Origin of the sequence: Paenarthrobacter sp. MSM-2-10-13, assembly GCF_011605365.1 — a bacterium.
Lineage (GTDB): Bacteria > Actinomycetota > Actinomycetes > Actinomycetales > Micrococcaceae > Arthrobacter.
The window spans coordinates 460,286-508,761 of the sequence record NZ_JAAOXO010000003.1; the positions used below are offsets into that span (position 1 = coordinate 460,286).

Here is a 48,476-nt window from a genome sequence, read left to right on the forward strand (position 1 = left end):
TGGAAGTCAGACGTGAACTCTATGTTCCAGGCCTCGGCACATGGAAAACCTTCAGAGTATTCCTTTTCCCGTCCAACGAAGGGCGCATAGAGGCATTCGACTACGAGATTCTGACTCGCGGCATGTTCGGTGATCCGAAAGATTCCACCGGCCCAGCATCAGGGCAGGCCGTCAAGATGGATCTCCTGACATTTCCCCGCACATTAGACAATATTCAGGAATGGATGTGGACTGCTCTGCGTACAGATGCTCAGACGCCCCCGGTGTACAACCCCCAACTAAATACTGTCGATTGGGACAACAAACGCCTCCCCGTCACCGACAGTGGCACGGATTTCTCTGTCGAACCGGAGATTATTGACCCATCCAGGGAACCAGGCGTCTTCGCGAAGATCGGCAAAAAACTCTTCGGCGGATAGCCAGCACCAACGCCGGACGGAGCGCCCGTCAGCACTAACAGTCACAAAGAGCAGCCACAATCCAAGCTTTGCGGTGAAGCCGAGCTGCGTACGCCGTCGTCGAGGCTCACATCACCGGACTGCTCAAAGGCGACATCAACCGCAGCGCATGGCAGCAGATACTGGCCGGTATCCGTGTCGGCGGTCGCGGCTACGAGGGTGGCCACCTCATCGCATCCCTCTTCGCAGGACCAGGAGAAGGCGCCAACCTCCTGGCCCAACTCATGTTCCAAAACCGCGGCCACGGAACCCCCAACTTACCCGCCAACACCCTGGCCTTCTACCAACTCGAACGAGAGCTAATGACCAACGCCCTCCACCGCGTCGACACCGGACAACCCCTAAACTTACAGCTAAAAGTAGAAGCCGTCCCCGGACCAAAACCCGGACTGCCTGAATCGTCAAAGGTCACTCACTGGTTCGGCTCCGGAGAAAAAAGGTCAGAACATTTTCCCGACCTTCCACTTTCCGAGGAGGCATTCGAATGATGATTGGAACACGAATTTCTGGGGTAGAAGTGGTCACTGGTCTTCAAAGACTGCGCGCAGAGGCTTTTGCCGAAGGCGGCCTAGGATTCGGTGCTGAAGAAATCATCAGCACGACCGTGATGCATCGGGCCTGGAGCCGGCGCAGCGAGGACATCCGTCGTGACGGCGTATGGGGCTTCGCCCATAGTTTTCAAGACTTCTCCATCGAGTCCATGGAACATTGGCTCGAAGACATCCGTCGCGAGTCGTACGTCCAAGGTAAAGGCACATGGACCAGCTGCAAGGTCTACCTCTATCCTGACTCGGACGGCAGACTCGAAACCTTCGATTTTGAACTCTTTAGGCCGGACAACGACGATGGAATTCCTGATCGTCCGGCGGACGCACTGACATTGTTCCAGGACCTCAAAGCGTTCCCGAGAACGCTGGACAACATACCGCAGTGGATGTGGACGGTGTTCCGCGCCGAAGGCATCACACCACCCGTCTACAACCCACAACTCAAAATGGTCGAGTGGGCCAACAAACGCCTCCCCGTCACCGAAACCGGCACCGACTTCTCCGCCCAACCCCAAATCATCGACCCATCCAAAGAACCAGGCGTCTTCGCGAAAATCGGCAAGAAACTCTTCGGCTAGACAACACCAACACCTCAAGCAGCCACAATCCAAACTCCCCAAAGAAGCGGAGCTGCGTACACCGTCGTCGAGGTTCATCTGCTCAAGGCGACATCAACCGCACCCCATGGCAGCAGATACTGGCCGGTATCCGTGTCGGCGGTCGCGGCCCCGGGTGGCCACCTCATCGCGTCCCTCTTCGCAGGACCATGCGAAGGCGCCAACCTCCTGGCCCAACTCATGTTCCAAAACAGAGGCCACGGAACCCCCAACGTACCTCCGAACACCCTGGCGTTCTACCAACTCGAAAGAGACCTCATGACCAAGGCCCTCCACCGCGTCGACACCGGACAAACCCTAGACTTGCGTGTAAAGGTAGAAGCCGTCCCCGGACCAAAACCCGGGCTGCCCGACAGCATTGAAGTCACGCACAAGTACGATTCAGAGACACCCATGTTTCACGAGTTTCCGAATTTGCCCTTGGACCTAGAGGAGACATTTTGAGTAGCGGCCAACTTGCGTGGAGCCCGTCCGTAACGTCTGGCCTCCGTCGCCTGCAAGTTGAAACATTCAAAGAAGGCGGCCTTGGCTCCTGCGCCCAGGAAGTCGTAAGCACCTCCGTGATCCATCAGGCATGGTCTCGACGGACAGAGGAAATCTTGCGGGATGGTGTTTGGGGGGCGCGCAGTTTTTCCTTGGATTTCTCACGAGAGGCAATGAGTCAGTGGCTCAAGCAAATCCGCCGCGAGTCGTATGTGCTGGGGGCCGGAACGTGGACCAGCTGCAAGGTCTATCTCTATCCAGATTCGGACGGCAGACTTGAGGTCTTCGACGTGGAACTCCTCAGACTCGCCCATGAAACAACCATCCCCGATCGTCCGGCGGACGCACTGACATTGTTCCAGGATCTGAAAGCGTTCCCGAGAACGCTGGACAACATACCGCAGTGGATGTGGACGGTGTTCCGCGCCGAAGGCATCACACCACCCGTCTACAACCCCCAACTGCAAATGGTCGAGTGGGCCAACAAACGCCTTCCTGTCACCGAAAATGGCACCGACTTCTCCGTCCAACCTGAAATCATAGACCCATCCAAGGAACCGGGTATCTTCGCGAAGATCGGCAAGAAACTCTTCGGCAGCTAACCCCAACCCGGCGAACGGCACAGGCCTCGCCAAGCAAAACCAGCCGTGATCCAGACCTGCGAAAAGGGACGACCGATCATGTGGAGCCGCTACCCACCCAACGATGGCGCCGTCGTCGAAATGTCAATTCGTAAATTACGCGGTGAGGCTGCATAGGGGTCTCGGAGTCCGTCATCGTGGGTCGCTGCCAGCCGGGTCACCCAAAAACAGTGTTTCGCAGGGTCCTTAGCCTAGCGACTGGCGGATTATTTGACGGAGACCATCCGCTGATGTGCCCATCCAGGGAGTGTGCCAAGCTTTCGGATCCGACGCGTTTCACTGAGGCACGCGGCCTTCGTCGGCTCGGTGAGCCATTCCGGTTCTTTGTCGTAATTGAACTCGGTTTGGTAACTCCCGGGATCCGCTGGATTGAGTGTAATGGTGGCCGCGAACCACGTATTGCCTCCGGGGCCGCGCATGATGTTCCTGGCCTCAGACATCTGGTCAGCCAAGTGTGCTGGGACTTCCGTGGTGAACCGCGCCCCTGCCGTTTCGACGTTGAAGACGCATTCGCGATGAGAGCCGATTTCCCTGAATTCCAGCCACGCCGAAGACCACGTCGGCGGCAGGGTGGGGAACAGTTCAACTAGAACCGCGGTGATGTTCTGCATGGCGTCGATGGAGCTATGCAGCCCACCCGGCGCCCCGGCGGAGGATGGTCCGGACCGCGCAACGGCTGCGGGCGTCAGAGGAGCGCGCTGGCGGAAACACCAGGCGGCCGCGACGGCCAGTAAGGGTCCAAGTATGTGCGCAAGGAAGGAGTACATAGGGTCGACGGTGCCTCTTCCTTGGGAGGAAATTGCGCTGACGATGAGCAATAAAACGATTCCAAGGCCGATATACCCCTTGGTGCGCCTCGCCCATCTCCTCAAGAAGACGTGAATAAGAAAAGCAAGGAGAAGTGGCGATCCGATAACCCCCAGAAGGATCCCTCCCTGAATGATCGAGCCAATGACCATTGAGGCGAAGGCAGCGAGGGCAAGGACCGGCCCCAGCCATTCCGGTGGAACAGGGCCCGTCACCTTGCGGTCGGGCTGATCATCTGCCTCTTGCGCAGCAGAATTGGCCTGATTCTCCATGGTTCCCCCATCAACTGGATTTGGCCCTTCGAGTCTAGGCCAGCAGCGTGAGCCGCCCAAGCCACCACCCTTTCGGCCCAGAATCCCGCTACCATCCACACCATGGGCATCCACATTGGCACTTCAGGCTGGAGCTACGACCATTGGGAGAACGTGCTGTATCCCCCGAGTCTTCCCGTGGCCAAGCGTCTGGCCCACTACACTGCGCGATTTAGCACGGTTGAGCTAAACGCAAGTTTTTACCGGTGGCCGCGCGATACGTCCTTCGCGAGTTGGAGGGAGCGTCTCCCTGCCGGCTTTGCCATGTCGGTGAAAGCGCCACGCGGTCTGACGCACGGCAAAAAGCTTTACAGTCCTGAAGTTTGGGTGGAACGGATCATCCGCTGCTGGCACGAACTCGGCGACAAAAGGGCTGTACTCCTGGTCCAGCTTCCACCTGATTTTCAACGCGACGACGCCCGGCTCGACTACTTCCTGGCCACGCTTCCGCAGTGGGTTCGCATCGCCGTCGAGTTTCGTCATGACAGTTGGGACCACCCGGACGTCTACGCCCTGCTGGAGCGTCGAGGCGCCGCCTACTGCATCATGAGCGGCGCCCATCTGCCCTGCATCCTCCGGGCCACCGCACCATTCGTGTACGTTCGACTGCACGGCCCGGACCATGAGCACCTCTATGGCGGCTCATACTCCGATGATGATCTGCGATGGTGGGCGGACCGGATTCGCGAGTGGGCCGGCTACGGCAAGGACGTGTACGTCTACTTCAACAACGACGGCGGTGGTAACGCCGTGCGCAACGCTGACACTCTGCGGTGGCTGCTTGGGGTCAGTTGACTCTACGCCAGGCGTCCCCGCACGATCTCGCTGACAGTCTTGCCATTAAACCGTCCAGCAACCTTGGCGGTGACGGGCTTCATCACGGCTCCTATGGAACGCATGGACAGCTCTTGGCCATCAGCTTTCAGTGCCTCCACGGCATCGTCAACGATTGCTTCCACTTCTTCCCGCGTAAGAGCTTTTGGCAGGTAGGCCTCGATGATTTCGGCCTCCGCCACCTCGGCTGCGGCCCGATCTGCCTCGCCCGCCTCGGTGTAGATCCGAGCCGTATCCCGCCGCTTTGCGGCTTCCTTCTGAAGCAGCGAGGTGACCTGCGCGTCGTCGAGCTCCACCGGCGTCTTGCCAGACTTCTCACGGGTGGTGATCTCACCCAGCACGTTGCGCACAGTGGTCAACGCAAGCTTGTTGCCCGCCTTCATATGGTCGACGACGTCCGCCTTGAGGCGTTCTTTGAGTGTCATGATGCTCCTTGTTTGGGTTCCTCCTGTTATCTTCCCAGAATGAGTGCATGGGGGATGTTTCGCGGAGCCAAGCCGCGCGTGGTTCGGATGTTCCTGTGGCGCGTGCTCGCCGCACTAGTGCTCGTTGCCGCCGTGGTCGGTTCCTTCATTCTGGTGTCAACCCAGATCCAGGTCGCCGCCAGCAGTGTCCAAGTTCAGGGAATTGTTACGTCTCAAGAAGGATTCAGACATCGTGGTGAACACTGTGTGTTGGGATTGGGCTTCGAATTCCAAGGACGGCAATACAACGAAACGTTTGATACCAATTCAACGTGCATAGCGGTTCCGGGACCTGGCTCCCCCGTAATCCTCAGCGTCTATCCGGACGACCCACGCCAGCACCTACGGGTTGTGGGGCACGCCGGTAGTAGCTGGACTCCGTGGCCAGCGGCAGTGGCTGCCGTGCTGCTGATCATCGGAGCATGTATTCACCTGCACTGGGCATCTTCGGCATACAAGCAAAGTCGACTGGCGGCTTCTGCCAACCGGGCATCGCAATAAACCATTCATTACGAGTAAAACGTCGTGCGGGGCTCAAGTGCTGGGCGGATCCTGCTCCGTTGTTTCCTTCTCAGTGGGCCCGCTAACTACCACCTGTGCAGGGCTGTGAAGGATGTATCCGTTAAGCCAGGAGAACAAAGCCCGGATTTTCTGCTGGAGCCCGGACAAAAGGGCGAGGTGCACCAACAGCCAGGACAAGAAGGCCAGGATGCCTTGGAGTTGGATTCGCTTGCGGCCCAGCTCTGCCACAGCAGCTCCGCGCCCCACCATCGCCATATAGCCTTTGTCGACGTACCGGAACGGATCGCGGCTCTCGCCCTTGAGGTCCGCGAGAATGTTCTTGGCAGCCCATTTTCCGGCCTGTTGAGCCACCGAACCCAGCTGGGGCAATTTTGCCCCCGTTGAATCGGTGATGTTGGCGCAATCCCCGATGACATACACGCCCTCAACGCCAGGGGCAGTCAGGTCCGTCTTGACGTCAACGCGACCTCCCCTCCCCTGGGTCAAGCCCGAACCGCCAATGAGGTCCCCTGCTTTTAGTCCACCGGCCCACACGACAATTTGCCCGGGCACGGAGCTTCCGTCAGCCAGGGTCACTCCGTCTTTCCTTACCTCGGTGACACCCTGTCCCATATGGAGTTGAACGCCCACCTTCTTCAAATGATCAGTGGCATAGCTCTGGGACTTGGCTGAGAACATATTCAGGACAGTGGGAACCATGTCTACCAAATGAACCCTGCAGCGTGCCGCGAGTTCCGGCGAGAAGTACTTGCTCACCACGTATTTAACGTTCTCGGCCATTGCCCCGGCCGTTTCAACTCCGGTGGGTCCGCCGCCCACCACCACTACGTCCACAGACCCGTCCGGGTTCCTATCGGCTTGGTCCAACAAGCGGGTGAGGCCGCTCCCCAGCTTCGTCGCATCTGTGACGGAATACAGTGGGAAGGCATACTCTTCTGCTCCAGGTGTATTGAAGAAGTTCGGGACCGCCCCAACTGCAATGACCAGGACATCTGCCCGCAGCGAGCGGCCGTCGGCAGTTGTGATCACCCGCTCCGCGGCGTTAACGGCGTCAACCTTCGAGGTCAGAACTTTGACACTTTTGTAGCGCCGGAAAACGGAACGCAGTGGCCGGGCAATGGCCGAAACCCCAATTTGCGAGGTTGCCACTTGATAGAGGAGCGGCTGGAACTGGTGATAGTTATTTGAGTCGATCAGCAAGACACGAATGCCCTTGCGGCCCAGCTCTTTTGCAGCTGCAACGCCCGCGAATCCGGCACCGACAATGATGACTGGGTATGAGTCCTCCATGCGAGCAACTTACTGCACTCCCAGTTCCCACAACAGAGGCTTGTGATCACCGTCGAGCGTTTATCCTCTGTTCCTGTGGGTACGCAGTGGGTAGTGTTCTGCATTCGGCAACGCACACGGAAGGGTGATCTTTGTGAACGAGGACGGGCTGACGGATGCTGTGCAGGAGGCGGGCGCCGTTGAGTTGCTCCTGATCCGGCACGGCGAGAGCGAAGGCAACGTGGCCGCTACGGAGGCTCGTCTGGCTGGAGCCGAAGTCATTGACGTTCCAGCCAGGGATGCTGATGTGAATCTGTCGAGCACCGGGCAGGACCAGGCGAAGGCCCTGGGGACGGCACTCGCCCGGATCGCTGAAGAACTCCGACCGGATGCCATTGTCTCCTCCCCCTACGCAAGGGCCCTTCAGACGGCGGAAATCGCCGTTGAGACAGCCGGCTGGCCTGTGAAAGTGCTTACTGATGAACGTCTCCGGGACCGGGAGCTGGGCATCCTGGACCGGCTAACACGTTTGGGAGTAGAGACCCGATACCCGGACGAAGCAGAGCGGCGGTTGTGGCTGGGCAAGCTGTACTACCGGCCGCCAGGCGGTGAATCGTGGGCTGACGTCGCACTCCGTCTGCGATCCATCCTGGATGAGCTCAACACCTTGGGAACAGGGCAACGGGTGATGCTGGTCTGCCACGACGCCGTCATCCTGCTGGTCCGTTACGTTTTGGAGGGCATGTCCGAGCAGGAAATCCTTGACCTTGCGGCCACCACATCGGTGCTGAATGCTTCCATCACCCGGTATGTCCGTCCCTCGGGCGCAGGTCCCTGGCAACTGGAGAGCTTCAATGTTGCTGACCACCTCACCGAACAGGGCGTTACGGTCACCGAGCATTCTGGAGATGCCAGTGTCCATCCACGGTAATTCCCAGGCACCCACGCTGGTGACGCCGTCGCTTCTGCGCGACTGGCCGCTGCCGGCCCCCGGAGAGGACAAGTACTCGCGCGGCGCAGTACTGGTGATCGGCGGAGCTCGCGCAACTCCCGGCGCGGCGTTGCTGGCCGGCACCTCAGCCCTTCGTGCCGGCGCCGGAAAGATCACTTTGGCAGTGGCCGAATCCGTAGCGGTCCCCGTAGGAGTTGCGCTCCCGGAATGCGGTTCCGTGGGCATGCCGGAGAACCCGGAAGGGTCCGTCACCGGGGAAGGACTCGACAGGATCTCGTCCTACCTGGATCGGGCTGATGCCGTGCTGATCGGACCAGGCCTGGACGATCCGGAACTCGCCGAATCGCTGCTGCGAGCGCTGCTGGAGCGGGAGGAATCCCACGAGGCGGCCAACGACGGCGGTGCTCCCGCCATCGTTCTTGACGCCTTCGCCTTGGGCGGCTTGGTAAAGATTGAGGAAAAATTGGGGCCGTGGCGCGGCCGGCTGATCCTTACACCGAATCCGACCGAAACCGGATTTCTTCTGGGCAGGGACGTGGAGGACCTGGAAACCGACGTAGCTGAGGTCGCTCGCCGGTTCGATGCGGTGGTGAGTTGTCAGGGTTACATCGCCGGACCTGGCGCCGCAACAGCAGACGACTCGCCGCTGTGGAAGATCACCACTGGTTACGGCGGACTGGGCACGTCAGGCAGCGGTGATGTTTTGGCAGGGGCAATCGCCGGGCTCCGCGCGCGAGGTACCAGCGACGCTCAAGCTGCCTGCTGGGGCACGCACCTCCACGCCGCCGCTGCCGACCGCCTGGCCAGCAAGCTCGGCCCGCTCGGGTTCCTGGCCCGCGAGCTCGCCGACGAACTGCCCGCCCTCATGCTGGAGCTCAACACCTGATACGAATAGGCTGCCTGCATGGGGATCAAGGGAAGCAGCACACAAACATCGCGCGTCATCGTCAGCATCGTTGGGCTCATGGCAATAGCGGCCTACGGGCTCACCGCAGCGTTGCAGATCCTCGTGTGGAATCCGCTCGCCGCTGTTCCGGGCGCCACGTTGGACGAAATCCACGAAGGATTGGCCCGACGCAACGAGTCGATCTCCTTGGTGGCAGTTTTGACGTGGACAAGCCTCGGAACGCTTCTTGCTCTGGTTGTGGTCCTGCTGACGGCAACCCGGGTTATTTCACGGCTGAGAACAGTTGTAATTGTCCAACTCTTGATCCTGGTGCTCGGCGCACCCATGTATTTCTTTGCATCTTTCTCCGCCGGTATGGCCTTGGCAGACGCCTTCTTCATATCCGGTGGTGACTACACTCCATGGGGCGGTCTGCTGGGTCTGCTCAGCGCGGCAGCACTGATCTGCACGCTGATGGTGGTGATCTTTCGTGGAAGGCCCGGGATGCGCACGGCCCGCACCTAAGCCGGCTTCAGCAATTCATGCTCGACGACGGCGGTACGGGACAAGGTCTTGTAGCCTTCCTTTTCGAACAGAACAGTCATGACGTCGTCCTCGTGCCTCATCACCAAACCGGGACCCCACTCTTTGTGGATCACGGTGGACTGCAACGGGAACAAGTTCTCGGCAGTTGAGGTGAAGTGACCAGCGGAACCTGACCCGGCGTCGTCGGGTGCTTCGGCGCAAGCATCGCAGTTGCCGCAGGTATACGGCAGGTCCTCCCCGAAATAGCCCAGGAGGAACTGGCGACGGCAGCCGTCCGTCTCCGCGTAGCCACGCATCATGGTGAGCCGGGACTGGTCCACGCGTTGACGCGCCTCAGCCAGTTGGACGGCGCGGTCCACTAAAGCGGTCAGCTTGGCTTTGGAACCAAGCCGGATGCCGCGCTTGCCGATTTTCACGGCGCCTGTTTCCTCCAACTGGTTCACCAGTGCTGTGACACGGCGGGCAGGGTAGCCTGTCAGCTCTACCAAGGCGGTTTTGGGGGCAGGTGCACCGGCGTTCTTGACGACTTTCAGCACGGCCATGAGCTCCTCAGCGTCCGGGGCATGGGTGGCAAAGAACTTACGCAGCCCAAGGTCTTCGGCACGGTAGTGCAGTGTCGCAGCGGCCGGTTCGCCGTCCCGGCCCGAGCGGCCGATTTCCTGATAATAAGCGTCCAAGGACTCCGGAATATCGGCGTGCACCACGAACCGGACGTTGGGTTTGTCGATCCCCATGCCGAAGGCTGTAGTGGCAACAACTACGTCCAGCTGGTCATCCAGGAACCGCTCGTGGATGCTTTCCCTGTCAGTGTCAGACCGTCCCGCGTGGTAAGCCTCAGCCCGCAGACCTTGATCTACCAGCTTGGTCGCGTACTTCTCGGTGTCCTTGCGGGTAGCGGCATAGAGCAGCCCCATGCCCGAGGCCTTGGCAAGGGCGATGACCTGCTCCACTACGGCTTTCCGTTTGCCTTTGTCCTCTTGGTGCCGGACAACGTCGAGGCTGATGTTGGGGCGGTCGAAGCCACGCACCAGTACCAGGGGTTCCGTCATGCCCAACCTCTTGACGATTTCCTCACGTACGGGTGGGGACGCAGTTGCGGTCAGGGCTATGACCGGCGGGTTACCCAGTCGCTCGCGGACGCTACCTAAGTCGAGGTAGTCCGGGCGGAAGTCATGTCCCCAAGATGATACGCAGTGTGCCTCGTCCACTACGAACATGGTGATGTGCAGCGTGGCGATCCGGTCCACGGTTTCCTGCTTAGCCAATTGTTCGGGTGCGAGGAACAGGAATATCGCCTTTCCGGATTCAATTGCCTGCCACGCTGCCTCCACCTCCGAAGCACTGAGGGAGGAATTGATGACGACGGCGGCGCCCTCGCCCAGGTCCTCATTCAGCCCGTCCATTTGGTCTTCTTGCAAGGCAATAAGTGGAGAAACGACGACGGCGGGTCGGCCCGTTGTGTTGTGAAGGTGCAGTGCTGCGACTTGATAGGTAGCGGATTTTCCGTACCCGGTAGGCATGACAGCGAGGACATCACGACCCTCGACGACGGCGGTCATACCTGCGAGTTGTCCGTCGCGCAGCTCAGGCAAAGAAAAGGAAGTGGCCGCCAGGGCGGTCAGGGCAAGGTCATCGGACATGAAGATGTGGCTCCGCGTTGTGGTTCCTGCGGCCACTTGCATCAGCCGAGGTGACCAGCCTAGCGCGGGCGAGGCCCCGCCGTCGTACGCTGTATGCCCGGTTGTGGATAACCTGGGGTGACGTTAGCGCAGATCCCGGGACCGCACCTGATAGCTCAGGTGGGTGACGCGTGTTCCTGGGACGATCACGGGATCGTCCAGCACGAACTCCGCGCCAAGGTCACCGAACCAACGAATGCCACTTCCGAGCAGCACGGGCACCAAATCAACCCGGAGTTCGTCCACCACACCGAGGCGCAAGCACTGCCGTGCCACGTCCGCGCCGGCAACACCTATCTCCTTGCCCGCCGCGAGGTGCGCCGCACGCTCCAGTGCCGATCCCAGGTCCCCAACGAATTCGAACGGGACAGTCTGGCCGTCCCGCCGGACCGGCGGCCAATCCGAAGGAGGTTCGCGATGCGTCAGGACGACGGTGGGCGACTCATTGGGCGGGTGACCGCCCCACCCCCTCGTCAGATCGAAGATCCGCCTGCCGCAGATGAATGCACCCTCCCTTGGGAGTGATCTCCAGTAAGCGGCATCGGCTTCGCTGAGATGAAACGGCACGGGGTGACCCGGCATCCATGTTTCAACGGGTCCGGCCTCGTACCAGTCGAAGAGCGGTCCGACTCCGTCATCATCCCGAGCGATGAATCCGTCAAGGGACATGGAAAACTGGGCTGAGACGCGGCTGTTCCTGTACATGAAATCAGTGTTGTGGCACCGCCGGGCTTGTCAAGGACACTGCCCGGAAAGGTGGTAATCAGGCTACTTACCAACGGTGATTAAGGTGCCTATGCTTGGGCTATGGAGCCCACTTCAGCCATCCTTCTTGTGCTTATTGGCGTGGTTGTCTGGCTCGCAGCCACCATCCTGCCATTGGCCCTGCTCCCCTCCTCGCGCGCCGAGGAAGAGCACAAGCCCAAGGCTCGCCACCCCCGCCATCCGAGGGGCGAGCCGCGCACCGTCCATCGGTTCCGACCATCCTCACTGAAGGTCCGATCCGGGCACCACGCCCGTATTCGGCCGCACGGCGCCTAGGCAGTTGAGCTCCGACGCGGCGCCTTTGTTGCAGTGCAGTTACCAGCGTAAAAAACCTCTTTACATTGCTTGTTGCCGGAGGGCGTAGATGGGCATAGCGTTGAGGTGGAAGCCCAGTGGTCCCCCATCACTGGGCTTCTCTTTGTCACCGTCAATTTCCGCGCCAGGTCTTTTCGAAGCGTCCGTCATGAAGGGAGATCAACCTGATCAGCTTGCTCACGGCGACCGCTGCAGCCGATGAACTAACCGGGATTGTGGGGGTGGCCGCACAGGTAATCGAAGCCCTCGGCGAATGGGGCGTCGGCTTGTTGACGCTCCTGGAGACCGTGTTTCCGCCCATACCCAGCGAGGTGATCCTCCCACTGGCCGGGTTCCTTACCCAGCAGGGTGGCATGAACCTGATCCTGGTCTTTGTCACCAGCACACTTGGCGCCTACGCCGGAGCGATGCTCCTGTACTGGCTGGGTTACAAGGTGGGGCAGGAAAGGGCCATCAAGCTGCTGTCAAAACTGCCGTTGGTTGATCGGGAAGATTTCGAGAAAGCCGCTGGATGGTTCGAACGCCACGGCAAGTCAGCGATCTTCTTTGGCAGGCTGCTTCCCGGGGTGCGCAGCCTCATTTCCCTCCCGGCAGGTGCTGAACGCATGAACCTCGTGACGTTTAGCATCTTTACTGTGGCTGGCACGGGCTTGTGGAACGCCCTGCTCATTGGAGCGGGAGCACTGCTCGGCAAGCAATACCACTTGGTTGATCAGTATTCGCGATTCCTCAATTACGCCGTCTACGCAGGGCTTGCCGCGTTCGTCGTGTGGCTCATCATCCGGAGGGTCAAGAAGCGCAAGGAAAGCGCCCGGTAGAGAGCCCCTTCACCGGAGTCGGGCTCGAACCGTCGTTTTGTCCACCTTGAGTTCTTCGAAGAGAGCAGACACAGGATCGTGTTCTTCGCGATCCAGAAGCGCCACAAGAAGGTTTGACGTTGTGATCTGCCGGGACTTCTGATCCATTGCCTGTTTCACCATGTTGGCCATCACTTCCTTGGCGCCCGAACTAAACGGCGGCTTCCTCCCCTTGGTTGGCATCGTGACCCCCTTAAGGTTCCTGGTTTCCAGCCCGATAGCCTTCAGCGCAGCGGCATCCAACCGGGACGCCGCGTTATGAGCATCGTCCAGAGTGATGCCAAGGACCGCGGCGGGTTCCGGTTCATGAAGCGCCCCCAAAAGCAGGTGCTCCGTTCCCAGTCGCTTGTCGCCCCTGCCTCGGGCTTCTTCCATGGCGTACCCCACAATCCTGCGGGTATCACGGGCAAATTGTTCAAACATGGCTCAACTCATTCCCTGTATTTTGCGTGCACTGATTGTCGTGAGACACCCAAGGCATCACCGATCTGCTCCCACGTCCACCCCTGCTCACGGGCCGCCCGCACGTGGACCGCCTCAACCTGCTCGGCCAGGCGGTGAAGGGCTCCCACTGCGCGTAGGCCCACGGCGGGGTTCGTCGAATGGATCTGCTCGGATAGATCATCAGCTTCCATACCTGTCAGGCTAGACTGACAAGTATGGAACTGTCAACCTAGACTGACAAGCTGCTTCGGTTGGATTGAGGGCTTACGGCCCTAGGGGATCCCTGCGCCCCGGGAGCTTGGCGTTAGTGTGAGCACGTTGAGTGCGCGGAGGACGGGACGCCCTTGGTCGCATAGGCCGCTGCGGCCTCCACAGGTGGCTCTTCGGCGAACTCCCTCCGGGCATCGTGGACCACTGCGCCATTGACGATCGTCAGGTCGGCCCGCTCGCCGAGGAGTTCGTCCGCTCCAAGAGCGTAGAGATTCGAAGACCAGACCACGACGTCGGCCCTCGCACCTACGCGGATGACGCCCAGTTCATCTTCTGCGTGCCAAGCCCACGCGCCGCCTTGCGTGTAGGAAGCAATTTGGGGTCAGACCACCGGGAGTCGTTTTGCAGGAAGGGAAGAGACACACGCGGGGGATCAGACGAATTCAGAGTCGTGGCGTGAATGGCCTGCTCACCCCGGTATTCACGGTTCCAATGAGCAACGGGGCGCCGGGCGACTCAGCATCATCGGGTAAGTTTGGCGCCGCGGGCTGAACGCCAGTCACATTTCGTTTGCAGCTTCGACTACCCCAACAAGACTGACGGCTGAAAAGATCCGGCGGCGGATTTCAGCTAGTTCTTGGAGTTCTAGTGTCAGTTCAGTCGCTGAGTGAGGTGAACTTCAACGGCGTCACCGTCGCCCTTGCCGATGGCTTTGCGGACAGGAGCGGCCACCGGCAGTTTGTGCGTACCGTCTCCCAACGCCATGAAGGCTCCAGTGAACGGGTGCCCGTCTACTGTGCCGGCCACTTTGACCAGTCCACGGGTTCCAAAGATCTTCGCTGACTCAGGCAATTGGACACAGGTCCAGGTATCTCCTGGTCGAACTTTGCCGAGCAGGGCAACAAAGGTGATGTCCAGTGGTTGTGGTTCTGCCATCTTCTCGTCCTTGTCACTGTGCCGAGCTGGACGCTGCCGCTTATTCGGGCAGCGTATTGACGGACACTCTGCCGTCCTGGCAATTCTGACAAGTACGTGACGCGTTGCCAACGAACCATTAGGTGCTCGTAGCTAGGATAAAGACGAAACTGAAGGTGCAACCCGCGCACCTGGCAGCGGGTTCCGTCTCCCGCACCCTGGCACTACCAACTCACCATCCCGCACAACGAGAAATGAATATGGAACTTCTTGACGCCCACACGGTTGTGATCTCTGCCGTCTTCTTGGTGCACATCACAGGTGTGATGATCGTGGCCGCCTCGATCGCTGGCTTGGTGATCTCACTCTTTACCGTCGTACTCGCCGTGCATTCCGTCCGCACCACGTGGGAACTGACGCAAAACTGGCGAAGCAGAGGCCGCTTCGAAGGCAGTTTCAACAAGGTTCTTGGCTCGTTGAAAGCAGGCGTTCTGGCAGCACGTCCGTTGATTGCTGCGGCGCGGCGGCGGATCAGCCGGTTGTCATCGTTCAAGCCCGAGTAAGGGCCGGACACGGCAAGGCTCAGCGGATAGCCGGAGCCACCGCCGCCAACCAAGCGACCCCCGCCAGCAACTTCTGATCAGCCGATCAGGGCCGTGGCCGCAGAGTAGCGCGCCAGTGCAGTGTACGCAGTCTTTGTGCCGGTCACGCGTACTTTGATGGCACTTCCCTTGTCCGCAGCGACCAGTTTGTACGTCTGGGCGGTGGCGCCCGAAATGGCGGTGCTTCCGCGGTACCACTGGTAGGTCAGCGTCACGGGCGCAGGACCCCACGTGCCGGGAGTCGCAGTGAGCGTGCTGCCCACCGTGTTGGTGCCCGACACCGCAGGAACCGGAGCCGTCAGGGTACCGGCAGCGACCGCAGCCGTAGCAGCGGAAGTCTTCGCCGCCGTCGTAAACCCGGCTTTCGAACCCGTGACCTTGACCGTCATGGCCTTACCCAGATCAGCCGCAACCAACGAGTAAGTAGCAGAAGTAGCACCCGTCACGGCAACACCGCTCCGGAACCACTGATAAGCCAGCGTCACAGGAGCAGGACCCCACGCCCCCGGAGCAGCCGTCAACACCGAGCCGACCTTCACCGTCCCGGACATCGTCGGCACCGGAGCCGTCAAGGTCCCGGCAGCGACGGTGACGGTGGCCTGGCCGTAATAGGGCTGCAGGGGCCAGTCGTGGACACTCAGCCGGGCAGTGACTTTCTTGCCGGCGTCGGAGGCTTGGAGGAGGAACGTCGGCCCGTTTGACCTGTAGTCCTGCACGCCGTCGACGAACCAGTCGTAGTAAGGACCAAAATCGGGAGCGGGATTCAGGGTGCCGTGGTCAACGGTCAGAGTGTTCCCGGCGCTGGGCGTTCCCAGAAGGGTGAAGGGCTTGGAAGCCGTGACGGCGTCGGCGCCCGATTTTCCGCCGTGTACCGAGGTGGAGGATGACGCATACCCGGTCTTGGTCCCGCTGACTTTCGCCCAGATATCGTACCCGGCATCAGCGGCGGTGGGCACGTACGCAGTGGTGGTGGCGCCGGCAATGTCCTGAAGGGCCTCGCCGTCTTTGGAGCGCTGCCACTGGTAGGCGAGGGTCACCGGAGCCGGTCCCCAGACACCGGGATCAACGGTCAGTTTCTGTCCGGCCTGGGCAGAACCGTAAACGAATGGCCTGCCAGGTGCCAGCGACAGCCCTTCGACGTCCAGTTGCATGGTCAGCTTTACACGCTGGCCGGCAGCGGTTGCCGTCAGAACGGTGGCCGTGTCCTTGGTGGCCGTATTGTCGTAGCATTCGGCCTTGTAGCGTTTTTCGCGGGGCGTGCCCTCGTAAACCGTGTCCGAGACGCAGAGCTTGTATTTCTTTCCCACTGCCATGCGCCAGTAGATCTTGCCCTGCGCATCCGAGGTAAGCGGACCCATCTGTGGTCCGTCCCAGGCTCCCGTTGCGTCGTTGTAGACCCACGGGACATACCCGACGTCGGCAATCGGCGCGCCTGCCGGATCGACGACAGTTGCTTCCATGAGGGTTTCATCCTTGAGGATGAAGTTCACGTTGGTCCACTGCACACCGGGCGGGACGGTAGCCGTGCTGTAGGTATCCACGGTGCCCGTGCCGTTCCAATACTGTTCCAGATAGAGACGCTGGCCCGACTCGTCCCGGACGCTGATGTATGCCTGGTTGGGCGGAATCTTGGTGAGGGTGAAGTAACCGTTGGCATCAGGCTTGGTGCTGCTCACCTGTCCGCCGTTGTTGGGTGAGGCAGAGACGGACACTGCTGTCACGGGCTGGCCAGCCTTATTAGTGACCCTGCCGCTCATGCTGCCGAAGGCTTCCAACTGCGGGTTGAAAGTGGTGATGGGGGCAGCGTCGGTGACGGCAACCGGCGTCGAACCGTAGGAACTGGACTGGTTCGCGTTCCACTCGTCGGCGTAGGTGGCGGAGCAAGGTCCGCTGCTGCAGGTGGTCCACAGCTTGTAACTGCCGGCAGTCGGCACGCTAAAGCTGTAGGAGCCATCGGGGGCAGACCACGCACCGGCCACCAAGGAGGCGCGGTCGTCATTGGTGTACGCCCCCACCCATACGTCGCCAAGCGCAGTGGCCGTTGCGGTGGCCGTCAGTTTTCCTTTGACCACACCCTTGAAGGTGTAAGTTGCGGCCGAGGCGGGTGCCGCGCCGGCGAAAAGGCCGGCAGCCACCAGGACGGCCGTCACCAGGGCGGCCCACACTCCTTGCCGTGTCCTTCGAAGCGGATGGTGAGTGGCAGGTCGAGGCAACGGCATGGGTAAGGTCCTTTTCCCCAAGAAAGTGACTGAGCGGACCGAGCGGTCCCCTGTCATCGTAGGCACGGGAACGCAGGAGTGCCATGGGGAGAGCTGCCCAGAGCGCTGAGGCGATGAACTCACGACGGCGGCACTCTGCCCGGTGGGCCTGTTCAGTACCTCGCCGGACGGGATCATTCGGATCTGCGCCGCGTGATTGGATGAAGACGACCCTGAGCTCTTGTACCAGTTCCCGGCAAAGATCTCAGCCGCCCCCCGCCAACACGATCCGGTAAGCCCCATCCGACTCGCTAGGCTGGCCACATGCCTTCGCCGTGGACTTTCCTGATCGCCCTGCATGCCATCGCAGCGGGCTACGCCCTGATCTTCGGCGCAGTGAACCTGCTCCGCCGCAACAAAGGCAGCGCAGCGCACAAGATCCTGGGCCGCATCTGGGCGGTAGCCATGTACATCGTGGTCCTCACCTCCTTCGGGATCCGGACCATCGACGGAGGATTCAACTGGCTCCACGCGCTATCCGTCCTGACGTTCTGCACTCTGACCACGGGCCTGTGGTGCGTCCGCCGCGGCAACATCCGTGCCCATCAGCGGTTCATGAGCGGCAGTTACTTCGGCCTTGTCGGAGCATTCATCGGCGTCGTGGCCGTGCCTGACAGGCGACTCCCCCAAATGGCCATACACGACCTTGCCGGCCTCACACTCTGGGTAGCTGCCGTGGCCCTTACAGCCGGTCTGACCGTCGCGGGGCTGTTGCAGCTCCGACAGAAGGCCAGCGTTGCCCGTGCAGACGGTTGAATGTCCGTCCAGTCGTCCCGGTACGCTGGCGCTAATCTCGAGCGCTTGGCGAGACGGGATGCATGAGACGCCACCGGCGACACCACTCTGCTTGCCGGTTGCGTCGCGCTTCTTAAGGCCGAGGACGTGGACGAGCAACTAATCCTTTCCCTGGGCCGCCTGCAAGCTGGGCCCTGAGCGGCGGCGGGGCCGGGCAGGAGTCGCGGCTCCGGTCGTTGACTTGCGCCACTCCATACCAACTGGGTTACCGTTACCCATCGAATAAGGGACGCCACAACGAAAGGGTAGCTTTTGGGGGCAGCTTTCAGCACCGCCATGTTCAGCATCGCTTTCCTGGTCGTTGCCGGGCTCCTGAAGATGCTGGCTTCACAGATCGAAGCGGGACAGTCCAAACCGAATCCCACTTTCGGCATACGGTCCAAGGCAACCATGGCCTCCGATGAGGCCTGGATTGCTGCGCATGAGGCTTCTTTGAGGATGTTGAGAGGGATAGTCGTCTTCTTACTCGTGTGCACGGCAGCCCTGTGGGTTCTCCTCGCCGTCCTGCCCAAGGATGACGCCAGCGTGCCGTTGATCTTCTTCACTGGCCTTGGCGTCACTGCAGTCCTGGTGGTGCTTCTGATGCGTATGTATCTTCAGGCTGATGCTGTCGCAACCAAGATCGGTTTGGTTAGAAACTAGAGCCGCCCGTTCGGCGTTTGCCACCGTCCGTGGAGACGCTGAGGTGGCTCGGGGCATCGCAGACCGGGCAGGACGCCGGACAGGCACCGCTGAGACCGGAAAGGCTTGAAAGATCCAGAGCGGTTAGGGGAACCACCCACCTCGGTGGTGGACGAATCTGCTTGCCGATGGTTTGCCGGGCTATGGCGTCCGGACGACGGCCTGGAACAAGCTCCCACAGTCACCGACTCCCACCTGGTCCGCGCCGAGCAGACGGCTGAAGCCGCAGCTTTGTTGGACGCCGCCGAACTACAGCTGGCCGTCCAGCACCGCTTCGTCCTAAGCCGGTTCAACAAAGCTGATGCCGAGATCATCGCCGAGCTGCGGGTCCGCCATTTTTCCGAGCTCCAGGAGGCAGAGGCCGTTGTTGCCTCGCGCTTGGCCTCACCGGCAGTATGGATGCGCGGAGCAACCAGGGCCTACAGCGAGGCAGTCCCTGAACCAGCCGAGATGGACGTAACTCTGGTAGAGAAACTGGTCGCTTCGCTTAAATCACTCATGATCGTCATGGCGGCCTTGGCTACTGTTGTGGGCCTTGTGGTGACGATAGCCCCCGCTGTCCCTGCCTGCTCATCGTCCTTTGCATGTTTGTGACCATGCGCGGCATGCAGCGGAGACGGGCACGGACGTTCCGGCTGACAATGTCACAGGCACCGTGGCTCCTAGGGGTTGAAACCGGATTTCTCTCGAGGCCACACCTTTCTCCTTCGAGCGATAGGCGACCCATGCTCCAGTTTCCGAGCACACATAAACCCCGGTACAACGACTTCCCGATCAAGGCCAGCTCCCACGGAACCATCCGTGATGCCGGCGAACGCGCCCCCTCCAGCGCCAGCAATGACGACAAGCTTGAGCTGTGTATGAAGGGGGTTGGAGCTACTGAACTCCGCTCCGGCCGCCATGAGAGGTTGAGTCCGTGAACATCCTCGTTTACGGCGCCGGAGCCATGGGTTTGTACTTCTCCGCACGCCTGGCCCAGGCCGGCCACAGCGTAGTGCTGAAAGCCCGGTCATCCACCCAGGACACCAAACTGCACCTGTTCACAGCTGGTCGAACAGAAACCATATCCGGGGTAAGAGTCGTTTCTGTGATTGACCCGGCGGATGTCGACGTTGTCTTGATTGCCACCAAAGCCTGGCAGGTCGAGGACGCCCTTCTCGAGCTGCAGGGCAAGATCAATAACGGAACCCCGCTGGTCACACTGCAAAACGGCATAGAGGCCCCCGAAGTCGCCCGGCGCATCTTCCCTGCCTCCCCGGTCATCGCCACAACGTGCGTTGTCATCGTCAGGCGCACGGCCCCGCTGGCTGTTGAGCTGATCGGCGGAGAAGCCACCCTCAGCGCGGGACTCTTCGATGAGGTCGGCGCAGACGTCGGCATCGCCGAGAGGGTGGTCGATGCCATCAATGAAAGCTCCGTCACGGCGACCCTTGTCCGGGACGTGCAACGCGCGCTCTGGAAGAAGATCGCCCTGATCGCTTCCTATGGAGGGGTAGGCGCCGTCTCAGGAGTCCCCGTCGGGGTGACCCGCACGCATCCCGAGACCCGGTCAATGGTCCGTGATGGCATCCTTGAGGTCGCCTCGGTAGCTCACGCCTACGGCGTCACGTTTACGAGCGAGGACGTGGAGGAAGTCTTCTCGGTCTACACCGATGTCTTCGACCCTACGACGACGTCATCCATGCAACGCGACCTGGCTTCAGGATTACCGTCAGAATTGGCAGATCAAAACGGGGCGATTGTTGCCCGGGCCGCCCAAGTAGGGGTGGCAACGCCAACCCATTCGTTCATCCTGAACTCACAACTGCCTCGGGAACGGCAAGCAAGGCTGAGCTCATGAGCGAGGCTCTTACGGTACGGCGCATGGCTGTTCCGCTGCTGATAGCGGTCAGCATCGGGAACTTCGGGCCGGCGTCTGATGCGGTGACACTATGAGGTCCCTTTCTGAACGGGCGAGGCTAAACGCCCCGACAGCATGCTGCCACATCAAACCCTTCACCCTTGACCATGCGTAGACGCATTCCGCGATTGGCCGTCGGGTCAAATAACCATGGACGTAATTATCTGGCCATGGTTATTTGACAGCCGTTCCTCGACGTCGTCAGCCCGTTTTGAGGCGGTTAGCCGGCGGCAGGCTGTGATTGGCGGCAAGTATGCGCAGCGCGTCCATCGCCGGTGTTCGGTCGGCCGGGTCCAGCAGCTGCCACGATCGGTGCCCAGGATCGGCCAGCACTTTGTGCAGGGAAAGAACCCGCGACCTATCGCTGCCCTTCATCTGGGCCGCCGTGACCAAGGGTGTTCTGATGGTCGCGCAGAGGACAACGGCATCATCGAGGTGCCGATCCCTGTCCCGGGAGTCCTCACGGTAGGCCGCGCCCTTCAAGACCAACGCCCCGAGAGCATTCGGGATGCTGATGAGTACCGGTTTGTCGTCGTCGACGCTCATCCGGCAGTTCACCGTCCGCTGCAGCGCCTGCGTGCCGCCGGATACCTGGAATGGTTTGCGGCCACCCAGGGTCGGTATCTTCGCCGGGGGCAGGTGGTCCGCCACCATCACGTCGATCTGCTGCTTGCCACGGAGGAAACGGTGGGCTGGTGCGTCATGAGAGATGGACTTCTCCAGGGTGTACCCGAGCCCGTTCAGGACAGCATTGACTACAGCCGTCGTCGCCGCACCGGTCTCGATGTGCAGCACAATGTCGACATCCGCCGTTGGCCTGGAGACGGCAAGACCTGCGGCCGCAGCGTGCAGCTGCACCATGAGCCCACCGACCAACGTCCATTGGGTGGACGGCAGGGCCCGGGCCAGTTCCACGCACTGTGGCCATGGTGTTCCCCAGCCTCCCGGAGGGACGGGCACGTCCCACGTCTCGCGGTCATCTGCCGCTTCGGCGACGGCGTCCAGTTCAGCTTCAGACATGGAGCAGTTCGTTGATGACGCGTTGCCCGGCACTGCGTTCGCGGGTTGCCAGTGAGTCCATGAGGTCCACGGCGATGGCTGCCACCGGCGCCCGGCCGTCAACGAAGGGTTCATCCAAATCGACTTCATGAATGATGGCGTTGCCGTCGGGATCTTCAACCAGGCCGAACGCGTCCGCGAGGGCGGACACGTCGCCGATCATGGCATAGCCCTCTGCAGTCCCGCTCCCGCCGGCCATCCCGAAGGTCCCTGCAATGGATTCCTCGCGCATGGCCGAGGCACCGCTGGGGATCAGGTAGTCGTTAAGTGCGGCCAGCCCGTCCGAAGTCGCCCTGTAGCGGTGGGTTTTATCCTTGTTCCGGGCAAGAACTCGAACGGCGTCGGCGTCCAGCTCACGCAGTCGCCTCTTCAACCGGGACTTCTCCGAAGCGCTGATCCACGTGGGGTTCTGACCAGAGAGCAGCGCCAATGCAGCCCAAGCAGTCCTGGCCGTCCAGGCGCGGCCACGACGGGTGCCGGCCAGGGCCAGGCGCTCCACCGACGAACGATCGATGAGCAACATGCGGCCAGCGCGGCCACTGGCCGTCAACTGGCCAGACTCGAGCAGGTCATGAACTGAGGCGCGAGTGATACCGAGCCTGTCCCCGGCCTCCGCGATGGTCATCCCGCTCATGTGCTGCATACACCAAACCCTACAGTCGTAGGGCTTAGTGTCAATAGTTGAATGGGGACCCTGGCGCTAATCCCTACCGTTGTGGGGATAAGTGTCAATAGTTGGACTTACCACAGCGACTAGGAGAACCAGGCGTTGCGGTTCCCATCTCTCACATCTGCATGGCTTGCATGGTTCAGATCCGGGCAACTTTCCAGCGTTTGATGTAGAGCCACATAACCACCGTCCCGGCCGTCACCGGGACAGGAAGCCACAGGAAGAACGCACCAGCCCCTGTACTGAGACCCACAATCGCGATCCACCAGCAGAGCACCGCGGTGAAGCTCAGCAGGATCAGTACGGAGTTGCTCTGCGCTCTCAGGGCGTTCATGCCATTAGGAGTGGGCGTGCCGAGGTGCCGGGCGTGCTCGCGTCGGCGTCGCTTCGCCGCGGCGACAACGATCCCGGTGGCTGCCAGCGCTGGGATGGTCAAGAAGATTGCACCAGCTGGGCTGTTCACGATTCCGAGGAGTGCGATGCACCAGCTCAGTGCTGCTGTGAACACTGCGAGTATCAGCAGATTGGAGCGCATCGAACTCCGCCTTGGTGTCAGTGCTTCATGTTGACTGCTCACGGCCGCTCCCCTACGCGAAATTCATGTCCCCGATTTCTACATAAGAGCACTTTCCGCAGGTTTTGGGGAGAGCGGCCAAGCCATCCAACGCGAGACGCCTGGCATGACGTTGGTATTGGCGGTCTTATATTAGGAATGCTGTGCCAGCTGCGGGAACTTGTTCTCCCACAAATCCCGGACTCGAACGGGAAGCATCAACTCGCCCCATACCTTCACCAAAAGGCTGGCGTTGAGCAGTTGCTCCTGATCTACCCGTGTGCCTTCACGCAGGATCGCCTGATATGCCTTGTACACACCTTCGAGCTGTCCCAGACCACAATCAGCCTCCGGCCCCCAGTAAAAGTGGTGCAGCAGCTTTAGAACGCCCTCCGCCGGCCCTTGCAGGGTTTCAAGGCTTTCGGCCACCTCGTACGGGATCACGTCCTGAATCAGGACGCGCGATTCCTTCGAGTGGTGGCTCTGGTTCCTGGGCTCGAGGGTAGGCATTGGTCTCTCGTGCCTGCTAAGTGGATTTCCTAGCCGTGCCTTTGATGGTTGCTAGATACGTTCCCACACCGAGAACAAATGAAGTGGCTGCGGCCGCAGGCAAAGGGATGTTTCCGTTCACCCATAGTGCGGCAAAAAGCGAAAACACTGCCACCAACACCCCTGCTAGAACAGCGAATACCTTGGTCGTGCCCTTGGTCCCCATGGGACGATCCTACGCGTACCCGCTAGCTCCCCCGCAAGATGGCCACTTGAACTCTCGCCCTGCTTGCCGCATAGCCAGGCTCTGTGCGAAGCCCGACGTGAGAACAAACGCCGCTGATATTCTCAATCACGCCCATTATGAGAAAATCACGAAGACTCTTCTCAAAGGACACCATTGGCCTCCCAGTCCCGACATCATCGAGGCCCTGGATGCCTTCGCCGACCGGGCAGGACGCCGGAACAGGCACCGCTAAGCCGGAAGAGCTCGACTCCAAGGTGGTCAGGGCCGTCACGGCACACTAGAGCATTCCGTACCCGCGGTGCGTGGCTGGCCTTGCGAACGCTCAGACTTTCGGGAGTCTGGTTCGCGACTCTCCTGGCCTGGGGTTTCGGGCCGATGAACTGCCCCAGAACAAGTCAAGCAATCGTCACCACCAACGCGACAGTGTCACAGGCCAGGTTGCCGCCTGTGACACTGTTGATGTCCAGCCACAGAACAATATCGGCAACAAGGATAGCCAAGGTGATTGGCCACAGCGGGCGCCGCCACGCATACATTCTCTGTCCCAGCACTTCCGGATACCCCCAAACAGTCCGCTGGTGTCGTCTGCCTTCTTGAAAGCGTGTAGTAAACGTGTAGTGCCGTGCATCGCAAACAAGAAAAACCCCTCCATCCCGGCAAAATCGCCGGTACGGAGGGGTTCGTGGAGCCCCCTGTCGGATTCGAACCGACGACCCCCGCTTTACAAGAGCGGTGCTCTGGCCAACTGAGCTAAGGAGGCACGCTTCGGTTACCCAAAGCAAAGCGCGAAAGAGCGCTAGATAAGGTTAGCCCAGACCATCCCCGTCAACGAAATTCGCTGCCAAGCAGCAGCGGCCGGCCACCCGCAAAGGGTGACCGGCCGCCGTCGTGCATTCCGCGAGGGTTAGCCCTTGGCGGTGATTGCCGTCTGGATCTCAGCGTTCAGGTCGGACCTGCCGTCCCACTGCTTGCCGTCGATGAATACGGTGGGAGTACCGGTGACGCCGATCGCCGCAGCTTCCTGGGTGGCAACTTTCACCCACGGACGGAACTGCTTGCTGTCGATGCAGGAGTCGATGTTGGCCGCACCGATTTCGGTGGCCATTTTTTTCAGGTCGTTGTCGGAGATTCCCGCTCCACCTTCAGCCGGCTGGCGTTCGAAGAGCAGGTTGAAGAATTCCGCGTACTTCTCGGGCGAGGAGTTCACTACGCAGGCAGCAGCGTTGGCTGCCCGTGAGGAGTAGTTGGTGGTGGACTGGCGGTCCAGGAAGCCGAGGGCACGGTACTCGAGGGAGATCTTGCCTTCGTTGCGCAGGTTGGTGAGAGATTCGCCGTAAGCGGTCTCGAACTGCTTGCAGACGGGGCAGATGAAGTCGATGTAGGCAATGACCTTGACGGGCTTGCCGGCCTCGGCCTCGCCGCCAGGCACGGTTACCGTAGCCGGCTTGGTTTCCAGGGGAGCCGGGACATCAGCGACGTTGACTGTGGCAGGTTCCGATTTCACCACTTCAGTGTTGGCCAGCAAAGTGATGCCGCCGTGAACGTTGCCGTTCGCCGGGGTGGGACCCTGATCGGCCACAGGCGCGTTGTTGTTCTGGGCTCCAATGAACGCGAAGGCAATGACGACGATGATGACCACTACGGCCGCCACGATTCCCCAGCCGACAAGAAGCTTGTTGCGCTTCTCCTTCTTCAGCTGTTCTTCGCGGATTGCGCGCGCTTTCTCCCGCGCCTGGGCGGTTCTTTCGGCCTTGGACAGGCGTGATTCGTTTGCGGGGCTCATCAGTTCCTCGGGGTATTCGACGTCAACGTGCATAGCTTGGGGCAACGGGGCCAGTTTACGGGAGCAAACTTGAAGGTTTACCCACGCCCATTGACCCTGTTGTTGAACGATCAACTGCCCGGGATGATTCCGCTAGTAGGCTGGGGGGGAATCACAGCAACCTTAGGGAGCATTGATGCAGGATTTGGCAAGCGAAAAAGTCGAGGCCGAACAAGGCACCCGGGCTTCTCCTACGAAGAAGCCCACGGCAACCAAGTTCGACTTCATGGTGGTCTCCAACAGGTTGCCGGTGGATCGCATCAGCGATGACAACGAGGAAAGTGGCTGGCGCCGCTCACCCGGCGGCCTGGTCACGGCCCTGGCGCCCATGATGACCAAGAGCGACGGCGCGTGGGTGGGTTGGCATGGCGCCCCTGACGAAACTGTGCGGCCGTTCAGCCACGAAGGCATGGACCTGCTTCCGGTCCAGCTCAGCACCGACGACGTTGAGCTGTTCTACGAGGGCTTCTCCAATGCGACCATTTGGCCGCTGTACCACGACGTCATTGCGCCGCCGGAATTCCACAGGACCTGGTGGGATTCCTATCGGAAGGTCAACAGGAAGTTTGCCGACGCCGTTACCCGGCACGCTTCCGAAGGCGCCACGGTGTGGGTCCAGGACTACCAGCTGCAGCTCGTTCCGAGGCTGCTGCGCGAATCCCGCCCGGACCTGAAGATCGGCTTCTTCAACCACATCCCGTTCCCTCCCCCGGAGATCTTTGCGCAGCTCCCGTGGCGTCGCGAAATCATTGACGGTTTGCTCGGGGCAGACCTTCTGGGCTTCCAGCGCCCCAGCGATGCCGGCAACTTCATGAGATCGGCCCGCAGGTTCCTGGGCGCAAGCGTCAAGCAGCAGCAGGTCCACGTCAAGGGCGCCGACGGCCAGGTCACCCACATCGCGCGGGCCCAGGCCTTCCCGATTTCCATCGATGTCGCCCAGATCCGCGAGCTCGCAGACCGGCCGGACATCATTGAACGCGCCCGGCAGATCCGCAAGGACCTGGGTAACCCCAAAACCATCCTCCTGGGCGTGGACCGGCTGGACTACACCAAAGGCATCCGGCACCGCCTCAAGGCTTTCGAAGAACTCCTGGCGGATGGGCACATCAAGGTGGAGGATGCCACGCTCATCCAGGTGGCAAGTCCCAGCCGCGAACGGGTGGAGCAGTACCGGCTGCTGCGCGAGGAAATCGAAGGCACCGTGGGCCACATCAACGGCACCTACGACACCATCCAGAACACCGCGGTGCGCTACTTGCACCACAGCTACCCGGTGGAGGAGATGGTCGCGTTGTACCTCGCAGCGGACGTCATGCTGGTCACCGCGCTGCGCGATGGCATGAACCTTGTTGCCAAGGAATACGTGACCGCCCGTCAAAACGACGACGGTGCACTGGTCCTCAGTGAGTTCGCCGGTGCTGCCGATCAGCTCAAGCAGGCATTCCTGATCAACCCCCACGACATCGATGGCCTCAAATCGACAGTCCTGAAGGCCATCACCCTGGATCCCAAGGAAGCCCGCCGCCGCATGAAGCTGATGCGCAAGCAGATTCTGGATCACGACGTCGATCATTGGTCAGCTGAGTTCCTGGCCGCCTTGGAGGAGAAGGTGGTCCGTGATGACAGCTGAGAGCCTTTCACTGTCACCTGAGCTGCTGGAAGCCGTCCGGCGCATTTCCAGCACCGAGCACCTGTTGGTTGCCCTCGATTTCGACGGCACCCTCTCCCCGCTGGTTGACCGTGCGGAGGACGCACGCCCGCTGCCCCGGTCCGCCGCGGCCCTGGAGGCCCTGGCACAACTACCGCGCACGACGACGGCACTCATCTCAGGCCGCGCACTGGACAGTCTGCGGCTGGTCGCCTCGCCTCCTGCCGGTACGTTGCTGATCGGCAGCCACGGCGCTGAGGTCTGGCTGGGCGAGGGCTCTTTGGGCTTGGAACTGGACGAGGAACAGCGCACAAAACTGGCCGCGGTCCGTGAGGTTCTTGCCGAAATCGTGAACATCGCTCCGGGGACGTTGCTCGAGGACAAGCCCGCCGGAGTCGTCCTTCACACCAGGATGGCCGACGACGACGTTGCCGAAGACGCCGTAGAGGCCGCGATGCGGGTCCTCCGGGAGCACCCGGGTGTCTACCTAAAAACCGGCAAGCGCGTGCTGGAGACCTCCGTAGTCCATGCGTCCAAGGGCGAGGCTGTGGAGTTCCTCCGTCAGGCCACCGGCGCAACGGCAATCCTTTTTGCCGGCGACGACGTCACTGATGAGGATGCACTGGGCCGGCTGATGGGCGATGACGTAGGCATCAAGGTAGGCCTGGACTTCACCCAAGCCCAGTATCGGGTGGAAGCCCCTGTGCACGTGGCGGAGCTGCTTGAGGCCTTGCTTCGCGAGCGGCGGCAGGTCACAGCGGGGACCTAAGGAAGTGACGAGCACAACTTGTGACGTTCGTAACATTTAGGTGGTTAGTCAAAAAGTCTGACATACTCTTGGATGTGATGTGACGCACAGTACCGTGCGGCGTCACACGATCCTCCCCGGCCATTGGCCGGGGAGTTCAACTGAAGAAAAAGAACCATTCACAACGGATCGTCCGGCACGTACCTGCCGGTGAAGGGATTGATAACTGTGGCTACAGTTACTTTTGATAACGCTACGCGTCTGTACCCGGGCACAGATAAGCCCGCCGTCGATAAACTCAACATCGACATCGCCGATGGCGAATTCCTGGTCCTCGTTGGACCCTCCGGTTGCGGTAAGTCCACCTCCCTGCGAATGCTCGCAGGCCTTGAGGATGTCAACGCCGGCCGTATCCTGATCGGTGATCGCGACGTCACGGACGTCCCGCCGAAGGACCGCGACATCGCGATGGTCTTCCAGAACTACGCCCTGTACCCGCACATGACCGTTGCGGACAACATGGGCTTCGCACTGAAGATTGCCGGCGTTTCCAAGGAAGAGCGCGCCGAGCGTGTCCGCGAAGCCGCCAAGCTCCTTGACCTTGAGCAGTACCTGGACCGCAAGCCGAAGGCACTCTCCGGTGGTCAGCGTCAGCGTGTTGCCATGGGCCGTGCAATCGTCCGTAACCCCCAGGTCTTCCTCATGGATGAGCCGCTGTCCAACCTTGACGCCAAGCTCCGTGTCCAGACCCGTACGCAGATCGCATCCCTGACCCGTCGCCTGGGCGTCACCACCGTTTACGTGACGCACGATCAGGTAGAGGCCATGACCATGGGTGACCGCGTTGCTGTGCTGAAGGACGGCCTGCTGCAGCAGGTTGACACCCCGCGCAACCTCTACGACCGCCCGCAGAACGTCTTCGTTGCAGGCTTCATCGGCTCCCCGGCCATGAACCTGCTGGAACTGCCGGTTGTTGACGGCGGCGTTCAGTTCGGTGGAACGGTCTACCCTGTGCCCCGCGATGTCCTCCAGGAAGCACACGGCCAGACGGTTACCGTTGGCTCGCGTCCTGAAGACCTCGAAACGGTCGGCAACGGCGAAGGCCTCCAGGTTGAGGTTGACGTTGTTGAAGAACTCGGCGCCGACGCCTACGTCTACGGCCACACCATCCTTGATGGCAAGAGCCACGACATCGTCGCCCGCGTCGATGGCCGCCGCCCCCCGATGAAGGGTGAGTCCATCTTCGTTCGTCCGCAGTCCGGCCACGTGCACCTGTTCGACACGAAGACCGGCCTCCGCTTGGGCGACTAATCCCGCCGGCTAGTACATCCGCATTTTGATAGCGGCCCGACCCCTCCAGGTCGGGCCGCTCTCGCGTTAACCTAACTCCTGCGAAAGAATGGCATGAACACGACGGACACCCTGATTCCCCGCCCCTCCCACGTCGCACTCCTGGATGACCCCGCCTTCACGCTTGCCTCCACGGCACGGATCAGCGCGATCGACTCAACTGTGCCGGTTGCCGAACAGCTGGCTTCACTGCTGCGCGGCGCCACAGGTTTCGCGTTGCCTATTATTGAGGACGCCCGCCCCGGCGACATCTCGCTCGAGTTGGCAGAAGCGTTCGACGGCGGCCCCGAGGCATATGTGCTTACTGTCGCCGAATCCGGTGTCGGGATAACCGCTTCCACTCCTGCCGGACTCTTCTACGGCGTCCAAACACTGCGGCAACTCTTCCCCGCGGCCATCGAGTCCGGGAGCCGGGGCCACAGTGCAGGCTCCGGCGCGGACGGCGCCTGGGTGATTCCCGCCGTCGAAATTGCGGACGCTCCGCGCTTTGCCTACCGCGGGCTGATGCTGGATGTTGCGCGCAGCTTCTTCACCGTGGACCAGGTGAAAGAGCAGATCGACGTCATGACTCAGTTCAAGCTGAACGCCCTCCACCTGCATCTCACCGACGACCAAGCCTGGCGCATTGAAATCCGCGAGCCCGCAGAGAACCCCTCCGCGCTGCCCTACGCGAATCTCACCGGCGTGGGTGGCCAAGGCGCTGTGGAGGTGTCAACAGCCATACCCGTGCGGGGCCACGAAGGCTTCTACACACAGCAGGACTTCCTGGACATCCAGGCCTATGCCGCCGGCAAGAACGTCCTGGTGGTGCCGGAGATCGACCTCCCGGGCCACGTCAACGCTGCCCTCGCCGCGATCCCGCAGCTGAACCCTGACGGCAAAGCCAAGCCGATGAGCACCACGGCGGAGGTAGGCTGGTCAACGCTCACCGAAAACTTGTCCGCAACCTACGAATTTGCCCGGGAGGTCCTCGGGCAACTCGCCGCCATCACGGTAGGCCCTTACCTCCACGTCGGTGGCGACGAAGCGAAGGTCACCGAGCACGACCACTACGTCTCCATGGTCCAACAGTTCGTTCGGATCGGCGCAGAAACCGGCAAGACCGTGGTGGGATGGAACGAATTCGCAGCCGTCGAGCTTCCCGAGGGCGCTGTGATCCAGTACTGGCACGGCGATTTCGAGGCCGTGGCACGGCAGGCGGAACGCCATGGGGCCAAAGTGCTCATGTCCCCCGCAGACAAGACCTACCTGGACCAGAAATATGCACCGGACAGCCCCATCGGGCTTGAATGGGTGGAAGGCGGGCCGTTCGACTGGGCCGACTACTACAACTGGGATCCAGCGCAGGGCGGTCTGAAGGACCACCACATTCTGGGTGTCGAGGGCGCATTGTGGTCCGAGACAGTCCGGGACAACCAGCAGGCCCAATGGCTCCTCTACCCGAGGGCTGTCTCTTTGGCGGAAGTCGCGTGGTCCGGTCAGGAGGTTCGCAACCCCGGTGACTTCCGACGTCGGCTGGGCGCCTTGGGCGAGCGGCTCGCCAAGCAAGGTGTCGCCTTCCAGGAAGCGCCCGACGTCGAGTGGTCCGCCGTGTCCCAGTGGCCGTTTCCCGAGGCAGAAACATCTTCCCCTCCCAAGTACGGAACAATTGAGGCATGAGCGAGCAAAACGAAGCCCAGTGGCACGACGAACCCACCGACTACGGGCAGATCGGCAAGCTCCCCCGGAAGGAAGCCGCCAGCGCGCAGGACACTGCACCTCCCGCCAGCGTCATCGGGTCCCTGAACATCACCGCGGCTGCTGCCGATCCTGAACTGCTGGATCTCCCATGGCACATCGCGCTGGAGGACTGGCCTGCCGAGAACCTGGCGGCACTGCCCCGCGGTATCTCCCGGCACATCGTGCGTTTCGCCCATTTGGGTGGCTCGGTCATCGCCATCAAGGAAACTTCGGAGCACGTTGCCCGCCATGAGTACCACATGCTGCGGAAGCTGGCCCGGCTGGACGTTCCCTGCGTGGAGCCGGTGGCTGTCATCACGGGCAGGACCACCGCGGACGGCAGGCCGCTGAACCCGGTCCTGGTCACGCGGCACCTGAAATTCTCCATGCCGTACCGCGCGCTGTTTTCCCAGATGCTCCGCAAAGACACCTTGACGCGCCTCATTGACGCCCAGGCGCTGCTGCTGGTGCGCCTGCACCTTGTGGGCTTCTACTGGGGTGACGTTTCGCTGTCCAACACCCTGTTCCGCCGTGATGCCGGCGCCTTCGCCGCTTACCTGGTGGACGCCGAAACAGGCGAGCTCTACCCGGACCTCTCCATGGGTCAGCGTGAATACGACCTCGAAATCGCCCGCGTGAACATCGCCGGTGAACTGATGGATTTGCTGGACGGCGGACTCATCGAGGAAAAGGTGGATCCCGTAGCTACCAGTGAGCTGATCATGGACAGCTACCGCCGGCTCTGGACTGAACTGACGGAGAAGGAATCCTTCGAGCTCGGCGAAAGGTGGCGCGTGGCCGCCCGCATCCGGCGCCTCAACGAGCTGGGCTTTGATGTGGAGGAGTACGCCATCAAGACCACGGCGGACGGCTCCACCATCCAGCTCCAGCCCAAAGTGGTGGACGCCGGTCACCACCAGCGTCGTTTGCTGCGCCTTACGGGCCTGGACGCCCAAGAGAACCAAGCCCGCAGGCTCCTCAACGACATGGACCAGTTCCGCGCGGACAACAACCCGGACCTGGACGAGGAAATCAGCGCCCACATTTGGGTCAGCCAGATCTTCGAGCCCATTGTGCGTTCCATTCCGCGTCATTTGGCCGGAAAGCTGGAGCCCGCGGAAGTGGTTCATGAGGTGTTGGAGCACCGCTGGTACATGAGCCAGAAGCAGGACAGGTACGTGCCCCTGGCCGAAACCGTTCAGTCCTACCTGGACACGGTGCTGCAGCACCGCCGCGACGAGGCAGCCATCATGCTGAACCCGGACACGGAGCTTCTCAAGATCCTTGAAGTTGAGGTTGAGGAGTCCGGCCGGTACGACGACGAGGACGAGTACCCGGACGCAGACGACTAACGAGTTTTTGTACAGCTAATGCCCTTAAGAGGGCTTCTAAAGGGCGTTAGCTGTACAAAAACTCACGGTTCCAGTGTCTCGGCCAGCCCGGCCAGGACGGGTTCGCGGCCCAACTCGATGTGCGAATACGCCAGGGAGTAGGCCAGATCCGGCTTACCCTTCAGGATGGCGTTGCACAGTTCGGTGTGTTCGTCGCGCTGGAGCTCATTGCTGCGGTTGTGGGCCAGCCCGAAGATCCAGCGCATGCGCCCGAACAGGGGTTTCACGGATTCAATGAGCAGCCTGTTACCGGACAGGCGCACTATTTCGGCGTGGAGCTCGGCGCTGATCAAGGCGACGTCGTCGGTCCGTTCGTCGTCGATGGCTGCCTTGGAGGCCTCCATGAGTTCCACCAGCCGACCGCCGTCGCTGCCTTCGGCCACACGCGTGGCAGCCATGCGCGCGGCAAACGTCTCCAAGCAGAGCCGAACGTCGAAAAGCTCGTTGACATCCGTGAGGGTCAGTTGGCGCACCACGGCACCGCGGCGGGGGAAAGTTGCCACAAAGCCGTCCTGTTCCAGACGCTGGATAGCTTCGCGCACGGGAATGCGGGAGACGTTGTAAAGCTCCGAAAGTTCACGCTCGCGCAACCGCACACCCTGCGCGTACGTTCCCGCGACGATGCCTTCCAACACCAGTTGGTAGACGTTCTCCGCGCGGGCCTCTTCATCGCGGCCATTCCCATTCTCCGGCATCGCCTCAGCCACTGTCAAACTTCCCTTCATGCAGTCGCCAGTCCTTTGAGTGACGCTCCCCCTACGCTACTTTGGTATACAAGAATTTCACAGCACCCGCGTTTCGTTAACACGGGCGTCGGCGATCAACAGACCTGCCATCAGAGGAGCAACCATTGAATACCCTGATCCGCGCCGTCCGCCCCTGGGGGCAAGCGCTCAGTGACGTCACGCTCGTCGCTGGCGAAGCAGGCGGCAAGATCACCGCCGTCGAACCACACAACCCTGCGCGCGTGGTCCCGGATGGCGTCACTGTTGTCGAAGGACGTGGGCGCCTGCTGCTGCCATCGTTCTCGGATGTCCACGTTCACTTGGACTCCACCCGGATCGGCCTCCCGTTCCGGGAACACACCGGCGGTCCGGGTGTGTGGACCATGATGATGAACGACCGCCTGAACTGGCGCAACGCCGAGGTCCCGCTGCAGGATCGCGTGAATGACACCCTGGGACGGATGATCGCCAGGGGCACCACGCGGGTCCGCTCCTACGCCCAGGTTGATGTGGACTGCAAGCTGGAGCGCTTCGACGCCGTTGCTGCCGCCAAGGAGAAATTCGCCGGTCAGGCATCCGTTGACATCATCGCGTTCCCCCAGGCTGGTCTGTTGTTGGAGGAAGGGACGGTGGAACTCATGGAGGAGGCGTTGAAAGCAGGCGCCAACGTGATGGGCGGCATCGATCCCTGCACCTTGGACCGGGACCCCGTCAAGCACCTGGACATCGTGTTTGGACTGGCAGAGAAGTATCAGGTTCCCATCGACATCCACCTTCACGAACCGGGCGAGCTGGGCGTCTTCAGCACCGATCTGGTGCTGGAGCGGACCAAGGCGCTGGGCATGCAGGGCAAGGTCACCATGTCCCACGCGTACCAGCTGGGCAGCGTCAACGAGGCCATTACACGCAGGCTCATTGATGCCTTCGCTGAGCTCGATGTCTCCCTGGCGTCGGTTGCTCCTTCTGCTGCCGGCCAGTTGCCCATCCCGCTCCTTACCGAGGCCGGTGTTCGTCTGGGCTTGGGCGAAGATGGCCAGCGCGACTACTGGTCCCCCTACGGCAACACGGACATGCTGGACCGGACCTGGCAACTCGCTTTCACCCATGGCTTCCGCAAGGACCAGCTGATCGAGCACTGCCTGGCCATCGCCACCATCGGTGGGGCGAGCATTCTTGACCCCGGCGCAACCAGGCTGAAGGACACCTCCCATCGTCCCGGCGTCGAGGTCGGTGACCCGGCTGAGCTGCTCCTGGTGGACGGCGAAACCGTAGCCTCCACGGTGATGGACCGCGGCAAGGACCGCACTGTCATCCACGCCGGAAGGGTGGTGGCTGACCAGCTGGAACTCGTGTAGCGGCCGCGGAGCCCGCTCTTGTTCGAACTCCGCGCCGTACAGCGTGAGGACGTCGAACCAGGGCGGGTTCTCGCTTTAAGTGCTACTCGCCGCGTGCCGTGGGAGCGCCATCCAGGGGCGACCACCACGTCACCGGGGGCGTCACTTTGAAGCGGCGCCCGGTCACTTCGCTAGGCGTGATGCGGATGAACTGGTCCTTCTGCCCCGCCTCCCAAGGGAACAGCAGGAGACCGACCGTATCAAGCACGTCCTGCGTCAGTTTTACGGCAGAAGCGCGGCCCTTGACCACCACGCTCCACGCCACACCTGTTTCGGCATTGACGCCGTCGGCTTCGATGGCAACCGGAGCATCGCCCAGAGCTGCATGAAGTTTGGTGCCTTCACCGGTCCGGAACACCAGGGTCCCGTGATCAACTTTGTAATTCACGGGAAAGATGTCCGGGTGATCCTGCACCACAACGGCGAGCCTGCCCACCGAGACACTGCGGAGGAGCTCCCAACACTCGTTGGTCTCCAGGACTTCAGTAGCGGGCGTTTCCGGCTGATTTGTACCTGTTGCTGCTGAGTTGGTCATATGGCCGAGGATACGCCGCCGGGCTGCTGCCCGAACAGGCCCTTCCCCGGTTTCCGGGCAATCGGACGCGGTGCCCGCCTCTGCACAATCCTTCGAATAGCCGGGTTATCGAACCACCGTGGCTTTGGTAGTTGCTTGCTCAGGAGGCGCCGCCCGCTCCGCTGACTCCGTTGCCTCCAGGCTGACGAGGGGTCCACGGATAGCAAAGATTCCTGCACCTGCCAGCACTACGGCCTCCGCGGCGAGCGCCCAGAACGTCAATGCCCAGCCGCCGGTGATGGTGTGCAGTACCCCGGCACCCAGCGGGCCGAGGGACGCCAACGCGAAACCAAATCCCTGGCTCATGGCGGAGAGCCTGCCCGCCGATTGCGGCCCATCGGAGCGGATCACCACCAACGCCATGGCCAGCCCGAATCCAGCGCTTTGGACAATGCCGAGGACGCCTACTGCGAGGAACTGCAGCTCAAGTGGTGCCATCAGAACTCCAAGCAGCGCAGCTGCCACGGACAAGCCAAGGCCGGGCGCCATGATCCTGAGGATGCCGGGGCGGCCAGCGAGCACGGGAGCCAGCAAACTTGCAGGCAACCCAGCAAGACTGAACCACGCCAGCAGGGCGGCAGCATCGGCTTGTGCGAGCCCTCGGGATACCAAGTACACCGCCAACCAGGACGTGATCGCGAAGTAGAGCATGGCCTGGAGTCCGAAGAACGCTGTCACCGCCCACGCCGTGCGTTGCTTCCGGAGCGGAGTGACCACATCAGTGGCTCCGGTGACGGTGCCCGCAGTGGTGGGTGCCGCCGTCGGGCGTCCTCCGGATCGGTGGATCAGGAACGCGCCGATCAGCGCTGGCACCGCCCACACGGCGAGCGCTGATGCCAGGTTTCCACCGAAGGCCTGCTCCAATGGCTGGACCAGCCCGGCACCCAGCGCAGCGCCGAGGCCGAATCCCATGGTGCACAGGCCAGTCCACCAGCCGGTGCCGCGGTTGGCTTTGACGATCTGGGGCACCAGCACGCTGGCTGTCATGATCGCCATGCCGGCCAAGAAGGTTCCGGGCAGCAGCAGTGCGGGCACCGTCGCCCGAATGACCAATGCCGCGGCCAGAACCAGCAACGCCACCGCGACGGCACGACCTGTCCCGAGTCGTTGAGCCAGCCATGGCCCAATGGGGCCGGAAATACCAAAGGCCAATACCGGCAAAGTGCCCAGTACTGGAAGCAGGGACGGATCCAGGCTGAACACTCCCGGCACCTGATTCATCACCCCGGCAACGGTGGTAATGGCCGGTCGAAGATTGACGGACACCATGACAAGCGCGATCAACGCTAGACCCACCCTCAGCCTCGGATTCAGTAAAGATCCAGCCTGCCGCTTCTCGCGCACGTCATTCCCCTCATAGCAACTTTGGTATACCAAGTAAGACTATGAGGGGGATGACGTAAAGTAAATACGTCGTTCTGAAAGGAAGTGCAAGAGTCAGAATGCAACCACTCCGAGTCTGGAATACCAAGAAGCACACGTGCGGTCCGCCAGAGAGTTGGAGGTGATAGAGCGTCACACCCAAACACGCGAGACGTGAGAGAGCGTCACACCCAAACACGCGAGACGTGAGAGAGCGTCACAGGCCCACGGATCAGATAGCTTTCCCCGGATTCAGAATTCCCTGCGGGTCGAACAGCTCCTTGATCCGCCGCTGCAGCTCACGCAGCGGTTCGGGTTGCTCAAGCCCGAGCCAACGCAGCTTGTATTGGCCCACGCCGTGCTCGCCTGTAATGGTGCCGCCCATGTGGAGGCCTACGCGGATTGATTCGTCCAGGGCTGCGTTGAGTCGTTGGAGCGCGTCTGCGTCGGTGGCGGGGTCTACGCGGTCCATCCAGAACGTGGGGTGCAGGTTTCCGTCGCCGGCGTGTGCCACTACTTTGAGTCGAACCTGGAATCGGGCGGCCATAGCCTCGAGTTCAGCCACGAAGTCCACCAAGCGCGAGCGCGGGACGGCGATGTCTTCGCCCACCCTGAATTCGTCGTCCACTTCGACGCCGCGACTGTTTCTGCGTAGTTCCACCAGCATTTCGGCTTCTTCGCTGGCTTCAGTGGTGACTGTGGCGCCGCCGTCGGCGAGTACTTTCCGGACGACGTCGGCTTCTGCGGCCGCTCCGAAACCGTCGGTTTGGATGAGCAGCAGGGATTTGCCGCGCTTTTGGAGGTCGCTGCCGTTCAGTTCGTCCAGCTGCACCAAGGTGCCGTTGTCCAGGAGTTCCATGATGGCGGGCTGTACGCGGGCTTTGCCTACCGCAAGGACTCCGGCGGCGGCGCTACGGAATTCCTGGTAGAAGGCGGCGATCGTGTGGATTTCACGCGGCAGGTATTTGAGCCGAACGGTCACTCCCACCACAATCCCCAATGTTCCTTCGGAGCCCACCAGTAACGCGGTGAGGTCGTAGCCCGCCACGCCTTTGAAGGTTTGGTGGCCGGTGTGCATCAGGGAGCCATCGGCCATGACGACGTCCAGGGCGAGCACGGAGTCACGTGTCACGCCGTATTTTGCACAGCGCAGTCCTCCGGCGTTGGTGGCCACGTTGCCGCCGATGGTGGACATTTTGTAGCTGGCCGGGTCGGGCGCGTACATGAGCCCGTGCTCGGCGGCGGCGGTGTTGAGGTCGGCGTTGATGACGCCGGGTTCGACGACGGCGGTTTCGTCGTCGGGGTTGAGGTCCAGGATGCGGTTCATCCGTTCCAGGCCCAGGACGATGCAGCCTTGGGTGGCGTGCGCTCCCCCGGAGACGCCGGTTCCTGCACCCCGGGCGACGATGGGCACTTGGTGTGCCGCGCAGCTGCGAACGATGTGTTGCACGTCTTCGACGGACTCGGCCCACACCACAGCGAGCGGCAGGTGCCGCTCCAGCAGCGGTCCTTGATCCATGGAGTACACGGTGAGGGTTTCTTCATCCTCGGCCACCTGCCCGGCACGCAGTCCGGCCGCGAGCTCTTTCAGGAATACTTGTTGGCCTGCCGAGAGCCGTGAGTGTTCCCGGCGGCCCGCGGTCCAGGTGTTGATGCTTCCCTCTGATGTTCCGGCCATAGCCGTTTCGTCCGACACAGTGGTCCCTCCACGTACGCACCGCGGACACGCCAAACCGGCAGTCTTCGCAGTGTTTTAGTGCTCCCAGTCTAGCCAGCCCGGAACGCTAGCCAGCCCGGAACGGCAGGGCACGGCCACGGCCGCCGGCTACCCGGTGGCGAGCACCGTCCCCGGCAGCGCCCAGATTCCTGCGGAGACACCTTCGGCACGTAGGCAAACATCGTCGACGCCGGATGGTCCGGCGGGTGCGGAGCTCGCCGTTCCGGAGTGGTGCAGTGGCGGGGCGAGTAACGCTTCGAGCTGCTGGCTGGAGAGGACAGCGTTGTCGAGGACCACCTCGGCCGTGTCCCTCGCGACGAATACCAGCGCTGAAGATTCCAAACTTTCCCGGATGAAGACCAACGCGTCGCCCTCGGCGTGCAGCCAGCGCACCCCGCCTTCAGTCAGCGACGGCAGTTCCCTGCGCAGCCGCGCAAGGTTGGCGTAGAGGGACCGCATGTCCGTCCGCACGCGGCTACCATCAGCCCATGGCATGGGCGTCCTGGAGTCCTCGCCGTTGAACCCAACAAACCCGAACTCGTCGCCGGCAAACATGACCGGAACTCCTGGAAGGCAGAAGGTGAGGGCGGCACCCACAGCAGGACCGCCGTCGACCATCACCGTTGCCGCGCGTGCGGTGTCGTGCGTATTGAGCGCGTTCATATTGTTTTGCAGCACACCCCAGCTAAATCCCGCGGCGAGGTCCAGATGTGTTGCCAGGAAGTCCTCAGCATCGATCTTGTTGGGCCCGGATTGCGGTGAGCCGAAGAAGTTCACGTTCGGTGCATCTTTGGCGAGCCAGGACCACAACGGCCGGGTCAGGTGGGAGTACGTCATGGCTCCCTGCCAGTGCTCGCCCGTGAAATCCGGAGAGGCATCGGAGGTGGACTCCGCCAGCAGGGCCGCGTTCGGGTTGATTTCGCGCACCCGGTCCGCAATGAGCCGTGCCACGTCATGGTTGAGGTCCACCGCGCCCAGACGGCCGGTCATGTTGCCGACATCGATCCTCCAGCCATCCAGATTGAACGGCGGCTTGAGCCAGCGTGCCACCACGGAATCATCATCCGTCACGAAACGTCGGCGGAGTGCATCGGAGGACCAGTTGAACTTGGGCAGTGACGGCACGCCCCACCACGACTCGTAGCTGGAATGGTCGGGGCTGAAGTAGTAGTAGCCAGCTTCCTCCGAGCCGGGATCCGCGAGTGCCTTGACGAACCATTCGTGGGCGTCGCCGGAGTGGTTGGCGGTGAGATCCCCCATGACTTTGATGCCTCGCGCATGTGCAGCTTCCACCAAGTCCACCAGGGCCTGGTCTCCGCCCAGGAGCGGGTCCACGGAATCGAAGGTTGACGCATCGTAGCGGTGGTTGGATCGTGCGGGGAAGAACGGCGTCAGGTAGAGGATATCCACCCCCAAGTCCTGCAGGTGATCGAGCTTTCCCGTGATCCCGGGAAGGTCTCCCCCATAGAACTGGGTGGCTGCCTGCTCGCCTGTCCCCACCACCTGGGCGTCCCAGGAACATGCGATAGCCCAGTGCGGAGTCGGATGATTGTCCGCTTGGGCGGATCGCGCGAACCTGTCAGGAAACACCTGGTACATGGTGCCCTTGCGGAGCCACTCCGGAGCCGCGGCGAACGTTGTCAGCCTGAAGTCTGCCGAGTCGGAGACGTCCCGTCGGAACAGGCCTTGGGCGTTGAGGTTCCAGTAGCGCCGCCCAATGGTGCTTCGGCTCGCCACGGTGGCGGCAGCATCGTCGTCGTGCGTTTCAGTGACTTCCAGCAGGAAGCGGTACTTGGCCACCGGGTTTGCCACGAGCATCGCCGCTTCCCACCAGTCCCAGCCATCAGCCGAGCCGAGCCTGATCGCGGCGTCGTAGCGCGGCTCGCCGTCCTGGACGGACCGGACCCAAACCTTCGACGCCGGCCCCCACCCCTGCGGGACGCGCAGCCGGAGCCGGACTGTTTCGCCGAGGGACACGGCATGGGGAGCATAAAGTCCGGATCCGTCATGGTGCGGAAGGGCGATTGGCATGGTCAGCCTTTCACTGAGCCGGCGGTGAGGCCGCTGACGATGTACTTCTGCAGGAAGAGGAACAAGGCCATGACAGGGATGGCCGCGATGACGGCGCCGGCTGCGAAGACGCCCCAGTTTTCGGAGCGCTGCTGGGCCACATAGGAGTAGAGCCCGACGGCGAGTGTCTGGCTGTCAGGATCGGTCAGGACAACGCTGGCGATGACGAACTCGCTGGAGATGCCTATGAACGCCAAGAGACCCACAACAGCCAGGATGGGGGTGACCAGCCGCAGGATGATGCCGAAGAAGATCTGGACGTGGCTGGCACCGTCGATCTTCGCCGCTTCGTCCAAGGACTGCGGGACCGTGTTGAAGAACCCGTACATCAGGTACGTGTTCACGCCCAGCGCGCCGCCGAGGTACACCATGATCAGGCCCAGCTGGCTGCCCAGCCCCAGGGCGGGGATTACTTGCGAGATGCCACTCAGGAGCAGGAAAATCGCGACGACGGCCAACAGTTGCGGGAACATCTGCAGTAAGAGGAGGGTCAACAGTCCCATCCGTCGGCCTTTGAAACGCATGCGGGAGAACGCGTACGCGGCCATGGCGCCGAGGAAAACGGTGGCGGCGGACGTTACCGTACCAACCACCAAGGTGTTCACGAACCAACGGCCGAAAGGTCTGGTGGGATCGCTGAAGAGTGCCACGAAGTTGCCGGTATCGAACCTGGAGAAGAGTCCGTTGGAACCCACCAGGGTGCCGTTGGAATCCAAGGCAGCGGATAGAACATACAGGAGCGGGAACACGGCGAAGATCGTGGTGACGATGCCCACCACATGCCGCCAGCCTTTGTCCTTAAACCAGACCCCGAACGGACGGCGTGCAGGCGCCAGCGGCGATGGGCCGCCGTCGAGCGCTGTTTCCTTGGTGGCGGCCAGTGTGCGTACGCTCATCAGTTCACGTCCTCGAGTGCTTTGGTCTGTTTGAAGCTGATGGCCGAGATAGTGGCCACGATGATGAAAATGATGATGGCCAGCGCGCTGGCCAGTCCGTAGTCGCGCCCTGTGCCTTGGCCGAACGCCACCTTGTACACCAGCGTGATCAGGATGTCGGTGGATCCGATATCGCGGTCAGTGTCCGCGAAGCGCGGCCCACCACCGGTGAGCATGTAGATGACGTTGAAGTTGTTGAAGTTGAAGGCAAAGGAGGAGATCAGCAGCGGCGCCACGGACACCAGGAGCAGCGGCAACTTGATGGACCGGAACACCCGCCAGGCCGAGGCACCATCCATGCGGGCGGCCTCGTCGATTTCAGACGGCAGCGATTGCAAGGCGCCCGTGCAGACCAGGAACATGTACGGGAAGCCAAGCCACACATTGACCACCAGCACGCTGATCTTGGCCAGGACAGGGTCCGTAAGCCACCCGATGTTCGCGCCGCCCAAGAGTGTTTGGTTGAGCCAGCCGAACTCGGGGTTGAGGATGCCGGACCACACCAGGCCGGACAGGAAAGCGGGGAACGCATAGGGCAGGATCATCAGGATCCTGTACGCCTTCTTGCCGCGAAGGTCCTCACGGTTGAAGGTGATGGCCAGGAAGAGGCCCATCACAAAGGTCAGGGCAACGGATGCGATGGAGAAGGTGAACGTCCAAAGGATCACACCCAGGAGTGGCCCGCGGAGGCTGGGATCCGTGAAGGCCCGCACGAAGTTGTCCATGCCAACATCGATCTTCCAGCCGGTGGCCAGGGTCTCCCCGTTGGCGTCGGCGAATGCGCCCTTGCCGTTGTCGCGGTATTGGGTGCCGGTATCGGTGTCCGTGAAGGTATCCGTGGCGGCGTCATAGTTCAGTGCCGGCTTGAACTGGTAGGCCGTGCTGCCGTCCGCAGTGCGGAGCGTCCCATCGGCGGGATCGTCCGAAACCGGGACTGTGATCTTCAGGATTTCCTGCTGATTGGCCACGATCTCCTGGAACTTCAGCGTCTGGTAACCCGCCAGGGAGGTGGCCTTGCCTGTCGAGTCTTTGCCGGCTTCCGGGACCTCGGTGAGCGGATCCTCACTGCTGCCGAGTTGTGCCTTGCCAGAGGGATCCGTGAACAGCAGGTAGAAATCACTGCCCTTGGTGAGCACGGACGCCTTGTAAGCAGGCGAGTCCGGGACGCGCTTCTGGGCTGTCATCTGGATGGCCGAAATGGCATCTTCCTTGGTGCTGTTGTGCCCATCGCCGTAGTTGGTGAAGGCGATGTAACCGCTGAACACCACCACCAGGACCTGGAACACCAGCAGGAACAGTACCCCTGGAGCCAGGTACTTGGCCGGTAGCCCACCCTTACGGAGGTAGATCCAGTTGATGGCCAGAACCACCAGTGAGGATACCGCCAACGCGGGCCACGACTGGCTGAGGAACAGCATCATCAGGACGTACACCGCAAAAGCGTCCACAAGTCCCAGCAGGACAACCTTGAGGATGGTGCCCTTGAGGGAATCCGGGTGGCGTACGGGCTTGGCTGTGGGGCGGGCGCCGCTGCCGTTGCGGGCGCCGCTGCCGACGGACTGTTCCGGGCTCGGTTGGCCTTGGGTTGCTGGCAGTTCGCGGAGATCTGGTTTTGGCATTGTGGATCCTTGAGTGAAGCGGTTGGCGACAGGCAGGGCCGGGCGGTGGATTGCCGCCCGGCCCGGGGCAGACCGGTGGAGTTATCCGGTTGTGGTGCTAGCCGCCGATCTTGGACTTGATGCTGTCGGCCATCTTGGTCCAAGCCTCAGCCGGATCTCCCTGGCCCTTGATGATGGCCAACTCGGTGGCGCCCCAGTCAGCCCACACCACACTCATTTCAGGGATGGCCGGCATGGGGACGCCCGTGGCACCGATCTTTCCGAACGCCTCCACAACGGGATCGCTGGCGGCCTTCTCGAAGGAGGCTTTCAATGCCGGCGGGCGTCCGCCTGCCGCATACATGGAATCCTGTGCCGACTCGGAGGTGAGGTAGTTGGTGACGAACTCATTGGTGGCCAAGGCGTTGACGCTCTTGGCGCTGATGAAGAAGCCGTTGACACCGATGAACGGCTGGGCGGGCTCGCCGCCGGCAGTGGGCAGTTCATCCACGGCCAACTTGATGCCCTTCTTCTGGACGTCCGGAACGTTCCACGGGCCTGTCAGGAAATACGGGGATTCTCCGGCCAGGAACTTCTCCTTGGCAATGTCATTGGTGATGTTGGAGTTGATAATCTTCTCGCCGGCATCACCCCAGGAGGCCAGCTTCTTGGCGAATTCGACGCCGGCAGCGTCACCGATGAGGAGCTGCTTTGCGTCATATCCGCCGTCGGCACTCTTGCCGAAGACCTGTGAGCCCATGGAGGACTGCAGCGGATACAGGTGATAGGGATCGCCCTGTTTCGGATCCATGCCCACCAGGAACGGGAATGCGGCTTTGCCGTCCGCAACGGCTTTCTTGCCGTTGGCCACTACTTCGTCCAGCGTGGCGGCTTTGCTGTCCACGATGCTGGTGTTGCGAAGCAAGGCGATGTTCTCGATGGCGTACGGGACACCATAGACGGCGCCGTTGTAGGTCATGGCCTTGATGGAGGAGTCCTGGAACTGTGCCGCTTTGTCGCCCAGCTCAACGGGGGCAATCACACCGTTCTGGACAAACTTTCCAATCCAGTCATGGGGTCCAACAATCAAGTCCGGCCCTTGGCCGGTGGGTACCTGGGTGATGAAGTCGTCGCGCACGGCGGCGAAATCCTTGACCACAAGCTTCACTTCGATGCCGGTATCGGACTTGAACTTCTCCGTGATGTCCTTCAGCGCCGGAGAGCGCTCGGCGTCAACCCACATGGTGATGACACCGGCTCCGGCAGCCTTGAGGTCCGGCTTTGCAGCATCCGAGCTGGGCGTAGTGGAGGCGCTTCCACCGCAGGCGGTCAGTGCCAGGGCAGCGGCCACGGAGATCGCCCCGGCGGCGAAAACACGCCGGGTTGTTTGAGTCTCGAGGGTAGTGTGCACCTTCATTGGTGTCCCTTTCGTTCTTCTTTGCTTCGACGGCAAGGGCTCTAAACCCATCGCATCGCCGGTGACTTTGCTCACAGACTGCAAGCGCTTCCACACACTACAGGTACATACGCGGAATTGAAAAGACCCCACCTTGTAAATCACTCAAAGACAGCACCCTTAGGGCTGGAAGCGTTTACAATTTTGAAAATTCTCTTCTACGATGTGTTCATATCCGTTGACTCATTGCTCTCGGTTGCGACCCACGAGCCCACTGCAGCTTTCACGCACGTGACCCCCGTCCACCACGCTTCGAAGGCGCACGGATGGTGGCGGTCCGCTGTGATCTACCAGATTTATCCGCGGTCCTTCCGCGACCTCAATGGCGACGGCGTAGGAGACTTGGCGGGTATCACCGCCGAACTGCCGCAGTTGGCGACGTTGGGCGTCGACGCCGTGTGGTTGTCGCCCTTCTACCGCTCACCTCAGCGGGACGCCGGATACGACGTCAGCGACTACTGCGACGTCGATCCCCTCTTCGGCACCCTGACCGACTTCGATGCCCTCATCGCAGAGGCCAACAGGCTCAACTTGCGCGTCATCGCGGACCTCGTCCCCAATCACTGTTCCGAGCAGCACGTCGCCTTCCAGGCCGCGCTTGCCGCCGGCGCCAACAGTCCGGAGCGGGATATGTTCATCTTCCGCGATGGCCTGGGCCCCGACGGCAATGAGCCTCCCAACAACTGGCAATCGCACTTCGGTGGCCCGGCATGGACGCGCGTCATGGAGCCGAGCGGCAACCCCGGCCAATGGTTCCTCCACCTCTTCGATTCCTCGCAGCCGGACTTCAACTGGGACAACCCGGCCGTCCATGCCGAGTTTGAACGCGTCCTCCGCTTCTGGCTGGACCGCGGCATCTCCGGCTTCCGGGTGGACGTCGCCCACGCGCTGGTCAAGGCAGCCGGACTCCCTGACTGGGGTGGACGCGCAGACGGCAACAGCTCCGAAGGCTTCCCGGGACACGACGCACCCATGTTCGGCCAGCCCGCCCTCCACGATATCTACCGCCGCTGGCGCTCCATCCTGGAAGAATACGGACCGGACCGCATCCTCTGCGCGGAAGCCAACGTGGACCCGCTGCCCCGGCTGGCCCAGTGGGTTCGAGCCGATGAAATGCACCAGGCCTTCAACTTCCCCTACCTGCACGCAGGACTGGACGTGAATCGCCTGCGCCACATCATCACCGACTCCCTGATCTCCCTGGACGCCGTGGGGGCCCCGAGCACCTGGGTGCTGTCCAACCACGATGTTGTCCGGCACGTTTCCCGCTTCGGCTACGACGGACCAGGACCCCGCGACGGTGACGGCATCGGCCCCGACGACGTGCAACCCAACGAAGAACTCGGACGACGACGGGCTGCCGCGGCCACCATGTTCATGTTGGGCCTCCCCGGTGGCGCCTACCTCTACCAAGGCGAAGAGCTCGGCCTCCCGGATTCCTCCAGCATTCCCGGCAGCATGCGCCAGGATCCAACGTTCGCCCGTACCGGCGGAGCCCGCATCGGCCGTGACGGCTGCCGCGTTCCGCTCCCCTGGCGTTCGTCCGAACCCCACTCCGGGTTCGGCAGCGGCCTGGACCCCTGGCTGCCCCAGCCCGAGTCCTGGCCCGCCCTGGCCAGGGACAAGCAAGAGGCGGATCCGGCGTCGCACCTTAACCTGTACCGGCGGATGCTCGAGCTCCGCACCACGCACCGCCTCGGCGAGGGATCCCTGGCCTGGGTGGAGGACTACTGCAGCGAGACCTCGCTGGCCTACCTCAACGGCAACACCCTGGTGATGATGAACGTCGGAGCCGATGCAATGCCGCTCCCCGCAGGCGAAACCATCCTGCGGAGTTCCGCGGTGGAAGCCGGCGCTGATCTACTGGCTGCTGATCTACTAGGCTCGGGGGAGACAATCTGGCTAAAGGCCAGCTAACTTTTCCACCGAGGAGCAGCATGACCGGCATCAAGGACGTAGCCGAGCGAGCAGGGCTGTCCGTTGCCACGGTCTCACGGGCGCTGAGCGGAAAGGGCAACGTATCCCCCAGCAGCCGGGAACGTGCCCGCTCCGCCGCTGCCGAGTTGGGATTCGTGCTGTCCTATCATGCGTCAAGCCTGGCTTCCGGGCGCACGCACAACGTCGGTCTGGTGGTGCCCTCAGTCCACCGCTGGTTCTTCTCAGCGGTGATCGAGGGCGCCTCCGCGGCGTTGCTTGAGGCCGGCTACGACCTCACCCTCTACAACATCGGTGAAAACCCCGCGCACCGGCAGAGCGTGTTCAACGACTTCCTGCTACGCAAGCGGGTGGACGCAGTCATTGCAGTGTCCTTGGAGCTCAGCGAAGACGAGATTCAGCAGCTTCACGCGGTGCACCGGCCCATCGTGGGCATCGGCGGACCGTTGCCGGGAGCTTCGACTATCAGGATTGACGACTCTGGACTCGCACTGAAGGCCACCAACCACCTGTTGGGCCTGGGCCATACCAAGATCGCGCACATCACGGGTCATGAGGCCTATGACCAGGACTTCCACCTGCCTGGAACCCGCCGCAGCGGTTTCGAGAAAGCAATGAACGACGCCGGCTGCCCGGTCAGGCCCGAATGGATCGTATCCGCGGACTTCACCATAGAAGGCGCTTACTCGGCGGCCCGGCAACTCCTGGCCAGCGCACCGGAGCGCCCCACAGCCGTCTTTGCGGCGTCGGATGAAATGGCCATTGGCACCATCCTCGCCGCAAGGGACTTCGGCCTGCGCATCCCCGACGACCTGTCCGTCATGGGCATTGACGGGCACGATCTTGGCAACGTCCTTGGCCTGACCACCATCGACCAGGATGCCAAGGGCCAGGGAGCATTGGCCGTCCGGACTCTGCTGGGCGCCATCAACAACGGGCTGGTGCTGGAACCTGCCGATACCGAACACCCCACCAAGCTGGTGGTTCGCACCAGCACCGCGGTGCCGAGGGCCGGCACCGCCTAAGGTGCCTCTACGGCAGCCGCCGTTCCATCACGAGCTCCAGTTTCGATGTGTCCTGCGGATAGGGCCGGCTGGCACCCGTGGTCTGGAATCCGTGGCGCCGGTAGAACGCAAGCGCCCTTGAGTTGTCCTCGTGCACCCCAAGCTCCATGCTTTCGGCCGCTAATTCTCCGGCCGCGGCTTTGCACGCCTCTCGGAGGAGTTCGTCGGCCAATCCCAGGCCACGGTGCGCAGGTGCCACATACACGCTAATGAGCATGGCCTGCAGCGGTTTCTCCGGGATCCGGGGGTGCTTGACCACCACACGCATCAGGCCGCAGAGTTTACTGCCGTCTTCGCCTGTGTCGGCAACCAGGGTGATACTGGCATCGCCGGACATCGCGGCAGCACGCTCCTGCCACTGGGTGTCTGTTTGCCGGCGGGCCGCGTCCAGGCTCTCCACGTAGGCCATGGGCGTATCCGTGAGCATCTCCAGGCGGACAGCCTTCAACAACGGCCAGTCATTCGCGTGGAGCCTGCGGATCCTAGGCAACTGCTCCGCCCATGAACCTCACGTAGCGCTCCAAGACACGGGGCCACCGCTCGGCGTAGGACGCGCGTGAGGCCGCAGGGTCTTCGGCGCCCTCCCAGCCGTCATGGATCAACCGGACTTCAGTGCCCTCCTCCACGGCCCGGAAAACCACGCGGATCTCCGTGGACCACAGGGGCGTACTGGCCGGATACCAGCTCGCGTGGAAGGACAGTGGAGGCTGCCAATCGTCGATAGTCCCCCATACTGATGTGCGGCCATCCTCGGCCGTCTCCAGTATCAAGTTCTCTTCGAACTCAACATGAGATCCTTCGCCGTACACACTCTCCTGCTCCAGCGGCCACCACAGATGTGGATGATCGGTGAAACCCTGGAAGGCATGCGAGACGTTGGTAGGAACCACAACAGTAATGATCAGGGGGTCAAGGCCATCGCCGGCCTGTTGGGACGGTTCGGGCTCCGACTCTGGGTGGCTGAAAAGATTTTCCATGACCACCAACTCTACCGGGGGCGGAAGGTACACAGGTGGGTTAAAGTCGAAGAGCCCCAGCCGGTGGCTGGGGCTCTTCTTAATTTGTGTCCGGCGGTGTCCTACTCTCCCACACCCTCCCGGGTGCAGTACCATCGGCGCTGTGGGTCTTAGCTTCCGGGTTCGGAATGGGACCGGGCGTTTCCCCCACGCTATGACCGCCGTAACTCTGTTA

General features: G+C 61.8%; 48 protein-coding genes, 1 tRNA gene and 1 rRNA gene (1 of these 50 cut by a window edge). 22 read left to right on the forward strand and 28 right to left on the reverse strand.

Features of this window, described 5'->3' with window-relative positions:
* Positions 1-419 carry the 3' portion of a hypothetical protein gene (locus HAV21_RS10425; protein WP_142936531.1) on the forward strand. The gene continues 229 nt to the left of window position 1, outside the view, so only the last 419 of its 648 coding nucleotides appear in the window; the start codon falls outside the window, past its left edge; its stop codon occupies positions 417-419.
* 41 nt (positions 420-460) lie between these two features.
* On the opposite strand, the gene HAV21_RS22250 is transcribed toward HAV21_RS10425, so the two are convergent.
* On the reverse strand, positions 461-703 hold the full coding sequence (locus HAV21_RS22250) for a hypothetical protein (RefSeq protein ID WP_223941934.1): 243 nt from the start codon (positions 701-703) through the stop codon (positions 461-463).
* Between the two features lie 239 nt (positions 704-942).
* Here HAV21_RS22250 and HAV21_RS10435 point away from each other — a divergent pair, with 239 nt between their 5' ends.
* Positions 943-1,584 carry a hypothetical protein gene (locus tag HAV21_RS10435; RefSeq protein ID WP_142936513.1) on the forward strand — a complete coding sequence of 214 codons (642 nt, stop codon included), beginning with the start codon at positions 943-945 and terminating at the stop codon, positions 1,582-1,584.
* Positions 1,585-2,063: 479 nt separating this feature from the next.
* A complete protein-coding gene (locus HAV21_RS10440; RefSeq protein WP_142936514.1) occupies positions 2,064-2,708 on the forward strand; it encodes a hypothetical protein in 645 nt (214 codons plus the stop codon).
* Between the two features lie 245 nt (positions 2,709-2,953).
* On the opposite strand, the gene HAV21_RS10445 is transcribed toward HAV21_RS10440, so the two are convergent.
* Positions 2,954-3,826: a hypothetical protein gene (locus tag HAV21_RS10445; protein ID WP_142936515.1), complete on the reverse strand. Its 873-nt coding sequence runs from the start codon at positions 3,824-3,826 to the stop codon at positions 2,954-2,956.
* 102 nt (positions 3,827-3,928) lie between these two features.
* Between HAV21_RS10445 and HAV21_RS10450 the strand changes: the two genes are divergently transcribed.
* Positions 3,929-4,660 (forward strand): DUF72 domain-containing protein, encoded by a 732-nt coding sequence (locus tag HAV21_RS10450; protein ID WP_142936516.1) that lies wholly within the window; start codon positions 3,929-3,931, stop codon positions 4,658-4,660.
* A 2-nt stretch (positions 4,661-4,662) separates the two neighbouring features.
* Here the strand turns inward: HAV21_RS10450 and HAV21_RS10455 are convergent, their stop codons facing one another.
* Both HAV21_RS10455 and HAV21_RS10460 read right to left on the reverse strand, forming a co-directional pair.
* On the reverse strand, positions 4,663-5,124 hold the full coding sequence (locus HAV21_RS10455; RefSeq protein WP_142936517.1) for a GatB/YqeY domain-containing protein: 462 nt from the start codon (positions 5,122-5,124) through the stop codon (positions 4,663-4,665).
* Between the two features lie 573 nt (positions 5,125-5,697).
* On the reverse strand, positions 5,698-6,975 hold the full coding sequence (locus tag HAV21_RS10460) for an NAD(P)/FAD-dependent oxidoreductase (RefSeq protein ID WP_142936518.1): 1,278 nt from the start codon (positions 6,973-6,975) through the stop codon (positions 5,698-5,700).
* Between the two features lie 124 nt (positions 6,976-7,099).
* Here HAV21_RS10460 and HAV21_RS10465 point away from each other — a divergent pair, with 124 nt between their 5' ends.
* From HAV21_RS10465 to HAV21_RS10475, 3 genes are read left to right on the forward strand one after another with little or no spacing between them, the layout of a single operon-like run.
* Complete coding sequence (locus HAV21_RS10465; RefSeq protein ID WP_166841628.1) at positions 7,100-7,885, forward strand: histidine phosphatase family protein; 786 nt, start codon at positions 7,100-7,102, stop codon at positions 7,883-7,885.
* Positions 7,863-8,792, forward strand: coding sequence for an NAD(P)H-hydrate dehydratase (locus HAV21_RS10470; RefSeq protein ID WP_208096548.1), 930 nt, complete (start codon positions 7,863-7,865; stop codon positions 8,790-8,792). Before HAV21_RS10465 ends, HAV21_RS10470 begins: the two co-directional genes overlap by 23 nt.
* Before the next feature lie 18 nt (positions 8,793-8,810).
* Positions 8,811-9,317 carry a hypothetical protein gene (locus HAV21_RS10475; RefSeq protein WP_208096550.1) on the forward strand — a complete coding sequence of 169 codons (507 nt, stop codon included), beginning with the start codon at positions 8,811-8,813 and terminating at the stop codon, positions 9,315-9,317.
* Here the strand turns inward: HAV21_RS10475 and HAV21_RS10480 are convergent.
* Positions 9,314-10,978 (reverse strand): RecQ family ATP-dependent DNA helicase, encoded by a 1,665-nt coding sequence (locus tag HAV21_RS10480; RefSeq protein WP_208096552.1) that lies wholly within the window; start codon positions 10,976-10,978, stop codon positions 9,314-9,316. The two genes, HAV21_RS10475 and HAV21_RS10480, sit on opposite strands and share 4 nt — an antisense overlap.
* 123 nt (positions 10,979-11,101) lie before the next feature.
* Positions 11,102-11,722, reverse strand: a complete 621-nt coding sequence (locus tag HAV21_RS10485) for a dihydrofolate reductase family protein (protein WP_142936521.1) — start codon at positions 11,720-11,722, stop codon at positions 11,102-11,104.
* A 102-nt stretch (positions 11,723-11,824) separates the two neighbouring features.
* Between HAV21_RS10485 and HAV21_RS10490 the strand changes: the two genes are divergently transcribed.
* Both HAV21_RS10490 and HAV21_RS10495 read left to right on the forward strand, forming a co-directional pair.
* Positions 11,825-12,058, forward strand: coding sequence for a hypothetical protein (locus HAV21_RS10490; protein ID WP_166841630.1), 234 nt, complete (start codon positions 11,825-11,827; stop codon positions 12,056-12,058).
* A 203-nt stretch (positions 12,059-12,261) separates the two neighbouring features.
* Entirely contained in the window at positions 12,262-12,915 is a 654-nt protein-coding gene (locus HAV21_RS10495) for a DedA family protein (protein ID WP_142936523.1), read from the forward strand.
* A gap of 9 nt (positions 12,916-12,924) precedes the next feature.
* On the opposite strand, the gene HAV21_RS10500 is transcribed toward HAV21_RS10495, so the two are convergent.
* From HAV21_RS10500 to HAV21_RS10515, 4 genes are all read right to left on the reverse strand, one after another.
* Positions 12,925-13,377 (reverse strand): Clp protease N-terminal domain-containing protein, encoded by a 453-nt coding sequence (locus HAV21_RS10500; protein WP_166841631.1) that lies wholly within the window; start codon positions 13,375-13,377, stop codon positions 12,925-12,927.
* Positions 13,378-13,385: 8 nt separating this feature from the next.
* A complete protein-coding gene (locus HAV21_RS10505; RefSeq protein WP_024819718.1) occupies positions 13,386-13,589 on the reverse strand; it encodes a helix-turn-helix domain-containing protein in 204 nt (67 codons plus the stop codon).
* Between the two features lie 113 nt (positions 13,590-13,702).
* Positions 13,703-13,984 carry an amidohydrolase family protein gene (locus HAV21_RS10510; RefSeq protein ID WP_142936525.1) on the reverse strand — a complete coding sequence of 94 codons (282 nt, stop codon included), beginning with the start codon at positions 13,982-13,984 and terminating at the stop codon, positions 13,703-13,705.
* Positions 13,985-14,259: 275 nt separating this feature from the next.
* Positions 14,260-14,544, reverse strand: coding sequence for a DUF1905 domain-containing protein (locus HAV21_RS10515; protein WP_142936526.1), 285 nt, complete (start codon positions 14,542-14,544; stop codon positions 14,260-14,262).
* 239 nt (positions 14,545-14,783) lie between these two features.
* On the opposite strand from HAV21_RS10515, the gene HAV21_RS10520 reads away from it, so the two are divergent.
* Positions 14,784-15,086, forward strand: a complete 303-nt coding sequence (locus HAV21_RS10520; protein ID WP_142936527.1) for a hypothetical protein — start codon at positions 14,784-14,786, stop codon at positions 15,084-15,086.
* Between the two features lie 77 nt (positions 15,087-15,163).
* On the opposite strand, the gene HAV21_RS10525 is transcribed toward HAV21_RS10520, so the two are convergent.
* The gene (locus HAV21_RS10525; protein WP_166841632.1) at positions 15,164-17,344 is read right to left on the reverse strand and encodes a carboxypeptidase regulatory-like domain-containing protein; all 2,181 of its coding nucleotides are present in this window, start codon (positions 17,342-17,344) and stop codon (positions 15,164-15,166) included.
* Between the two features lie 303 nt (positions 17,345-17,647).
* Here HAV21_RS10525 and HAV21_RS10530 point away from each other — a divergent pair, with 303 nt between their 5' ends.
* The 4 genes from HAV21_RS10530 to HAV21_RS10545 all read left to right on the forward strand — a co-directional run bounded on the left by HAV21_RS10530 (position 17,648) and on the right by HAV21_RS10545 (position 20,699).
* Entirely contained in the window at positions 17,648-18,139 is a 492-nt protein-coding gene (locus HAV21_RS10530; protein ID WP_142936535.1) for a DUF2306 domain-containing protein, read from the forward strand.
* A gap of 291 nt (positions 18,140-18,430) precedes the next feature.
* Entirely contained in the window at positions 18,431-18,820 is a 390-nt protein-coding gene (locus HAV21_RS10535) for an SdpI family protein (protein ID WP_166841633.1), read from the forward strand.
* 105 nt (positions 18,821-18,925) lie between these two features.
* On the forward strand, positions 18,926-19,453 hold the full coding sequence (locus HAV21_RS10540; protein ID WP_166841634.1) for a hypothetical protein: 528 nt from the start codon (positions 18,926-18,928) through the stop codon (positions 19,451-19,453).
* A gap of 322 nt (positions 19,454-19,775) precedes the next feature.
* Entirely contained in the window at positions 19,776-20,699 is a 924-nt protein-coding gene (locus HAV21_RS10545) for a ketopantoate reductase family protein (protein ID WP_166841635.1), read from the forward strand.
* A 261-nt stretch (positions 20,700-20,960) separates the two neighbouring features.
* On the opposite strand, the gene HAV21_RS10550 is transcribed toward HAV21_RS10545, so the two are convergent.
* The 6 genes from HAV21_RS10550 to HAV21_RS10575 all read right to left on the reverse strand — a co-directional run bounded on the left by HAV21_RS10550 (position 20,961) and on the right by HAV21_RS10575 (position 25,560).
* Complete coding sequence (locus HAV21_RS10550; protein WP_166841636.1) at positions 20,961-21,779, reverse strand: hypothetical protein; 819 nt, start codon at positions 21,777-21,779, stop codon at positions 20,961-20,963.
* On the reverse strand, positions 21,772-22,461 hold the full coding sequence (locus tag HAV21_RS10555) for a helix-turn-helix domain-containing protein (protein ID WP_166841637.1): 690 nt from the start codon (positions 22,459-22,461) through the stop codon (positions 21,772-21,774). Before HAV21_RS10555 ends, HAV21_RS10550 begins: the two co-directional genes overlap by 8 nt.
* 166 nt (positions 22,462-22,627) lie before the next feature.
* Positions 22,628-23,023, reverse strand: coding sequence for a hypothetical protein (locus tag HAV21_RS10560; protein WP_208096554.1), 396 nt, complete (start codon positions 23,021-23,023; stop codon positions 22,628-22,630).
* Between the two features lie 171 nt (positions 23,024-23,194).
* Positions 23,195-23,551 carry a transcriptional regulator gene (locus HAV21_RS10565; protein ID WP_166841639.1) on the reverse strand — a complete coding sequence of 119 codons (357 nt, stop codon included), beginning with the start codon at positions 23,549-23,551 and terminating at the stop codon, positions 23,195-23,197.
* Positions 23,552-24,460: 909 nt separating this feature from the next.
* Positions 24,461-24,537 (reverse strand) — tRNA-Thr (locus HAV21_RS10570).
* Positions 24,538-24,681: 144 nt separating this feature from the next.
* On the reverse strand, positions 24,682-25,560 hold the full coding sequence (locus tag HAV21_RS10575) for a thioredoxin domain-containing protein (RefSeq protein WP_187697047.1): 879 nt from the start codon (positions 25,558-25,560) through the stop codon (positions 24,682-24,684).
* A 175-nt stretch (positions 25,561-25,735) separates the two neighbouring features.
* On the opposite strand from HAV21_RS10575, the gene HAV21_RS10580 reads away from it, so the two are divergent.
* The 5 genes from HAV21_RS10580 to HAV21_RS10600 all read left to right on the forward strand — a co-directional run bounded on the left by HAV21_RS10580 (position 25,736) and on the right by HAV21_RS10600 (position 32,416).
* The gene (locus HAV21_RS10580; protein ID WP_142936537.1) at positions 25,736-27,229 is read left to right on the forward strand and encodes a trehalose-6-phosphate synthase; all 1,494 of its coding nucleotides are present in this window, start codon (positions 25,736-25,738) and stop codon (positions 27,227-27,229) included.
* Positions 27,219-28,016 carry a trehalose-phosphatase gene (gene otsB / locus HAV21_RS10585; RefSeq protein WP_166841640.1) on the forward strand — a complete coding sequence of 266 codons (798 nt, stop codon included), beginning with the start codon at positions 27,219-27,221 and terminating at the stop codon, positions 28,014-28,016. The genes HAV21_RS10580 and otsB overlap by 11 nt, the downstream gene beginning before the upstream one ends.
* Before the next feature lie 207 nt (positions 28,017-28,223).
* Positions 28,224-29,306, forward strand: a complete 1,083-nt coding sequence (gene ugpC / locus HAV21_RS10590) for a sn-glycerol-3-phosphate ABC transporter ATP-binding protein UgpC (RefSeq protein ID WP_142936539.1) — start codon at positions 28,224-28,226, stop codon at positions 29,304-29,306.
* A 93-nt stretch (positions 29,307-29,399) separates the two neighbouring features.
* Positions 29,400-31,004 carry a beta-N-acetylhexosaminidase gene (locus tag HAV21_RS10595; protein WP_166841641.1) on the forward strand — a complete coding sequence of 535 codons (1,605 nt, stop codon included), beginning with the start codon at positions 29,400-29,402 and terminating at the stop codon, positions 31,002-31,004.
* Positions 31,001-32,416 carry a DUF4032 domain-containing protein gene (locus HAV21_RS10600; RefSeq protein WP_142936541.1) on the forward strand — a complete coding sequence of 472 codons (1,416 nt, stop codon included), beginning with the start codon at positions 31,001-31,003 and terminating at the stop codon, positions 32,414-32,416. Before HAV21_RS10595 ends, HAV21_RS10600 begins: the two co-directional genes overlap by 4 nt.
* Before the next feature lie 62 nt (positions 32,417-32,478).
* Here the strand turns inward: HAV21_RS10600 and HAV21_RS10605 are convergent, their stop codons facing one another.
* Positions 32,479-33,180: a GntR family transcriptional regulator gene (locus HAV21_RS10605; protein WP_166841642.1), complete on the reverse strand. Its 702-nt coding sequence runs from the start codon at positions 33,178-33,180 to the stop codon at positions 32,479-32,481.
* Between the two features lie 125 nt (positions 33,181-33,305).
* Between HAV21_RS10605 and HAV21_RS10610 the strand changes: the two genes are divergently transcribed.
* On the forward strand, positions 33,306-34,535 hold the full coding sequence (locus HAV21_RS10610; RefSeq protein WP_166841643.1) for an amidohydrolase family protein: 1,230 nt from the start codon (positions 33,306-33,308) through the stop codon (positions 34,533-34,535).
* An 82-nt stretch (positions 34,536-34,617) separates the two neighbouring features.
* Here HAV21_RS10610 and HAV21_RS10615 read toward each other — a convergent pair whose 3' ends face one another.
* From HAV21_RS10615 to HAV21_RS10645, 7 genes are all read right to left on the reverse strand, one after another.
* On the reverse strand, positions 34,618-35,109 hold the full coding sequence (locus HAV21_RS10615; RefSeq protein WP_166841644.1) for a pyridoxamine 5'-phosphate oxidase family protein: 492 nt from the start codon (positions 35,107-35,109) through the stop codon (positions 34,618-34,620).
* A gap of 105 nt (positions 35,110-35,214) precedes the next feature.
* On the reverse strand, positions 35,215-36,417 hold the full coding sequence (locus HAV21_RS10620; RefSeq protein ID WP_243753203.1) for an MFS transporter: 1,203 nt from the start codon (positions 36,415-36,417) through the stop codon (positions 35,215-35,217).
* A gap of 325 nt (positions 36,418-36,742) precedes the next feature.
* Positions 36,743-38,188 (reverse strand): FAD-linked oxidase C-terminal domain-containing protein, encoded by a 1,446-nt coding sequence (locus HAV21_RS10625; RefSeq protein WP_166841672.1) that lies wholly within the window; start codon positions 38,186-38,188, stop codon positions 36,743-36,745.
* A 147-nt stretch (positions 38,189-38,335) separates the two neighbouring features.
* Positions 38,336-40,258 carry a glycoside hydrolase family 13 protein gene (locus tag HAV21_RS10630; RefSeq protein WP_166841646.1) on the reverse strand — a complete coding sequence of 641 codons (1,923 nt, stop codon included), beginning with the start codon at positions 40,256-40,258 and terminating at the stop codon, positions 38,336-38,338.
* Positions 40,259-40,260: 2 nt separating this feature from the next.
* Entirely contained in the window at positions 40,261-41,193 is a 933-nt protein-coding gene (locus HAV21_RS10635) for a sugar ABC transporter permease (RefSeq protein WP_142936548.1), read from the reverse strand.
* Positions 41,193-42,851: an ABC transporter permease subunit gene (locus HAV21_RS10640; protein WP_166841647.1), complete on the reverse strand. Its 1,659-nt coding sequence runs from the start codon at positions 42,849-42,851 to the stop codon at positions 41,193-41,195. Before HAV21_RS10640 ends, HAV21_RS10635 begins: the two co-directional genes overlap by 1 nt.
* Positions 42,852-42,948: 97 nt before the next feature.
* Positions 42,949-44,247, reverse strand: a complete 1,299-nt coding sequence (locus HAV21_RS10645) for a maltose ABC transporter substrate-binding protein (protein ID WP_166841648.1) — start codon at positions 44,245-44,247, stop codon at positions 42,949-42,951.
* A gap of 183 nt (positions 44,248-44,430) precedes the next feature.
* Between HAV21_RS10645 and HAV21_RS10650 the strand changes: the two genes are divergently transcribed.
* Together HAV21_RS10650 and HAV21_RS10655 are read left to right on the forward strand one after the other, a co-directional pair.
* Entirely contained in the window at positions 44,431-46,203 is a 1,773-nt protein-coding gene (locus HAV21_RS10650) for a glycoside hydrolase family 13 protein (RefSeq protein WP_243753204.1), read from the forward strand.
* A 20-nt stretch (positions 46,204-46,223) separates the two neighbouring features.
* On the forward strand, positions 46,224-47,246 hold the full coding sequence (locus HAV21_RS10655; protein WP_142936552.1) for a LacI family DNA-binding transcriptional regulator: 1,023 nt from the start codon (positions 46,224-46,226) through the stop codon (positions 47,244-47,246).
* 7 nt (positions 47,247-47,253) lie between these two features.
* On the opposite strand, the gene HAV21_RS10660 is transcribed toward HAV21_RS10655, so the two are convergent.
* The 3 genes from HAV21_RS10660 to rrf form a co-directional block, all read right to left on the reverse strand.
* On the reverse strand, positions 47,254-47,766 hold the full coding sequence (locus HAV21_RS10660) for an N-acetyltransferase (RefSeq protein WP_166841673.1): 513 nt from the start codon (positions 47,764-47,766) through the stop codon (positions 47,254-47,256).
* Position 47,767: 1 nt separating this feature from the next.
* Entirely contained in the window at positions 47,768-48,262 is a 495-nt protein-coding gene (locus HAV21_RS10665; protein WP_166841650.1) for a hypothetical protein, read from the reverse strand.
* An 88-nt stretch (positions 48,263-48,350) separates the two neighbouring features.
* Positions 48,351-48,467: ribosomal RNA gene (gene rrf / locus HAV21_RS10670) — 5S ribosomal RNA — on the reverse strand.
* Between the last annotated feature and the right edge of the window lie 9 nt (positions 48,468-48,476).

What these genes read in the sequence shown, in the direction of transcription:
- HAV21_RS10625 (WP_166841672.1), bottom strand. Translation starts at nt 38,188, where the DNA reads ATGGCCGGAACATCAGAGGGAAGCATCAACACCTGGACCGCGGGCCGC.
- HAV21_RS10550 (WP_166841636.1), bottom strand. Translation starts at nt 21,779, where the DNA reads ATGTCTGAAGCTGAACTGGACGCCGTCGCCGAAGCGGCAGATGACCGC.
- HAV21_RS10455 (WP_142936517.1), bottom strand. Translation starts at nt 5,124, where the DNA reads ATGACACTCAAAGAACGCCTCAAGGCGGACGTCGTCGACCATATGAAG.
- otsB (WP_166841640.1), top strand. Translation starts at nt 27,219, where the DNA reads ATGACAGCTGAGAGCCTTTCACTGTCACCTGAGCTGCTGGAAGCCGTC.
- HAV21_RS10520 (WP_142936527.1), top strand. Translation starts at nt 14,784, where the DNA reads ATGGAACTTCTTGACGCCCACACGGTTGTGATCTCTGCCGTCTTCTTG.
- HAV21_RS10630 (WP_166841646.1), bottom strand. Translation starts at nt 40,258, where the DNA reads ATGCCAATCGCCCTTCCGCACCATGACGGATCCGGACTTTATGCTCCC.
- HAV21_RS10595 (WP_166841641.1), top strand. Translation starts at nt 29,400, where the DNA reads ATGAACACGACGGACACCCTGATTCCCCGCCCCTCCCACGTCGCACTC.
- HAV21_RS10505 (WP_024819718.1), bottom strand. Translation starts at nt 13,589, where the DNA reads ATGGAAGCTGATGATCTATCCGAGCAGATCCATTCGACGAACCCCGCC.
- HAV21_RS10620 (WP_243753203.1), bottom strand. Translation starts at nt 36,417, where the DNA reads ATGGTGTCCGTCAATCTTCGACCGGCCATTACCACCGTTGCCGGGGTG.
- HAV21_RS10460 (WP_142936518.1), bottom strand. Translation starts at nt 6,975, where the DNA reads ATGGAGGACTCATACCCAGTCATCATTGTCGGTGCCGGATTCGCGGGC.
- HAV21_RS10475 (WP_208096550.1), top strand. Translation starts at nt 8,811, where the DNA reads ATGGGGATCAAGGGAAGCAGCACACAAACATCGCGCGTCATCGTCAGC.
- HAV21_RS10555 (WP_166841637.1), bottom strand. Translation starts at nt 22,461, where the DNA reads ATGCAGCACATGAGCGGGATGACCATCGCGGAGGCCGGGGACAGGCTC.
- HAV21_RS10575 (WP_187697047.1), bottom strand. Translation starts at nt 25,560, where the DNA reads ATGAGCCCCGCAAACGAATCACGCCTGTCCAAGGCCGAAAGAACCGCC.
- HAV21_RS10485 (WP_142936521.1), bottom strand. Translation starts at nt 11,722, where the DNA reads ATGTACAGGAACAGCCGCGTCTCAGCCCAGTTTTCCATGTCCCTTGAC.
- HAV21_RS10560 (WP_208096554.1), bottom strand. Translation starts at nt 23,023, where the DNA reads ATGCGCTCCAATCTGCTGATACTCGCAGTGTTCACAGCAGCACTGAGC.
- HAV21_RS10500 (WP_166841631.1), bottom strand. Translation starts at nt 13,377, where the DNA reads ATGTTTGAACAATTTGCCCGTGATACCCGCAGGATTGTGGGGTACGCC.
- HAV21_RS10605 (WP_166841642.1), bottom strand. Translation starts at nt 33,180, where the DNA reads ATGAAGGGAAGTTTGACAGTGGCTGAGGCGATGCCGGAGAATGGGAAT.
- HAV21_RS10450 (WP_142936516.1), top strand. Translation starts at nt 3,929, where the DNA reads ATGGGCATCCACATTGGCACTTCAGGCTGGAGCTACGACCATTGGGAG.
- HAV21_RS10525 (WP_166841632.1), bottom strand. Translation starts at nt 17,344, where the DNA reads ATGCCGTTGCCTCGACCTGCCACTCACCATCCGCTTCGAAGGACACGG.
- HAV21_RS10445 (WP_142936515.1), bottom strand. Translation starts at nt 3,826, where the DNA reads ATGGAGAATCAGGCCAATTCTGCTGCGCAAGAGGCAGATGATCAGCCC.
- HAV21_RS10645 (WP_166841648.1), bottom strand. Translation starts at nt 44,247, where the DNA reads ATGAAGGTGCACACTACCCTCGAGACTCAAACAACCCGGCGTGTTTTC.
- HAV21_RS10600 (WP_142936541.1), top strand. Translation starts at nt 31,001, where the DNA reads ATGAGCGAGCAAAACGAAGCCCAGTGGCACGACGAACCCACCGACTAC.
- HAV21_RS10490 (WP_166841630.1), top strand. Translation starts at nt 11,825, where the DNA reads ATGGAGCCCACTTCAGCCATCCTTCTTGTGCTTATTGGCGTGGTTGTC.
- HAV21_RS10470 (WP_208096548.1), top strand. Translation starts at nt 7,863, where the DNA reads ATGCCAGTGTCCATCCACGGTAATTCCCAGGCACCCACGCTGGTGACG.
- HAV21_RS10640 (WP_166841647.1), bottom strand. Translation starts at nt 42,851, where the DNA reads ATGCCAAAACCAGATCTCCGCGAACTGCCAGCAACCCAAGGCCAACCG.
- HAV21_RS10580 (WP_142936537.1), top strand. Translation starts at nt 25,736, where the DNA reads ATGCAGGATTTGGCAAGCGAAAAAGTCGAGGCCGAACAAGGCACCCGG.
- HAV21_RS10565 (WP_166841639.1), bottom strand. Translation starts at nt 23,551, where the DNA reads ATGCCTACCCTCGAGCCCAGGAACCAGAGCCACCACTCGAAGGAATCG.
- HAV21_RS10635 (WP_142936548.1), bottom strand. Translation starts at nt 41,193, where the DNA reads ATGAGCGTACGCACACTGGCCGCCACCAAGGAAACAGCGCTCGACGGC.
- HAV21_RS10530 (WP_142936535.1), top strand. Translation starts at nt 17,648, where the DNA reads ATGCCTTCGCCGTGGACTTTCCTGATCGCCCTGCATGCCATCGCAGCG.
- HAV21_RS10515 (WP_142936526.1), bottom strand. Translation starts at nt 14,544, where the DNA reads ATGGCAGAACCACAACCACTGGACATCACCTTTGTTGCCCTGCTCGGC.
- HAV21_RS10615 (WP_166841644.1), bottom strand. Translation starts at nt 35,109, where the DNA reads ATGACCAACTCAGCAGCAACAGGTACAAATCAGCCGGAAACGCCCGCT.
- HAV21_RS10655 (WP_142936552.1), top strand. Translation starts at nt 46,224, where the DNA reads ATGACCGGCATCAAGGACGTAGCCGAGCGAGCAGGGCTGTCCGTTGCC.
- HAV21_RS10665 (WP_166841650.1), bottom strand. Translation starts at nt 48,262, where the DNA reads ATGGAAAATCTTTTCAGCCACCCAGAGTCGGAGCCCGAACCGTCCCAA.
- HAV21_RS10480 (WP_208096552.1), bottom strand. Translation starts at nt 10,978, where the DNA reads ATGTCCGATGACCTTGCCCTGACCGCCCTGGCGGCCACTTCCTTTTCT.
- HAV21_RS10435 (WP_142936513.1), top strand. Translation starts at nt 943, where the DNA reads ATGATGATTGGAACACGAATTTCTGGGGTAGAAGTGGTCACTGGTCTT.